Below are 56045 nucleotides of genomic sequence, written 5' to 3'. Positions count from 1 at the left end.
TCCGGGCCGTCGTGAGCTCCAGGTCGTTCTCCCGGAGCAGCTCCGGGGCGAACATGACCTGGAAGTGGGCGGGATGCTCCCGCGCGAAGCGTACGTAGCGCACGCCCGCGTCGCGCAGGTCCGCGGCGTCGTCGAGCGCGGTCGCCAGGAGCCCGAAGCCCTCCGCGGCGATGGCTGTGAGCAGGCCGACGCGGTCCTTGAAATGGTGCGCCGGGGCGGCGTGCGAGACGCCCGCGCGGCGGGCCAGGTCGCGCAGGCTCACCGCGGAGGGTCCCTCGGCGGCGATGACGTCGAGAGCGGCGCCGAGGATCGCGCGGCGCAGGTCCCCGTGGTGATAGGGGCGCGCTGAGCCGCTGGTCTGCTCGGTGACCGGACCGCTGGTCTTCGCGGGATGCATGACAGCAGCGTACGCCCAATCTAGTCGTTGACAAGTTCGGGCGGCCGAGGCAATCTTGTCAGTGTCAAGTTGTGGAGCGTGTCGATACGTGACGAGGGGTGGAGTCATGTCCGGGAACGTGAGCGGGACGAGTGGGGCCGTCGGGGCGGGCGTCGCGGGCGAAGGTGGCGTCCCGGCGGACGGCGCGGGTGTCGGCCTCGGGCAGGTGCGCCGGCTCTGGCATCTGCTGGAGCCCCTGCACGCCGTGCTGTACTACGCGCCGGAGGCCTTCGAGGAGGCGGCGGCGCTCGGATACGGGACCGAGGAACGCTGGCCCAGCTACTTCCCCTACCGCGCGGCGCCGTTGGGGGCCGTCGGCGGACGGCGGGTGGCCTCCGCCTTCTACAGCTTCAGCCCGCGCATGGTGGGCGAACACATCGGCTCCGCCTGGCGGACGGCGAGTCCGGAGCAGATGCTCGCCGCGCGGGAGCGGGCCGTCGACCGGGCCTACCGCGCGATACTCGGCGACCGTGTCGACAGTCCCGAGCTGGCCGAGGCCGCCGTGTCGGCCCGCCGGGCCGCCGAGGCCGCCGACACCGCGGGCCGTCAGCTCGCCGCGGCCAACGCCGAGTTGCCCTGGCCGGAGGCCCCGCATCTTCAGCTGTGGCAGGCGGCCACGATCCTGCGCGAGCACCGCGGAGACGGTCACCTCGCCGCCCTGCTGGTCGAGGACCTGGACCCCGTCGAATCGCTGGTGTCCTTCGCGGCGATAGGCGCGGCCTCCGTGGAGCGCTTCGAGAGCCGCGGCTGGAGCCCGCGGGAGTGGGCCGCGGCCAGGGACCGCCTGGCCGCCCGGGGGCTGGTCGACGAGGACGGCATCGCCACGGAGGCCGGACGTGAGCTGCGCCAGCGGGTCGAGGACCACACCGACCGCCTCGCCGCCGCCCCCTGGCGGTCGCTCGGCCCGGACGCCGTCAGCCGCCTCGCCGATCTGCTCGGCGAGTTCTGGGTGGCGGTGCTGGGCTCGGGACTGCTGCCGTCGGAGACGACCCTGGGGATCGGAAAGGTCTGAACAGTCCGGACAGCCGCGACGGGGGGCGGTTTCGCGGGGCCGGGAGAGGGGGCGGTCAACGACACCGGCCCCACCCGGCGGGTGTGCCGCGGTGGGGCTTGGCGGGGCTTGGCGGGGAGGTTCTCGAATCGCTCCGGCTATGACTGTGGGGGCCGGTCGCGGTCGCGGTCCATGCCCATCGCGCCTTCGGCCTTCTGCTGCGCGTCGTCGACCTTGTCCGTGTATTTGTCGCCGGTCTTCTTGTTGACCTGCTTCTCGGCGGCGTCGGACACGTCCGATGCTTTGTCCTGTGCCGCCCGGTTGCTCTTGAACTTGTCGAAGATGCCCATCCAGAGCTCCTTCCGGGGTGACTCACGACCGACAATACGCCCGGCGTGCACCTCTTGCCCATTGATGCCCGGTATGGCCGGGGAATGCTGGCCATTACCGTGGGCAGACGGGAATCACGTCCGATCGGGGCGGACCGGGGAGGCGAAGGGGAGGGACGTCGTGCTGCGTCTGAGGGGTGGGGCGGCTGCCGCATTGGTGGTGCTCGTCATCGGTGCCGGAGTCAGCGGCTGCAAGAAGGATTCCCTGGGTTCGACGGGGCCGCAGGAGACGGCGGGCGGCGCCGGTGGCGCCGCGCTCGCCGCCGTGGACTCGCTGGCGGTCAAGGGGCGCGCGCCCAAGACCGGGTACAGCAGGGAGCGGTTCGGCACGGCCTGGGCCGACACCGACGCGAATTCGTGCGACACCCGTGACGACATCCTCAAGCGGGATCTGAAGGACGTGAAGTTCAGCGACGGCACGTGCAAGGTGTCCCGTGGGGTCCTCGAACCCGATCCGTACGGCGGCAAGGACGTCACCTTCGTCCGTGGCCGCAGCCTGGTCGACATCGACCACCTCGTCGCGCTCTCGGACGCCTGGCAGAAGGGTGCCAAGTACTGGGACGCGAGCAAGCGGATAGCACTGGCCAACGACCCGCTCAACCTCCGTGCCGTGGGCGCGAGCGCCAACCGCAGCAAGGGCGACGGCGACACCGCGACCTGGCTCCCGCCGAACAAGGCGTACCGCTGCACGTATGTCGCCGCGCAGGTGGCGGTCAAGAAGAAGTACGGGCTCTGGGTCACCGGCGCGGAGAAGGCGGCCATGAAGAAGGCGCTGGGCGGCTGCCCCGGCCAGAAGCTCCCTTCGGGCGGCAATCCGACCGAGGCGCCGAAGAGGTTCCACGCGAGGTGATGTGACGGGGCGTCGGCCCGTCGGCGGGGGTGTGACGGGTTCCGCGGCCGCGCGGAGACGGAAGGGGGCGAGCCGTCGCCCGCCCCCTCGCGGCTGTCAGACGGACGGGTTGACCACTACTGCGGCCGAGTTGTTCGTGGGGTCCGGGTCGAAGGCGAGGGACCCGCCGCCGGAGTCGGGCCGTGCGACGACGCGGCCCGTCGCGCCGGGGACGACCCGGTCGACGCGCAGCCCGAACGGGAAGCTGACGTCCAGGTCGGGGCTGGTCCACGTCGGCAGGGTGCAGACGTAGTGGACGACGTCCGGGGCGTCGCCCGGTGCCCTGGTCGTCCGGCAGGTGCGGGGCACGGACGTGGCGGTGGTGCCTTCCGGGAGATAGAAGTCGATCGCGACGAGCCTGTCACCGGAGGTGACGTCACCGACCCAGGCCGGGCCGTAGTTGACGAAGCGGAAGGCGGCGGTGACGATGTCGCCGGCCGCGCCGCTCACCTCGGTGCCCTTCATGGCGAAGTCGGCGGTGTTGTCGGCGTCGACGTGCCACACGCGGTTGTTGTTCGAGCTGTCGAGGTCGACGGTGGCTTCGTCGGCGGGATGGACTCCGTACTCGAACCGCTCGTGCAGCGCGTGGCCGGTGACGGCGAGCCGCAACGGCTCCGGCAGTTCCACGGTGGCTCCGGGCAGGACGTCCGTGTCGAAGGAGCAGGTCACGTGCGTGAACGCGTCGTCCAGTCGGGTGTAGGTGCACTGCGGGTAGCGGGTGACATCGAGGCCGTACGTCACCCACATCTCCATCTTGAAGCCGTGCGCGGTCTCGTTGCCGGTGTTCGTGACGGAGGACGGCACGGTCAGGCTGCTGCCGGGCGCGACGCCGGTGACGTCGTCCTGGGCGGCGCTGATGCCGAGGTCGATGCCGGACCCGACGGTGACGGACGTCGTCGCGCTCGGGGCGACGAGCGTGCCGTCGGTGCCGCCGGTGGCCTCGGCGGAGTACTCGATCGAGCCTTGCGCTCCCAAGGCGGCTTCGGCGTCGGCCCGCAGCTTGAGCCGCACGCTCGGGCGGTAGGGGGCCCGCACGTCCCCGACGTCGCACACGGCGACGGTGCCGGCCTCGTCCGGTGCGCAGTTGTCGGGCCAGGCCACCTCGGCGACCCCGTCGAGGTGGGAGACATCGACGGTCAGCCGCGCGTCGGTCACGGTGTTGTCGCGGTTGGAGTGGAACAGACCGAGGTCCAGCGTCCGGTACTGCGCCGTACCGCCCTCCGGAGCGACGGTGACCGTCGCGTCCCGCGGTGCCTCGATTTCCAGCTCGTCGCTCTGCGCCGCACCGCCGGCGAACGCGACCCCGCTCCCGAGCCCGGCGAGGACCAACGCCCCCGCGGCTCCGGCACATAACCCGCGACGCAGTACACGTCCGACGGACAGAGAACTCATTGCATCCCCCAGAAGGGCAGAGGTGACCCCGGCGAAGTGATCATCACCGGACGCCAGTTCGACTCCGTACCGGGGCGGAAGGTTGTAGACGAGGGGGATGCTGTGTGTGGTGGGCGGCGGTCGACGTCCGGCTACCTCAGCCGAGCCCGGCCGCGGACAGCCGCCGGGGCTCGGCTCGTCCGGCCCGTGCACCCGCCGAGCCCGGTCAGCCGATCGTGAGCAGCAGTCGGGACACGGTGCGGAGTTCTTCGTCCGGGTGGCCCTGGCCCGAGAAGGGGGTGTCGGTGAGGAGGCGCTTCGGGGAGGAGACGTAGGAGCGGAGGGCCGGGTGGAGTTCGTCCGGGGAACTGCCCGTTGTGGCGAGGGCCTTGAGGGCGCTGAGGCCTACCGGGGTCGGGCCGGCCAGGTCGGCCAGGACGGGGACCGCGCGGTCAGGGGAGCCGGTGATCCAGTGGTGGGCCTCGGCGGCCGCCTTGCGTGTCCAGTCATGGCCGGCCTCCAGCAGCGGCTCGATGCGGGCGAGCAAGGGAGCGGCCGCGTCGCCCATCGGCTCCAGACCGCTGAGGTACCAGTGGGACTGGCCCTTGGAGGCGAGCAGCAACTCGTAGGTGCGAAGCGCCGTTTCCGGGTCGCCGGTCAGACGGTGGTGGGCCACTGCCGCCGAGGCCCTCAGGGAGGCGTCCGTGCTCTGCGTGGCTTTGTGCAGCAGGCTGGTGATCTCCGGTGTGCTCACGCCGTTGGCGCCGAGCCGGCGCGCGGCGACGATGGCCGCGCGGCGGGTCCTGAGGCAGTCGATCAGTTCGGGCTCGGCCGCGCGGGCCTCGGCGCCGAAGGGGTCCAGGGCCCGGACGAGGGCGATGCCGTCGTTGCCGGTGGCGCCCGCGGCCAGCTCTCGGCGTATCACGGGTATCAGCCGGTCGGCCGCCTCGGGGAAGCGCTGTGCCGCCGCTTCGAGCAACCGGGCGGTGGGGCGCTCGAGCACCAGGTCCACGGCGCGCGGGTCGCGGGAGTGCGTCAGGGCGAGGAGCGCCGGTTCGGCGGTCTCGTCCTCGGCGCCGGCGTGCCGGTGGAGCGCGTTCCGGAGGTCGGCGTCCGGCTCGGGCAGGAGGTCGATCCAGTGGCCGATCACGCGGAAGCGGGTGCGGAGGGCGGCGGTGTCCCTCGCGTGAGGGAGGGCAGCCAGCGACAGGCTCAGAACCTCGTGTTCCTTGTCACGCCAGCTCGCGGCGATCCCTTCCGCCAGCCAGGAACCCTGGGAGCCGAAGTCTCCGGCCCCGATCCAGCGTGCGGCCACGGTGAGGCCCACATCCGGGTCCTGGGTGAGCAAGTCGGTGAGCCGCTCCTGGGTGGTTGTGTCCGACCAGGGGAAGTCGTCGTCCCCGGGGTCCGGCTCGGTGCCGTCCTCGGCGAAGATCTCCACGAGTTCCGGCGCGTACGGCGGTCCGGACCGCTCGGCGGCCAACTGCGCGGCGGCGAGCCTGACCTCGGGCAGCGGGCTGTCCAGGGGCTCCAGCGTCCGGCCGAACCGGTTCAGGACGATCAGGGCGTCCGCCCGTACGGCCGGGACGGGATCGTCGGTGTAGAGCGCTTCGACCTGCTCGACGGCGAGCGCCCGCGGCTCGTCCGGCAGCACGTCGGCCACGGTCGCGACCATCCGCAGCGCCGCCCGGCGTACCCCGCGCTCGGGGTCCTCCAGGCAGGGCAGCAACGCAGGGAGTACCGCGCACAGTTCCGAGCACACCGCGGCGACGTCACTGCGGGGCCAGTGGGGAGACTCGACGAAGGCGGGGCCGTGGTCGGCGAGGACGGCCAGCAGCATCAGCAGATCCTCGTGCTTGCGCGGTGCGTGCAGTGCGGCGTGCGCGAGGAAGGGGACTGCGGGGGCCGAGGCCTGGTAGATCGTGCCCTGGTGGTGGATGTTGCCGTAGAGCTCGTAGACCGCCTCGTCGGCGGCTTCCTCGTCGTCCTCGTAGAGCGCCCTGATCAGCTCCGGTACGTCCTCGGCGGAGCCGTAGGCGTGGGTCAGGTCGGACCACCGGACGTCGTCCAGCTCGGCCGGAGATCTCATGCGCACGCTCCTCGATCGATCAGGTGCGCCGACCCTACCGAGCTCCTCCGACAACGCCCGAGACGCTAGTGCCGGTCCGGCCGCAGGGCGGTTATCAGGGCGGCGAGTTGGCGCGGCCCGGTGGTGAGGATCGCCTCCGGTGCGTCGCTCTCGCGGAGGAGGATCGTTCCGGTGGGGGTGGTGGCGAGATAGACGCAGGAGGACGCCTCTTGGCTGTGGGTGGATTTCTGCCAGTTCAGTTCCGGCATCTGGGCTCCTTCAGGCGTCTTTGGCGAGTCGGGCGACGAAGTCGCGGGACTGGGTCTGAGAGAGGGCGACTTGTCGCATGCGGTCCAGTGCGAGGTGCTGACGTTCCAATTGGGCGGGTGCGTCGATGAGTTCGGCTCCGTGGTCGGTGTCGAGCTGGACGGTGTCGAGCTGACCGACCGGACCGTGGAAGTAGTCGATTCCCTGGCCGGACGTATGGAACGGGCCTCCGGCGAAGGGCACGACGACGATCGTGACGTGGTCCAGCTCGCTCATCTCGTTGAGGTGGTGGAGCTGGGCCTTGACCGTGACGCGGTCGCCGAAGCGCATGCGCAGGGCGGCCTCGTGGATGACCGCGGCATACGGCGGCGGCTGTTCGCGGTGCAGCAGTCCCTGGCGTTTGATGCGGTGCGAGACGCGGTGTTCGATCTCGTGGGCTTTCAGGGCGGGCACGGTGTGACCGAACAGGGCGCGGGCGTGGTCCGGAGTCTGCAGCAGGCCGGGGATGTTGATGATCTGCGCCACTCGGAGTGCCACGGCGTGGTGTTCGACCTCGGTGAGGTCCAGCATGCGTGGTGACAGGATCTCGCGGTACTCCTCCCACCAGCCCCGCCGACGCTCGCCCGTCATCGCCGCGAGCGCGTCGATCAGCGGCTCGTCCGTGCAGTCGTAGTGGCGGGCCATGGTGCGTACCCGGTCCGCGCTGACGCCGTAGCGACCGGCCTCGATGTTGCTCACACGAGACTGCGTGGCGCCCAGCAGAACGGCGGCCTGCGTGGCGGACAGGTCCGCGCGCTCACGCAGTCTCCGCAGCTCGACACCCAGTCGTCGGCGTCGCGCGGTGGGTAGTGGGCTCGGCTGCGGCATGAGCGGCGACTTCCCGTTCGTACGTATGGCGCGTGGGTCACCCACACGAAGGCATTAGGGGCTACATTCCCTTCGAGTCATGGAATGTAGTCCATGCAACGCTCTACGGTCATGGAGTTCAAGTCGCTCAACTCCCCCCGCCCGTAAGCCGGAAGCGCACCGCGCCCCGTACGTGCGCGACATGCCACCGCCCGGCCGGATCAGTCGAGCGAACCCGAATACCCCCACCGCAGGAGGCGTTCATGGTCACCGTATCCCCGCAGAAGTCCGATGCGTCCCCCTCTTGGGTGTACGCCCTCCAGCTGCCGCGCGATCCGCTCGCGCCCCGCGTCGCCCGGGTCACCCTCAGGGCCGTTCTCGGCGGGCACGGGATGGCCGATGTCGCCGACGCGGCCGAGTTGCTGGCCTCGGAGCTCGTCACGAACGCCTACCGGCACTCCGGCGGGGCCGCCACGCTTCGGCTGCGGGCGCTCGGCGGCGGCCGGCTGCGGATCAGCGTCTGGGACGCCGACCCCCACATCCCGCCCCCGTTCGACAAGCGGCACGGCGTGCTCGGTCCCGTACCGGCCGAGGCGGACGGCGGGCGCGGGCTCTTCCTCGTATGCCACTACGCGGACGCCTGGGGCGGGCACCCGCTCGGCGACGATCTGTTCGGCACGAGCGGGAAGCTGCTGTGGTGCGAGGTGGGGCCGCCGACCGCGGCGGCCCCGATGTGCGTCAGCGGGTGACCGGCAGGGCCCCGGCGAACACGTGGCCGTCGGCGCGGAGTCCGTGGCGCCCGGCGGGGACGGAGTCCGTGGCGCCCGGCGGCGGTGAGCCGCCCGGGGCCTCGGTCTTCACGTGCTGCCGGGTGTCAGCGCAGGTAGGGGTTGCCTGCCGCCTGGCCCGGCCAGGGGGCGGGGCCCGCGCCGGTCATGGCGTTGCGTGGAGTGGGTTTGTCGAACAGCGGGCCCGCCAGCAGCCACACGGCCAGGGCCAGGCCGGCGAGGACGACCAGGCCCAAGGTCGCCTCACCCTTGCCCGTCGGGAGGCTCACCAGCGACAGAAACGCCACCTCGTACAGCGCGAACGAGGCGAAGGCGCCCCAGTCGGATCCTCGCCCCCGGCGGATCGCCACGTACAGGAAAGGCACCCACACCAGCAGGCTGAACGATCCGACCGCCAGAACCGACCACGCCAGCCGCTGGAACCAGCCGGCTTCCACGCGCTTGTCCATCACACCCCCGAACTACCCTGCGAACCCCCGAGAGGATTCCCGGGCCCCCGAGAAACCGCTCGGGGGCGCCATGTTCCCATCCGGCGGGTCACGCGTGCTCGTGTTCGCCCTTCAGCGAGGTCACGATCCGGGCGGTCAGCTTCTTCGCCGTGGCCGCGCCGTTGTCGTGTCCGTCCGTGGACAGCACCGTGACGACGTCCGTCCCGGACTGCGCGGCGATCAGGGTCGACCCGTTCTGCCAGGCGCTGTTGGTCAGTGTGATCGTGTAGGCGGCGTCGCCGAGACCGGTGGTGTCTGCCCCGACGACCTTCACCTTGGTGTGCGTGTCCGCGTCGGTGTAGGTCGCGCAGGTGGCGACGGCCTTCTTCAGGTTCGCCATCACCTTCGTCGCGGTCGTGCCGCGGAAGGTGTCGATCTCCTGGGCGATGTCCTCGGACGTGTTCTTGCTGACGTAGTCGTTCTGGGCGAAGGAGACACCCGAGTCGCCGGTGATCGAGATCCAGCTGGTACCACCGAGCAGCGTGCAGTCGGGCTTCGCCGCGGGGGAGGAGCTCGGCGCCGTGTACGTGGTGCCGGAGTCCCGCGCGCCCTTCGGGTCGACAGCGAAACCGGCGGCGAAGAAGGAGGCGGGCGCCAGTGCCTTCTTGAGCTGCGCGCCCGTCAGCAGACCGGCGTCGGGATCCTTGGACGGCTTCTTCGCCGTGGCGGACGAGGCCGAGGTGCCGGTCGCGGAGGAGCAGGCGGTCAGGGCGAGCGGGAGCAGGGCGGCGGCGATCAGCGCCTTGGCCGCGCGGGAGGGATGACGCATCGGGATCTGTCCTTCGAAGGTGAGGTCGGAACGGGCCGAGTGCCCGTGTCCGGGTGGGGCTTTCGGTTGGCGGGGACTGGAAGGAGACGGGCGGGGCGTACGGTGGCCGATCGGCCGGCGGGCGGGCGGCGTGTACGGCCGCGGGTCAGCCGGGTGGTCGGGGCGTGGCGTACGACCGCCGGTCAGTCGGGTGGGCGGGGCGTACGGCGGCCGGTCTTCTTCCAGTCCCCGCAGCCAGACGTCTTGAAGTAGGTGTCCTTGGCGCTGATCGTGACGACGGCCGTGCCGGTGACGTCGCCTTCCGCGATGAGCGAGTCCAGGCCATGACCGGCGTCCTCGGCGCGTTCCCAGTGGCAGGAGCCGTCGGTGTTGCCGGTGGTGCGATAGGTGCCGGGCTCGATGTCCGGGCCGACCCGGAAGTCGCCGTTCCCCGCGAACGAGGCTTTTCCCTTCTCGGCCGCATCGGCCGAGCCGGTGTGCTGCCGGGTGCCGGGATATGGGGTCGTGGAGACCGAAGAGCCCCTGTCGGCGCCGCCGGTCGCGCGGCCATGGCCGCGGCTGTTGCCGTCGGCGTTCGCCGAGACGACACCGATGACGACGAGGCCCACAGTGGCGCTCAGCGCGGCCCTGCCCTTCATGCCCACGACTGCTCCCCTCCCCGCGGTGGACGCCTCGATGGCGGCCGTTCGTTCGCTGGGTCAATAAGACCAGAGCCTGTGAATCGAGTCAACACGATTCACGGAACCTCTTGTGTTCACGGTGTGAACGGGTAGATCTTGCCTGCGTCGGTATGCTCGACGCCACAGGGACGAGTCGGGACGAGAGGAGCGAAGCGAGTGCAGGACAACGCGACCGAGGTGACCGCCGCCGGAATCGCACGGCTGGCCGGCGTCGGCCGCGCGGCCGTGAGCAACTGGCGCCGTCGGCACGCCGACTTCCCCAAGCCCGTCGGCGGCACGGAGACCAGCCCGTCGTTCGCCCTCGCCGAGGTCGAGGCCTGGCTGCGTCAGCAGGGAAAACTCGCCGAAGTGCCCCTGCGGGAACGCGTCTGGCAGCACCTCGTCGGCCACCCCGAGGGCCCGGCCACCGCGCTCACGCACGCCGGTTTCGTGCTGCTGCTCATCCACGACCGGCCGACGGTCTGGCTGGAGGCGAGCACCGGCTCCGACGAGCGCCTCGCCGCGCTGTTGCCGACCGCGCTGGAGCAGGCGGTCACCCCCCGGTTCGGCCGCGTGCGAGGTGAACGGGGTGTTCACGCCGGAGCGGACGCGGTGTCCTCGTCGGCTGTGAACCGACCGGCGACTGTGAACACCCAGGAAGCCGATCCTGATCCAGGGCGGGTATCAGTGCCCCCGCACGCCCCGCACGCCCCGCACGCCCCGCACGCCTCCGTCATCCCTCCGGTCTCCGCAGTCCCAGCACCCCCTGCCGCCTCGGCCACCTCCGCGCTGCACCTCCCCACCGGCCCCCAACTGCTTCCCTCCGTCCCCCTCCTCCGCGGCGTGGCCGAGCTCGCCGCCGAGCTGGGTGCCCGTCAGGCTTTCGAGTTCCTGCTCGGGCGGCACCTCGACGCCAACCCGCGCCAGTACACGCCCACCCCCGCCGAGCTCGCCCGCCTCATGGCCGACCTCGCGGGACCCGCCCGCACCGTCCTCGACCCGGCCTGCGGCACCGGCGCCCTGCTGCGCGCCCTCGACACCGGCCCCGGTCAGGAGCTCCACGCCCAGGACAGCGCCCCCGAACTCGCCGCGCTCACCGCGCTCCGGCTCGCCCTGCACGGCCGGGCCACCGTGCGCGCGGCCGTCGGCGACACCCTGCGCGCCGACGCCTTTCCGCGGCTGCGCGCCGACGCCGTCCTGTGCCATCCCCCGTTCAACGAACGCAACTGGGGTCATGACGAACTGGCCTACGACCCCCGCTGGGAGTACGGCTTCCCGGCCCGTGCCGAGTCCGAGCTGGCCTGGGTGCAGCACGCGCTGGCCCGGCTGCGGGACGGCGGCACCGCCGTCCTGCTCATGCCGCCCGCCACCGCCTCCCGCCGTTCCGGCCGCCGTATCCGCGCCGACCTGCTGCGCCGCGGCGCGCTGCGGGCCGTCGTCGCGCTGCCGGTCGGCGCCGCGGCCCCGTACAACATTCCCCTGCACCTGTGGGTGCTGCGCCGGCCCGAGAACGCGCCCGGCCGGCCCGAGGTGCTGCTCGCCGACGCCGGGCAGTTCACCGGCGAGGGGCGTGGCGGCCCCGACTGGGGGGCCGTCAGGGACGTCGTGCTCGACGCCTGGCGGGCCCACGACCGGGACGGCACCCTCCCGGAGCGGCCCGGTCTGGCGCGTTCCGTGCCCGTCATCGAACTCCTCGACGACGACGTCGACCTCGCCCCGGCCCGCCACCTCCCGCCCCCGGCGGCGGCCGACGGTGCCGAACAGCTCGCGGCCGTGCGCGAGTGCCTCGACGAGACACTGCGGCTGGCCACCGGCCTCACCCCCTCGCCCGCCGTGACGGGGCAGCCCGCCCGCTGGCCGCTCACCACCGTCGGCGAACTCGCCCGCGGGAGCGCCCTGGTGATGCGTACGGGCGGGATCGGCGGCCCCACGCGGGTGCCCGTCCTCACCGACCACGACGTGCTCGCCGGCACCGGCCCCACGGGGACCCTGCCCGAGAGCGACGAGGAAGCCGTGCTGACGGAGGCGGGCGACGTGGTCGTGCCGGTGCTCGGCGGCGGCTCGGTGGTCCGGGTGGTCGACGGCACGACGGCGGGCGCCGTCCTGGGGCGCAACCTCGTGCTCCTGCACCCCGATCCCGCGGCGCTCGACCCGTGGTTCCTCGCCGGGTTCCTGCGGGGCACCGCCAACAACCGCCAGGCCAGCAGTTACGCGTCCACCGCCACCCGCCTCGACGTGCGCCGGCTGCAACTGCCCCGGCTCCCGCTGGACGAACAGCGGCGCTACGGCGCCCGGTTCCGCGCGCTCGACGAGTTCGAGCGGGCGCTCAGGCACGCGGGCCGGCTGGGGGACCAGCTCGTACGCGGCATGTACGACGGGCTCACGGACGGGACGGTGCCCCCGGGCTGAGGCCGCGCGCGCCCCGGGTGCCCCGAGCGGAGTGCCCCGCGTGCTCAGCCCGTCGCCCCGGGCCGCCGCGGGGCCGCCTCTCCCGACGTCACCTGCGGCGTCGTGCGAGGTGACCGGCGCGACAACGGTTCCGTACAACCCGGGACCGGTCGTCCGTGTCGGCCTATACGCTCGAACTCCGAAATCGAACCCAGGCCCGGGAGCAGTCATGTACGGCCACGACGGGGCGCCACCCACCCGCAGCGCGGGAACCGTCATCACGTTGCGCGTGCTGTTCGCCGCCGCCGGGCTCCTGTCGTGCGGTCTGCTCGCCTGTGTTCCGCTGTTCCGGGTGGCGATCCAGCGGGGACGGTGGTTCGACTGGACGGCGGCCTGGGTGTCGCTTCCGGTGTCCATCGGCGCGCTCATGGTCGTCGGTACGGTGCCGGAGAGCGACAGCAGGGGCGATGTCGCGCTGACCGTGGCACTGATCCTCGGCGCCGGCAGCGTCGCGTACTACCTGGCCAGCGACATCCGCTTCCACAACGCGGCGCGGCGGCCCATCGGCTACGCGCCGTTCCCCATGCAGACCGCCCCCGGGCCGTACGGCCATCCGCAGCCCGCGCCGCCCGCCCCGCCGTACCCGGGCCTCCACATACCACAGCCGCAGCCGCGGCCTTCCGTACCGCAGGCGTACCCGCCGAACACGCCGATGCCCCAGCCCCCGCCGCAGCGGGCCACGCCCGCGCGGATCGACCAGGTGCGCGCCGAGCTCGACGAACTCAGTGACTATCTGCGCAGGCACGGGGACCGGCGCGACGGCGACCACGAGGGCGGACGGTGACCGCGGAGGCCGGACGCGTCGTCGCCGGGCGCTACGAACTGGCCACGCTCATCGGGCAGGGAGGCATGGGCCAGGTCTGGACGGCCTACGACCAGCGGCTCGACCGGCGCGTCGCGGTGAAGCTGCTGCGTCCCGACAAGGTCGTCGGCCAGGAGTCCGACGAACTGCGCCGCCGTTTCGCGCGCGAGTGCCGGGTGACCGCCCAGGTCGACCACCCCGGCCTGGTCACCGTGCACGACGCGGGCAGCGAGGGCGAGGAGCTGTTCCTCGTCATGCAGTACGTCGACGGCGCCGACCTCTCCGATCACCTCGCCGAACACGACCCCTACCCGTGGCAGTGGGCGGTCGCGGTCGCCGCGCAACTGTGCGCCGTACTGAGCGCCGTGCACTCCGTGCCGATCGTCCACCGCGACCTCAAGCCACGCAACGTGATGGTGAAGCAGGACGGCACGGTGACCGTCCTCGACCTCGGCGTCGCCTCCGTCATGGACACCGACACGACCCGCCTCACGCACACCGGCTCCCCCATCGGCTCGCCCGCCTACATGGCGCCCGAGCAGGCGATGGGCGGCGCGGTGGGCCCGTACACCGACCTGTACGCGCTCGGTGTGCTGATGCACGAACTCCTCAGCGGCGACGTGCCGTTCACGGGCTCGACGGCCCTCGGCGTACTGCACCGGCACCTGTACGAGCCTCCGCTGCCCGTACGCCGGCTGCGCCCCGAGATCCCGGAGGCGCTGGAGAACCTGGTCCTGCGCCTGCTCGCGAAGGACCCGCAGCATCGGCCCGCCTCCGCACAGGAGGTGTACGAGCACCTGGTGCCGCTCCTGCCCGCGCGCGGAACCCCCACCGGGGCACCGCTCGACCCCACCCGCCCCTTCCTGCGCCCGCACGCCCCCTGGCCGGACCGGGCGCGCACGCCCGCACCCCGGCCCGCCCCCGTGGCGCGGGCGGCCGGGAAGACCGATGTCGCCGGCGCCGTCGACGAGGTGAAGCGCCTTCTGGGCGAGGGCCGCATCACCCAGGCCGTCGACGTCCTCGGCGCGATCCTGCCCACCGCCGCACAGCAGCACGGCGAGCACTCCCCGGTCGTACGCACCCTGCGCAAGCAGTACGCGGCCACGCTCATGGACGACGGCCAGTACCGGCGCGCGCTGCCCGAACTGCGCCGCCTCGCCGACGAGCGCGCCGCCGAGGCCGGCCCGGCCGACCCCCAGTCCCTGCGCTACCGCTACGAAGCCGCCCAGTGCCTGGAGCAGTCGGGCGACCCGGCGGCGGCGCTCGCCGAGTACCGCGCGCTGCTGCCGTACTACGAGAACCAGTACGCGGCCGACGACCCGGAACTCGCCTTCGACGTCCGCCGCCGCATCGGTCACCTGCTGCTGGCGCTCGGCGACCGCGCCGCCGCCCACGACACACTGGCCCGGCTGCTGCACGACGTGGAGCGGCTGTACGGCCCCGGACACCCGCTCGCGGTCGAGATCCGGCGGGCCTTGCAATGGCTGGGTCAGGTACGCGGCTAGGACCGGTCCTGGTTTTTGTACGTGGTCAACAGCAAGGAGACCATCGGCGGCGTCACGATCACCGTGGACCGCGACGACTGGGACGCGCCGGTCGCCATCACCGGCTGACGCGCGGACGGCCGCGGGAGGGGACGGACACGGCCGGCCGGTGATCCGACCGGCCGGCCGTGGTCACTCGTACGGGCGGACCGCAGCCGTTCCGCGGGGCGGGGAACCGTCGGCGGTGCCTGAAGTCGTCGTGAATCGTTGGTCGAATGGCTGGCCGAGAGGCGGGCCACTGCCTACCATCGATCACCGCAAGACTTTGTGCACCGTCGCACAATCTCCTCGGGAGGCTTCCTTGCACCGCCGCCGTCGCACCGCGCTCGTCCTCTCCGCCGCGATCATCGCCGCGGCCCCTCTGCTCACCGGGTGCGGCAGCGATGCCCATCCGGGCGCGGCGGCCGTCGTCGGAGACAGCCGGATCACCGTCGCGCAGCTGGAGGGCCGGGTCGACGAGGTGCGCTCGGCGCAGCGGGCCGCCAGCAAGGACGACGCCCAGTACGCGCAGGTCGTCGCGAGCACCGGCACCCTCACCCGCGACACCCTGCACAGCATGGTCCTGGACCGGGTGCTGGACCGGGCGGCCAGGAACGCCGGCGTGGAGGTCACCCGCAAGGACTCGCAGCAGATGCGGTCGGCGCTCGAACAGCAGGCGGGCGGCTCGAAGGCGCTGGAGACGGCCTGGCTGTCGAACTACGGCGTGGCGCCCAAGCGCCTCGACGACAGCCTGCGCACCGAGATCGAGGCCCGCAAGCTCGCCGCCGCACTCGGCGTCGACATGAACACCACCGACGGCAAGGCGGCCTTCTGGAAGGCGATGTCCGCCGCCTCGAAGCAGCTCCATGTCGACCTGAACCCGCGCTACGGCACCTGGGACGTCCAGAAGAGCAGCCGCGTCGACGCGAAGACGCCGTGGGTGCGTGAGGTCTCCGCGGCGGCGGCCCAGCAGCCCGCGTAACCCGTCGCCGCGGGTCGGCAGGGCGTCGGCGGACCGGCGGCGGATCTGCGGATCGGCTGCGCCGCCGGGGCCTGTGGACACCTGTGTCCCCGGGGTCTGTGGACAACTCCGGGGGTGTCGGCGGCGTGGGTTACGTTCGAGGGGTGAACGCAATCAGTGAACCGACGGGGGCCGCTCAGGGCGGCGAGCGGACCGCGGCCGATGTGACCGCCGAGGGTACGAGCGCCGACGGCCCCGGCCGCATCGTCCTGCTCACCACCAGCCACCGCGTGGCGCCCGGCCTGCTGTCCTGGCCGGCCTGGCAGGCGCTGCACGGCGCGGACCGGGTGCTGTGCTCGGACGGCGCGCACCCGCAGGTGCCGTATCTGCGCGAGGCGGGCATCGGGGTCGACGAGGAGTCACCGACCGCGCAGGAACTGGTCGACGCGTGCGCCGGCGGCCGCTCGGTGGTCGTCGTCGCCACCGGCGAGGGCGAACCCCGGCTCACCGACGGTCTGGCCCGCCTGGCGGGCTCCGGCCGCATACGGATGCCGGACCTGGAACTGCTGCCCGCCTCGTACGACCTGCCGGGCGCGCGTCTGCTCGACCTCGTCCAGGTGATGGACCGCATCCGCGCCGAGTGCCCCTGGTCGTCCCGGCAGACGCACGAGGGCCTGGCGAAGTACGGCCTGGAGGAGTCGTACGAGCTCGTCGAGGCCATCGAGGAGGGCGACCGGGACGAGCTGCGGGAGGAGCTCGGCGACGTCCTGCTCCAGGTCGTCTTCCACTCCCGGATCGCCGAGGACGACACGGAGGCTCCGTTCTCGATCGACGACGTGGCCGGCGGGATCGTCGCCAAGCTGATCCACCGGCACCCGCATGTCTTCGGCGACGAGACGGCCACGACGCCCGAGGAGGTCAAGGAGCACTGGCTGCGCACCAAGGCCGAGGAGAAGCGGCGCACCTCCGTCACCGAGGGTGTCCCGCTCGGCCAGCCGGGCCTGGCCCTGTCGGCCAAGCTGTCGTCCCGGGCGCGCACGGCGGGACTCGACGTTCCGCTGCCCGCGGGCGAGGGCGTGGGATACGAACTGCTGGCGATGGCCGTCCGTGCCGAGGCCGAGGGCGTCGACCCCGAGGCGGCGCTGCGGGCGGCGGCGCGCACGTACCGGGACGCGATCCGCGGGGCGGAGGAAAACGGCGGGGCGGGCTGACCGGGCCCGGGTCGGTCCGGGGGAGTTCCGGGGTGAGGTCGGTCTGTCCAGGTCACGGTCCTAGGTGAGGTCCGGGGTGAGGTCGGTCGTTCCGGGGCGCGGTCCGGGGTGAGGTCCCTCGTTCCCGGTCACGGTCCCGGGGTGCGGCCCGCCGGGTTGTGCCAGGCCGGCGGGGGGCGGTCGAGAAGCCACTGGGCCGCGCCCACCGGGCGGGGACGGCTCTCCCCGGTCGGCGGCAGCGGGTCGTGGAAGACCCGGTCGGCCGGTGTTCCGAGAGCGGAGAGCGCGTCGCGGGTCTCTTCGACGAGATCGGGCGGACCGGCGGCATAGACGTCGTGCCGGGTCCAGCCGGCCCGGTTGCCCAGCGCGGTGAGCAGCCGTTCGGTCGCCTGGATCTTGGGGCGGCCGGGCGCGGGGGTGATGTAGGTGACGGCGAGCCGGGGGAGCGCGGCCCGCAGGCGTTCGACGGCCGGCCGGTCGTAGAGGTGCGCGATGTCGCGGGCCACGAGGAACAGACGGGCCTCGTGGGCGGGGTCGAGCTGTTCCAGCAGGGCCTTCACCGGTGCCCAGCCCGTGCCGGCCGCGATGAGGGTGAGGGGCCGGTCGGGGGGCGTCCGCAGGGTGAGGCCGCCGCCGGGCGGGCCCAGCCGCAGTACGTCGCCCACCCGGGTCCGCCGGACGAGAGCGGTGGAGAGCGTGCCGCCCTCGACGCGGCTGACGTGCAGGTCGACGGTGCGGTCGGCGCGCGGCGCGTTGGCGAGGGAGTAGGGCCGCCAGACCCGAGGCAGATGGGGCACGCAGACACTGACGTACTGACCGGGGGAGTAGGTGAGCCGTTGCCGTGGCCGCAGGGTGAGGACGGCGAGGTTGTCGCCGTGCCGGGTGCGGGAGACGACCTCGGCGTCCCACCAGAGCGGCTCGCCGTGGTGCCGGGCCTCTCCGGCGCCCTCCAGCATGCACCGGGCGATCACCCCGTACGCGGCGGTCCAGGCCTTCTCGGTCTCGGCGCTCCAGGACGAGCCCGCGACGACCGCGAACGCGGCGATCAGACTCTCCCCCACGGCCGCGTAGTGCCCGGGCCGGGTCAGGTACTTGCGGTGGTCGCGGCCCAGACTCCGTAAGTACCGGGGCAGGTCCGGATCCTCCAGCCTGTCCATGACGAAGGTGAGCGCCGCGAAGAGCCGGTCCCGCTGCCGTTCCATGTCCCGGGCGAGGTCCGCCGGGAACAGCGCGCGGAGCTCCGGGTTGTGGCGGAAGAGGTGCGAGTAGAAGTACTTGACCGCGAACTCGGCCCGTCGTTCCACGACCGCGAAGCTGGATCTGAGTATTTCGGGGTCCACGGCAGGAAAGTAGGAACGTGCCGGGCGTCGAGGTCAAACAGCCGGCCATGTCGGGACGGTCTGGGGCGAACCGGGCGGGTGACGCTCGGGCCGCAGCCGCGCGCGACGGGTGGCGCCCGATCGCCGGGCGGCCGGGGGACGCCGCGCCCTGCGGATACGGTCGAGGAGTGACCGAGTACGAAGCCTCCGCCAGCGCCGCCCCCGAACTCTTCACCTGGGAGTTCGCCACCGACCCCTACCCGGCGTACGCCTGGCTCAGGGAGAACGCGCCCGTGCACCGCACGCGGCTGCCCAGCGGGGTGGAGGCCTGGCTCGTCACGCGGTACGCCGACGCCAGGCAGACGCTCGCCGACCAGCGGCTGTCCAAGAATCCCGCGCATCACGACGAGCCCGCGCACGCGAAGGGCCGGACCGGGATTCCCGGGGAGCGCAAGGCCGAGCTCATGACGCATCTGCTGAACATCGACCCGCCGGACCACACCCGGCTGCGGCGGCTCGTCAGCAAGGCGTTCACGCCGCGGCGCGTGGCCGAATTCGCCCCGCGGGTGCAGGAGCTGACGGATCAGCTCATCGCCGGGTTCGCGGCCAGGGGTTCCGCGGACCTCATCCACGAGTTCGCCTTCCCGCTCCCCATCTACGCCATCTGCGACCTGCTCGGCGTCCCGCGCGAGGACCAGGACGACTTCCGGGACTGGGCGGGCATGATGATCCGGCACGGCGGCGGGCCCAGAGGCGGGGTCGCCCGGTCCGTGAAGAAGATGCGCGGGTATCTCGCCGAGCTCATCCACCGCAAGCGCGAGGCGCTGACCGCGGAGCCCGCACCGGGCGAGGACCTCATCTCCGGGCTCATCCGCGCCTCCGACCAGGGTGAGCACCTCACCGAGAACGAGGCCGCCGCCATGGCCTTCATCCTGCTCTTCGCCGGGTTCGAGACCACGGTCAATCTCATCGGGAACGGGATGCACGCCCTGCTCACCCACCCCGGGCAGCGGGCGCGCCTCCAGGCCTCCCTCGCGGCCGGGGAGAGCGGGCTGCTCGAGACGGGTGTCGAGGAACTCCTGCGCTACGACGGGCCCGTGGAACTGGCCACCTGGCGGTTCGCGACCGAGGCCGTGCGGATCGGCGGGCAGGACATCGCGGCCGGCGACCCCGTGCTCGTGGTGCTCGCGGCCGCGGACCGCGACCCCGAACGTTTCGAACAGCCGGACACGCTCGATCTCGCGCGACGTGACCTTCAGCACTTGGGCTACGGCCACGGCATCCACTACTGCCTGGGCGCGCCGCTCGCCCGGCTGGAGGGGCAGACCGCGCTCGGCACGCTCCTCGGCCGCCTGCCCGACATCCAACTCGCCGGAGAATCGACGGATTTGCGCTGGCGTGGAGGTCTCATTATGCGTGGATTGCGCACGCTTCCTGTGGAGTTCACCCCGGTCAAATAGGCCTGGACCAGCCCATCGGCGACCCTTCGGCATCCCTGCTGAAGGGGTTCTTCCGCATACCGGAAAGGGCCCCTTGCGGCTAGCGGAACATGACGCTCCATCAAATCTGTGATCTTCGCGTGATCTGTACTGCATCGACTTGTAACCAGCGTTCGAGTGCGACTACCTTCACCCATCAACGCGGCGCCTGCGCTTCTTGGTTCACAGGGGCCGCGGTACTCCCTGCTGTCACTCGAAAGGCTTTCGTATGCTCTCCGGGAACGGCCGTCACCGTCGCCCTCGTCAGGCCCCTGCACTCATGGTCGCCGCAGGGGTGACCGGATCGGCGATCGTCATCCCGCTGCTCGCCGCGGCGAGCGCGAGCGCGGCCGACGGGAACACCTGGGACCGGGTGGCGCAGTGTGAGAGCGGTGGCGCGTGGAGCGCCGACCAGAGCAACGGGTACTACGGCGGCCTCCAGCTCGACCAGGAGAACTGGGAGGCGCACGGCGGCCTCGACTACGCCCCGAGGGCCGACCAGGCCAGCCGCTCGCAGCAGATAGCCGTCGCCGAGAAGGTGCTCGCCGACAAGGGCCTCGCGGCCTGGCCGACCTGTGGGCCGCTCTCGGGTCTCAGCAAGGACGCGGCCGGCGTCAGCGTCGACACGGGCGTGGCCGGCGATGCCTCGAACGGCGAGGACGAGTCCGGTTCGTACGTCTCGTCCGGACTGGCGACTTCGCCCAGTACGTCACCTTCAGGTGATTCTTCCGCTTCGTCTGATTCGGATGACTCCTCGGACGCGGCCGGCAGCACCGCGGAGCCCAGCGCCTCGCAGAGCTCCGACGGCTCGGACGCGGCGACCGGCAAGGGTGGCAAATCGGCCAAGTCCGGTCAGAAGCATGCTTCTTCGAGCCCCTCCGACACCCCGAGCACCGGCACCGGGCGGCACCGCGGCGGGGATGCCGCGGAGAGCGCGACCGGCGGCAGCGCCGACAGCACCGCCGGGCGGCATGCCGCGAGCGCCTCGAGCGACACCGCGTACGTCGCGGACGTCACGGACGTCATCGGCAACCTCTGGAAGGTTTCCGGCGGGCTGGACCTCGGAGGCGGATGGGCCGACCTGCCCACCGCCGACGCGACTGCGACCGACAGCGCTCCCGGCCTCGTCGCACCTGGTCAGAGCATCGCGGACACTGCCGAAACGGTGCAAAACTAGCGGGAGTTCGCGTCCTGGTTCGCTGGGGAATGTCCCATTTGATGCAAGTGAGACATGGGTCTCAGAAGCCCTGATCGTCTTTGAATTTCCGCCGATCGACTGCTTACGGTCGTGACTGCTCGCCACAGCGGGCCCCGACGGTCGCAACGCCGAATCCTGCCAGCGGCCGTACGGGAACAGTCGTCGCGTCATGCGCCGTAGGCAGGAGCGGGGGACCCAAGGTAAGTGCCGGGCCCGGGAGTTGAGAGACATCCGGGAACGGCTTGGGGTGAAGCCGCGCGTCGGACGTCCTGGAGACAGGACCGAAGGCAGCGCGGCCGGGCAACTCAACCGGCCCGAACCCGACAGCTCACCTCGCAGGCGTCGGTGAGGGGATCTCTCCATGCTGTTCTCCAGCAAGGGCAAGCACCGCCGCCCGAACAAGGCCACCCGCGTCGCCACGCTCGCCGGTGTCACCGGTGTCGCCATCGCCGCTCCGCTGATGGCGGCCGGCAGCGCCTCCGCCGCCACCGCCTCCGAGTGGGACGCCGTCGCCCAGTGCGAGGCCGGCGGCAACTGGTCGATCAACACCGGCAACGGCTACTACGGCGGACTCCAGTTCTCGTCCTCCACCTGGGCCGCGTACGGCGGCACCGCCTACGCCTCGACCGCCGACCAGGCGTCGAAGTCGCAGCAGATCACCATCGGCGAGAAGGTCCTCGCCGCGCAGGGCAAGGGCGCCTGGCCGTCCTGCGGTGTCGGCCTGTCCGGCACCACCTACGGCGGCGGCTCGGCCCCGGCGGCCCCGGCGGCCCCGTCCACCTCCTCCTCCTCGAGCGCCTCGCAGAGCGCCCCGGCCACCCGTTCGACGGAGCAGCCCGCCTCGCGTTCCGCGGAGCGCCCCGCCGTCCAGAAGACCGTCACCACCCCGACCGGCAAGAAGGTCAAGAAGGGTGACGGCGAGTACGAGGTCGTCAAGGGCGACACCCTCAGCTCGATCGCCGAGAAGAAGCACGTCAAGGGCGGCTGGCAGAAGCTGTTCAAGCTGAACAAGGACATCGTCGCCGACGCCGACTTCATCTACCCGGGCCAGCAGCTGCACCTGCGCTGAGTACCGCGGCGCGCCGGTGCCGTGTGGTCGCCTTCGGCGGAGGGCGGCCATCTCCCGGGCGGCGCGCGGGTGCCTTCCGGGCCGGATTCCGGCCCGACGACAGTTCCCCTCCCGAACCGGGCCTTTTTGGGAAAGGCCCGGTGAGGGTCCCCGTTCCCACGGGCTCCCCGCTCCGGTGCGTGTTCCCCCGCACGCGCCGGAGCGGGGTTTTTCATTTCTTTTTTTGTTCCGTTCAGGAACAATATGTACGCTCAGTTCCGCTCAAGGGGTGGTCGATCGGCTGGCCGATCCCCGTGGGCCGGTTAGGCTCATCCCGCAGGGCTGCCAAGTCCTGCGTACCCGTGTCACATCCCATAAAGGAGATGCTCGTGCCGTCCATCGACGTCGTCGTAGCCCGGGAAATCCTGGACTCCCGAGGCAACCCCACGGTCGAGGTCGAGGTCGGCCTCGACGACGGCAGCACGGGTCGTGCCGCCGTTCCGTCCGGCGCCTCCACCGGAGCCTTCGAGGCCATCGAGCTTCGCGACGGTGACCCCAACCGCTACCACGGCAAGGGTGTCGAGAAGGCCGTCCTCGCCGTCATCGAGCAGATCGGCCCGGAGCTCGTCGGCTACGACGCCACCGAGCAGCGCCTGATCGACCAGGCCATGTTCGACCTGGACGCCACCGACAACAAGGGCTCGCTCGGCGCCAACGCCATCCTCGGCGTCTCGCTCGCCGTCGCGCACGCCGCCTCCGAGGCGTCCGACCTGCCGCTCTTCCGCTACCTGGGCGGCCCGAACGCGCACCTGCTGCCCGTTCCGATGATGAACATCCTGAACGGCGGGTCGCACGCCGACTCCAACGTGGACATCCAGGAGTTCATGATCGCCCCGATCGGCGCGGAGTCCTTCTCCGAGGCCCTGCGCTGGGGCGCTGAGGTCTACCACACCCTCAAGAAGGTGCTGAAGACCAAGGGCCTGTCCACCGGCCTCGGCGACGAGGGCGGCTTCGCCCCGAACCTGGAGTCGAACCGCGCCGCCCTCGACCTCATCCTCGAGGCCATCAAGGAGGCCGGCTACACCCCCGGCGAGCAGATCGCCCTCGCCCTCGACGTCGCCGCCTCCGAGTTCTACAAGGACGGCGTCTACACCTTCGAGGGCAAGGAGCGCTCCGCCGCCGAGATGACCGAGTACTACGCCGAGCTCGTCGCGGCGTACCCGCTCGTCTCCATCGAGGACCCGCTGTTCGAGGACGACTGGGCCGGCTGGAAGATCATCACCGACCAGCTGGGCGACAAGGTCCAGATCGTCGGCGACGACCTCTTCGTCACCAACCCGGAGCGCCTGGCCCGCGGCATCGAGGAGGGCTCCGCCAACGCCCTGCTCGTCAAGGTCAACCAGATCGGCTCGCTGACCGAGACCCTGGACGCCGTCGAGCTGGCCCAGCGCAACGGCTTCAAGTGCATGATGTCCCACCGCTCCGGCGAGACCGAGGACGTCACCATCGCCGACCTCGCGGTCGCCGTGAACTGCGGTCAGATCAAGACCGGTGCCCCGGCCCGCTCGGACCGTGTCGCCAAGTACAACCAGCTCCTGCGCATCGAGGAGATCCTCGACGACGCCGCGGTCTACGCCGGCCGCAGCGCCTTCCCGCGCTTCAAGGGCTGAGCCCTCGCCCTCGCACGGCTGCGAGGCCTGAGCCCTCGCACGGCTCAGGCAGCGTCCTTCGTACGTCCCCGTACCCGGTCCCGTACCGTGTGCGGGGACGTACGCACGTGACGGGCCCGCGCGGCGGGCCGGTAGTGGGGAGGCGGGACTCATGGCCGTGAAGGACCGGGACCGGTTCTCCACCTCGACCAGGCTGAAGCTGCTCGGCGAGCAGACGGCGGCCAGGGTGTACCGCTCCCAGACCAAGCGGCAGGCGCGCCGCTCCCGGCTGACCGGCCGGGCCGCGCTGCTCGCCATGGTCCTGTGCTCCCTGATCGTCGCCCTCGCCTACCCGATGCGGCAGTACGTCTCCCAGCGCGCCCAGATCGGCGACGTGGAGCGGCAGCGGGAGCAGGCCCGGCAGCGGGTCGAGCAGCTGCGCGACCTCAAGGCGCGCTGGCAGGACGACGCGTACGCCAAGCAGCAGATCCGGCAGCGGCTGCACTATGTGATGCCGGGCGAGACCGGGTACGTCGTGATCGACCCGGACGCCGCGAAGCAGTCCCGTGCCGAGCGGGGCGCCGCCGACCGCCCCTGGTACACCAATGTGTGGGACGGCGTGGACAAATCCGACGCCGCCGACCGCTGACGCCCCATGAACTGACCAGAAAGACACGTGACTCACGGCATGGAAACGCCACCGCCCACCACCCCGCGCACCGAGCCCACCGACGCCGACGTCGAGGCCTTCAAGCAGCAGCTCGGACGGCCGCCGCGCGGGCTGCGCGCGATCGTGCACCGCTGCCCCTGCGGCCAGCCGGACGTGGTGGAGACGGCGCCCCGCCTCCCCGACGGGACGCCGTTCCCGACCACGTACTACCTGACGTGCCCGCGGGCCGCGTCCGCGATCGGGACGCTGGAGGCCAACGGCGTCATGAAGGAGATGACCGAACGGCTGGCCACCGACCCCGAGCTGGCCGCGGCCTACCGCGCCGCCCACGAGGACTACATCGCGCGCCGTGACGCCATCGAGGTCCTGGAGGGCTTCCCGAGCGCGGGCGGCATGCCGGACCGGGTGAAGTGCCTGCACGTCCTGGTGGCGCACTCGCTGGCCGCCGGGCCGGGCGTCAACCCGCTCGGCGACGAGGCCATCGCGATGCTGCCCGAGTGGTGGCGCAAGGGCGCGTGTGTCACCCAGGCCGGACCGCCGGCCGGTGACGGGCCGAAGACGGAGGGCTCCGCCGAGCCCACCGGTTCCGCGGGGGACGCCGGTTCCGCCGCGTCCGCCGAGGACGGCCGGTGACCCGCGTCGCCGCCGTCGACTGCGGTACGAACTCCATCCGGCTCCTGGTGGCCGACGCGGACCCGCGGACGGGCGAACTCGCCGACCTGGACCGGCGGATGACCATCGTCCGGCTGGGCCAGGGCGTCGACCGCACCGGCCGGCTCGCCCCCGAGGCGCTGGAGCGGACCTTCGCCGCCTGCCGTGAGTACGCGGCGGCCATCAAGGAGCACGGCGCCGAGCGGCTCCGCTTCGTCGCCACCTCCGCCTCCCGGGACGCCGAGAACCGGGACGAGTTCGTGCGCGGGGTGCTGGACATCCTCGGCGTCGAGCCGGAGGTCATCAGCGGGGACCAGGAGGCCGAGTTCTCCTTCACCGGCGCGACCAAGGAGCTGGCCGGGCGCGACGACCTCGCCACGCCCTACCTGGTCGTGGACATCGGCGGCGGCTCGACCGAGTTCGTCGTCGGCGCCGACCACGTGCGCGCGGCACGCTCCGTGGACATCGGCTGCGTACGGATGACGGAACGTCACCTCGTGCACGACGGTGCCGTGACCGATCCGCCCACCGCCGAGCAGGTCGCGGCCATGCGCGCCGACATCGAGGCCGCCCTCGACCTCGCCGAGGAGACGGTCCCGCTGCGCGAGGCGCGCACCCTGGTGGGTCTGGCCGGCTCGGTCACCACGATCGCCGCGATCGCGCTGGACCTCGACGAGTACGACTCCGAGCGGATCCACCACTCCCGGGTCTCCGTCGGACGCGTCCGCGAGATCAGCGAGTGGCTGCTGCGCTCCACGCACGCCGAGCGCGCCGCCGTTCCCTCGATGCACCCGGGCCGGGTGGACGTGATCGGCGCCGGCGCCCTCGTCCTGCTCTCGATCATGGAGCGGACCGGGGCCGAGGAGGTCGTGGTCAGCGAGCACGACATCCTCGACGGCATCGCCTTCAAGGTGGCCGAGGACGCCGAAGCCGGCAGGCCGGGCGACCGACGCGCGTGACGCGTCCAGAACGGGCGTGAGACGGCCCCGGCCCCTTTTCCGGGGGCCGGGGCCGTCGTGTCCTCCAGCGGCGGCACAGGGATTCCGGACGCCTTGTCCGGCAGTGCCGCGCCGGTTGTCAGGCGGTGCCGCGGGGCGTGGCACCGGTCTCCTTTGCTACTGATCGGTAGCCTCTGCTGAGCGGCTCGGATAACGTATGAGCGTGCCCGCGGGGGTCCTGGAACCCCTCCGGAGAGTCCCCGCCGAGAAAGTTCGTGAAGTTCTTCACAAGGAAAAAGGCACTGCTGGGCGACAAGAGGGCCACTTGGGCCCTTTCGCGGGGCCGGACCGGTCCGGCAGCATGGTCGGTGAAGCGTTGCGACAGCGTTTCCGGGCGGTGAAACACGGGTGTGGTCTGCTGGGCCGAACAGGTTGGGCCGCAGCTCACGCGGTGTTGACAACGGTACGAACCGTACGGCGGTCCGCCCCTGCCGCCATGACCTCGATCACGGGGGCGGCGGAGTGTAGCAGAGCCCCTGCCCAAGCTTGTGAAGGGGCGCACGAGCGACCCCCCGGAAGCAGGTGGATACTCGATGGCATGAGCACCACGGAGCGTCCCAGGATCCTCGTAGTAGGCGGTGGGTACGTAGGCCTGTACGCAGCTCGGCGCATCCTCAAGCAGATGCGCTACGGAGAGGCGACCGTCACGGTCGTCGACCCCCGGTCGTACATGACCTACCAGCCCTTCCTCCCCGAAGCAGCCGCCGGCAGCATCTCCCCGCGGCACGTCGTCGTCCCGCTGCGGCGTGTACTTCCCAAGGCGGAGGTCCTCACCGGCCGGGTCACCACCATCGACCAGGACCGCAAGGTCGCCACGGTCGCCCCGCTCGTGGGCGAGGCGTACGAGCTGCCTTTCGACTACCTCGTCATCGCGATGGGCGCGGTCTCCCGCACCTTCCCGATCCCCGGCCTCGCCGAACAGGGCATCGGCATGAAGGGCATCGAGGAGGCCATCGGCCTGCGCAACCACGTCCTCGAGCAGCTCGACAAGGCCGACTCCACCACGGACGAGGACGTCCGCCGCAGGGCGCTGACCTTCGTCTTCGTGGGTGGCGGCTTCGCCGGCGCCGAGACCATCGGTGAAGTCGAGGACATGGCCCGCGACGCGGCCAAGTACTACAGCAGCGTGTCCCGCGAGGACATGCGCTTCATCCTCGTCGACGCCGCGGACAAGATCCTTCCCGAGGTCGGCCCCAAGCTCGGCCAGTACGGCAAGGAGCACCTGGAGAGCCGCGGTGTGGAGATCTACCTCTCCACCTCGATGGACTCCTGCGTCGACGGCCACGTCGTGCTGAAGAACGGCCTCGAGGTCGACTCCAACACGATCGTCTGGACGGCCGGCGTCAAGCCGAACCCCGTTCTCTCCCGCTTCGGTCTGCCGCTCGGCCCGCGTGGCCACGTGGACACCCAGACCACCCTCCAGGTGCAGGGCACGGACTACGTCTGGGCCGCGGGCGACAACGCCCAGGTGCCGGACGTCGCCGCCCGCAAGGCCGGTGTCGAGAACGCCTGGTGCCCGCCGAACGCGCAGCACGCGCTGCGTCAGGCCAAGATCCTCGGCGACAACGTGATCTCCGGTATGCGGGGCTTCCCGCAGAAGGAGTACGCGCACGCCAACAAGGGCGCCGTGGCCGGTCTCGGTCTGCACAAGGGCGTCGCGATGATCGTCATGGGCAAGATGAAGATCAAGCTCAAGGGCCGTCTCGCCTGGTACATGCACCGCGGCTACCACGGTCTCGCCATGCCGACCTGGAACCGCAAGATCCGCGTCTTCGCGGACTGGACGCTCGCGATGTTCCTCAAGCGCGAGGTCGTCTCCCTGGGCGCCATGGAGACTCCGCGCGAGGAGTTCTACGAGGCCGCCAAGCCGGCTCCGGCCGCGCCGGCGCCCGCCGTCAAGACCGAGGAGAAGGCCAAGGCCTCCTGACCCTCCGGTCACCGAACGCCCCGAAGGGGCCGCCCGCCATCCGTGGTGCGGGCGGCCCCTTCGGCGTTCCCCGGCCCCCGCGGCGCGTTCCCCGGTCCCTGCGGCGTTCAAAGTGTGGTGCGTGCACGCATTTTGCGAATCTGTGTCGTGGAAGCGGGACTGCCCGCTGACGGGGTAGATGTTTACGTGGTGTCGGAGCGTTCGGGAGTGTTGTCTCGGAGGTGTACGCCATGCAGGACGCCGCGCCGCGTCTCAAAGGCCTTGTCGAACAGTTGCTGGGAACCCCGCTCCCGTTGCGCGTGCGCGCCTGGGACGGTTCGGAAGCGGGTCCGCCCGCGGCTCCGGCGCTCGTCGTCCGCAACCGGCGGGCCCTGCGGCGACTGCTGTGGAAGCCGGGCGAGTTGGGACTCGCCCGCGCCTGGGTCTCGGGTGACCTCGGCGTCGAGGGGGACCTGTACACCGCCCTGGACCTGATCTCCGGGCTCGTGTGGGAGCGCCCCGAGGACGCGCGCGGGCTCGGGGCGGCGCTGCGCGACCCCGAGGTACGCGCCGCGGCCCGCGGGCTGGTGAGGATGGCCGGGCTGCCGCTGCCGCCCGCCCCGCCCCCGGAGGAGGTACGCCGGCGCCGCCACCTGCACACCAGGCGCAGCGACCGGAGCGCCATCAGCCACCACTACGACGTCGGCAACGACTTCTACGAGATCGTCCTCGGCTCGTCCATGGTCTACTCGTGCGCCTACTGGGAGGAGGGCGGCACCCTGGAGGAGGCGCAGCGCGACAAGCTCGAACTCGTCGCCCGCAAGCTGGCTCTGAAGCCCGGTCAGCGACTCCTCGACGTCGGCTGCGGCTGGGGCTCGATGGCCGTGCACGCCGCCCGCGACCACGGCGTGCGGGTGGTCGGGGTGACGCTGTCGCAGGAACAGGCCGCGTACGCCCGTAAACGGGTCGCGGAAGAGGGTCTGACCGACCGGGTGGAGATCAGGGTTCAGGACTACCGGGACGTCACCGACGGGCCCTACGACGCGATCTCCTCCATCGGCATGGCCGAACACGTCGGCGCCGAGCGCTACCTGGAGTACGCCGAGGTGCTCGGCGGCCTCCTCGTCCCCGGCGGGCGACTTCTCAACCACCAGATCGCCCGTCGTCCGCAGCGCGACGAATCGTCGTACGCCGTCGACCCGTTCATCGACGCCTATGTGTTCCCCGACGGCGAACTCGCGCCCGTCGGGACGACCGTGACCCAGCTCGAACGGGCCGGGTTCGAGGTGCGTGACGTCGAGGCCCTGCGCGAGCACTACGCGCTCACGCTGCGCCGCTGGGTCGCCAATCTGGAGGCCGGGTGGTCCCGTGCCGTCCGGCTCACCGGTGTCGGCCGGGCCCGTGTCTGGCGCCTGTACATGGCGGCCAGCGCGGTCGCCTTCGAACGCAACCAGATCGGCGTCAACCAGGTCCTGGCGGTGAAGACCCGGGGCGGGGCGGGCCCGTCCGGGATGCCGCTGCGGGCGAGGACCTGGAACTGACGCGCGGAGCAGCGGCGCGACGCGGGGGAGGGGGCCCGATCCGGACGGATCGGGCCCCCTCCCCCTGTTTTTCCGGGGCCGTCGCGCCGGCCCGTTCGCCGTGCGCGGCTACTCCGACTTGATCGCCGTCAGCATGTTCAGACGGGCCGCCCGGCGGGCCGGCCAGAGCGCCGCCAGGACGCCGACCGTGGCCGCGAGCAGGAGGAAGACCGCCATCCGGCCCCAGGGCAGGACCAGTTCGTACGTCGACATCCTGCTGCCCAGCAACTGGCCGGCCGCCCAGCCGAAGAACACGCCGAGACCGATGCCGAGGACGCCGCCGAAGAGCGAGATGACCAGGGACTCCAGACGGACCATCCGCTTGATGCCCTTGCGGTCCAGGCCGATCGCGCGGAGCATCCCGATCTCCTGGGAGCGCTCGAAGACCGACATCGCGAGGGTGTTGACGACACCGAGGACGGCGACGATCACCGCCATCGCCAGCAGGCCGTAGAGCATGTTCAGCATCAGTGTGAACATCTGCGCGATGTCGTCGGAGAGGTCCTTCTTGTCCTGGACCTTGACCGCGGGGTTGTCGCCGAGGGCCTTCTCCAGCCGGTCCTTGACCGCGGCGGAGGCGCCGCCCGCCGTCTTCACCATGACCTGCATGTCGGAGGCGCCGCGCTGGTGCGGGGAGAGCGTGGCGTTGTCGAGGATGATGCCCCGGATCATCTCGTTGGCCTCGTACACCCCGGCGACGGTCAGGCTCTCCTTCGCGCCGTCCTCGTAGGAGACCTGGAAGCGGGAACCGGCCTTCCAGCCGTGGGACCCGGCCGTGTCCGAGTCGACCACGACCCCGGTGCCGCCGACCTCGAAGGAGCCGTCGGTGACGTCGAGATCGGTGAGCTTGCCGATGGCCGCGCCGTTGACGCCGGTCAGGAACTCCGTCCGCCGGTCGATGCGGGAGGGCGCGTTGCGCAGCGGGCTGGTGTCGGTGACGCCGTCGACCGCGGCGAGCTTCTTCCCGATGTCCGGGGAGAGGGAGTTGCCGTTCGCCATCGACACGACGTAGTCCGCCCTGATCGCCGAACTGGCCATCTTGTCGATCGACTTCTGCAGGCTGCCCGCCATCACCGTCATGCCGGTGATCAGCGTGAGACCGATCATCAGCGCCGAGGCGGTGGCGGCCGTACGGCGCGGATTGCGCACGGAGTTCTGCCGGGCCAGCTTGCCGGAGATCCCGAAGACCCGCAGGACCGGGGCCGCCGCGGCGATCAGCGGGCGGGACAGCAGCGGGGTGAGGACGAAGACGCCGATGATGAGCAGCACCGCGCCGAGCCCCATCGGGGCCTGGCCGTCGGAGCCGTCCATCGTCGTGGCGTAGAGGACCACGGCGACACCCGCGGCGGCGAGCAGGGCGCCGATCGTGTTCCGCAGGACCAGGGACTTCGTCGTCGCCTTCGCGTGGACGCTGCTCATCGCGGCGACCGGCGGGATCTTCGCGGCGCGGCGGCCCGGGAGCCACGCGGCCAGCATCGTGATGAGGACGCCGACGAGCAGCGCCGTGGCGACGGTGCCGGGCGAGACGACCAGCGGGCCGTCCGGGACCGTGGCGCCGAGCGTGCCCATCAGGGAGCGCATCGCGGCGCCGATGCCGATGCCCGCGGCGAGCCCGCCGACGGCCGCCACCGCGCCGACCACGAAGGCCTCGATCAGCACCGACCGGGTGACCTGGCGGCGGGAGGCGCCGACGGCGCGCAGCAGCGCCAGCTCCTTGGTGCGCTGGGCGACCAGCATGGTGAAGGTGTTGGCGATGATGAACGTGCCGACGAACAGGGCGATCCCGGCGAAGACCAGCAGGCCCGTCTTCATGCCGCTCATCGCCGCGGAGATCTGCTCGGCCTGGTCGTCGGCGAGCTGCCGGCCGGTGACGGTGGAGGCGGTGTCCTTCGGTACGACGGCGTCGAGCGCCTCGCGCAGCGCACTCTGGCTGGTGCCCGGCGCGGCCTTCACGTCGATCTCGTCGTAGGTGCCGGCCGAGTGGAACAGCCGCTGCGCGGTCGCCGTGTCGAACAGGGCGAGGCTGCCGCCGGCGGCCACGTTGCCGTCGTCCGTGCGGAAGATGCCGGCCACGATGGGCTTGAGGACGGGGCCGTCGACCGAGAGGCGTACGGTGTCGCCGATCTTGTAGCCGGCCCGCCTCGCGGTCTCGGCGTCGATCGCGATCTCGCCGGTGCCGTGCGGTGCGTGCCCGGCCGTCAGGGGATAGCGGGGGTCGTTCTCGCTCCAGTAGTTGCCGCCCTGCGACTGGAAGCCGCCGCCGATGAGTTTGCCGTCCTTGCCGGCGATGGCGGTGAAGCCGTTGACGACACCGATCGCGGAGGCCGCTCCCGGTACTCCGGCCGCCTTGTCGAGCAGGGGCCGGGTCAGGTCGTGCCTCCGGCCGAGGGTGTCGTCCGTGTCCGCCGCGCTCTTGGGGCGGATGGCGACGTCGACCTGGTCGAAGCCCTTGGCGGAGCTCTTCTGGTAGGCGTCCGAGATGGTGTTGGTGAAGACCAGGGTCCCCGAGACGAAGGCGACGCCGAGCAGGACGGCGAGCACGGTCATCAGGAGCCTGGCCTTGTGCGCGAACACGTTGCGCAAGGCGGTACGGAGCATGGTCTGTCTCAGTCCAGGTGTACGAGGAGTGGGGGAGCGTCGGGAGGGCTCGGCCCGCGTCAGCTCGTGCGGTTCTTGCCGTCGGACTCGGGGGTCCGGGGGTTTCCCCCGGGAAGGTTCCGCATGAGGTCCAGGACCGAGTCCGCGGTCGGCTCGTACACCTCGTCGACGATCCGTCCGTCGGCGAGGAAGACGACGCGGTCCGCGTAGGCGGCGGCCACCGGGTCGTGCGTCACCATCACCACGGTCTGGCCGAGCTCGCGTACGGAGTTGCGCAGGAAGCCCAGGACCTCCGCGCCCGCGCGCGAGTCGAGGTTCCCGGTCGGCTCGTCGCCGAAGATGATCTCGGGGCGGGAGGCGAGGGCGCGGGCGACGGCGACGCGCTGCTGCTGGCCGCCGGAGAGCTGGGAGGGGCGGTGGCCCAGACGGTCGGCGAGGCCGATCATCTTGATGACGCTGTCCAGCCACTCCTTGTCGGGTTTGCGGCCCGCGATGTCCATCGGGAGGGTGATGTTCTCCAGGGCCGTCAGCGTCGGCAGCAGGTTGAACGCCTGGAAGATGAAGCCGATCTTGTCCCGGCGCAGCTTGGTGAGCTGCTTGTCCTTCAGGGAGCCGAGTTCGGTGCCGCCGATGCGCACCGAGCCGGAGGAGAAGGTGTCCAGTCCGGCCACGCAGTGCATCAGCGTGGACTTGCCCGACCCCGAGGGACCCATGATCGCGGTGAACTCGGCCTGCCGGAAGTCGACGGTGACCCGGTCGAGCGCGACCACCTGGGTCTCGCCCTGCCCGTAGACCTTCGACAGTTCCGTGGCGCGGGCTGCGACCGCGGTGCTTGTGCCGGCGAGGGGAGTGGTGGTCACGGAAGGGTGCTCCTGTCGGTACGACGACGTCGATGACGTTGCTGGGACGTGTTCCATCGTCCGTGCCGATCCGCGGGATGTAGTCACCCCCTGTTCCGGTTCCGGAGGCAGCCTGGGGTTGGACCTGGAGCGGTCGCGTCATACCTGGGGATGACGGAGCTCCCTGAGAGCGGTCCGGGGCGGGCCCGGGGGAGCGCTCGGCGCACGGTCGCGCGCCCGGCGGCCGGCCCGGGACCTCGTCAGGGGTTCGTCGTGATCGCGTTCGGACGGTGAAATTCCGTCAATCCGCGTACGGGCGCTCAGCGCGTCCGGGAGGCTGTTGGCAAGTGCTGACGGCCTGTGCGGTGTGCTGATGCACCCTCAGACATCAATAAAATAAGACAACGTCGGTACGCACGCCCGCTGTTCGGGTGATGCGCCCCGATAGGCTCGGGACCTCGATGCGGAGCCCATGATCTGCCCGGATGGTGGAATGCAGACACGGCGAGCTTAAACCTCGCTGCCCCTCGCGGGCGTACCGGTTCAAGTCCGGTTCCGGGCACGCGGCCTCACCCGGTGACCCTTCGGGTGAGGCTTCCCCGCAGGCGTCCGGTGGCGCCTCGCGACCCTTCGGGTGGCGTCCCCTCGTCCCCGCGCGGCTCACGTCCTCCCGTTGGTGACGGGCTTCCAGAGGCCGTCCCGCCCTCGTTCCGTCGCGGGCGGTCCTTCGTCTGGTCAGGTGCCCTTGCGGGCGGTCCGGCCGACGAGGCTCGCGTACCGCGTTCGGTGCCGATCCCCCATGCCGGCAGGCCCGGCGCCCGTTGACATCGGATCCGGGGCGGCGGAGACTCGCGGCGAGGTGAAGGAAAGTTCACTTCGCGAACGGCGAGAAGGGTGCGGGTATGCCGATGCGGACCACCGTCGGGATCGTCGGAGCCGGGCCCGCCGGTTTGCTGCTGGCCCGGCTGCTGCACCGCGCGGGGATCGAGTCCGTGGTCCTGGAGAGCCGGGACCGGGCCTATGTGGAGCAGCGGCAGCGGGCCGGGATCCTGGAACAGGGGACCGTGGACGTGCTGCGGGCCGCCGGGGCCGGCGAGCGGATGGACCGGGAGGGGCTGCGGCACGACGGGATCGAGCTGCGGTACGAGGGGAAGCGGAAGCGGATCGACTTCCCGGCGCTCACCGGCGGCCGCTCGGTGATGGTGTACGCGCAGACCGAGGTGTGCAAGGACCTCGTCGCGCTCCAGACCGCGGAGGGCGGACCGCTGCTCTTCGAGGCCGAGGCGCTGGCCGTCGAGGGGGCCGAGAGCGACCGGCCCCGGGTGCGGTTCCGGCACCAGGGGCGCGAGGACGTGCTGGAGTGCGACTACGTCGTCGGCTGCGACGGCTTCCGGGGCGTCGCCCGCCGGGCCGTGCCCGCCGCGCTCTCCCGCACCTTCGAACGCTCCTACCCCTTCGGCTGGCTCGGCATCCTCGCCGACGTCGCGCCCTCGCACGACGAACTCGTCTACGCCCGTCACGACCGCGGCTTCGCCCTGCTCAGCATGCGCTCGCCCACCGTCTCCCGCCTCTACCTCCAGGTGCCCGAGGGCACGGACGCGGGGGAGTGGAGCGACGAGGCGGTCTGGGACGAGCTGGAACGGCGTCTGGAGACGGCCGGTGACTGGCGGCTGCGGCGCGGCACCGTCACCTCCAAGTCCGTGACACCCATGAGGAGTTACGTCCACGAGCCGATGCGGCACGGCCGGCTCTTCCTCGCCGGGGACGCCGCCCACATCGTGCCGCCGACCGGCGCCAAGGGCCTCAATCTCGCCGTCGGCGACGCCGTCACCTTCGCCCGCGCCCTGATCCACCTCAGGGACACCGGATCGGCGGAGCGGCTCGACTCCTACTCGGAGACCTGTCTGCGCCGGGTCTGGCAGGCCGAGCGGTTCTCGTACGACATGACCTCCCTGCTGCACCGCGACCCCGCCGCGACCCCCTTCGAGGACCGCGTCCAGCGGGCCCGCCTGGAGCGGATCGCGAGCTCACGCGCGGCCGCGGCGGACCTCGCGGAGGGGTACACGGGCTTTCCTCTCGGCGAACAAAGGGAATAGCGGGTGATCAAGGCGGCTTGAGAGGGCATGTGCCCCGTGAAGCCGTTTCCCGGAAGCCGGTGTCACGGCTTCGTACCAGTACGGGCGTGCCAGGGGACACACGCGTACGGTGGCACAACGAGGGAAAGATCCTCCCCAAGCACTAGGGTCATTCCTTTGCCTACCTATTACTCTTGAGCCAAGGCCACGAGGGTGGCCATGGAGGAGTGAAATGAGGAGCAGTAACCCGGTCTTCTCGCGACGGGGGTTCAGCCGCGACAACGGCTACGCGGGCTTCAACGCGGCGCCGCAGGCCGGGGGACCCGCTGTCGGCACGCAGGGGAACCCGTACGCCCAGCAGGGCGGCAACCCCTACGCGCAGAACCCGTACGCACAGCAGGGCCTCCAGCAGGGCGCTCCGCCGCAGGCCCCGGTCACCACCGGCCGTATGACGATGGACGACGTCGTCATGCGTTCGGCGATGACGCTCGGCACCGTCGTCGTCGGCGCCGTCCTGGCCTGGGCGCTGCTGCCGGTCTCCAGCACGAGCTACGGCCTGGCCATCGGCTCCGCCCTGGTCGCCTTCGTGCTCGCGATGGTGCAGTCCTTCAAGCGCACCGCCTCGCCCGCGCTGATCATCGGGTACGCCGCCTTCGAGGGCGTCTTCCTCGGGGTCATCAGCGAGATGTACAACGCGCAGTGGAACGGCGCGCCCTTCCAGGCGGTGCTCGGCACCATGGCGGTCACCGGCGCCACCCTGCTCGTCTACAAGGCGGGCTGGATCCGGGTGACCGCGCGGTACGCGCGCATCGGCCTGACGATCGCCATCGCCTTCGTCGCCGTCATGGCGGTGAACCTGCTGCTGGTCGTCTTCGGTGTCGCCCCGGACGGCGGACTGCGCAGCAGCGGCCCGCTGGGCGCGATCGTCGGCATCCTCGCGATCCTGATCGGCGCGTTCTTCCTGACCCTCGACTTCAAGCAGATCGAGGACGGCATCACCTACGGTGCGCCGAAGGAAGAGGCATGGCTGGCCGCGTTCGGTCTGACCATGACCCTCGTGTGGATCTACATCGAGATGCTGCGGCTGGTCGCCATCTTCAGCGGCAGAGACTAGTGACGCCGGCGGCCGGACAGGCCGTCAGGTGACCTGAAGGGCCCGCGAACCACCAGTTCGCGGGCCCTTCGTCATCGGGTGCCGGGTCGTCGTCGGATACCGGGTCGTCGTCGGATACCGGTCGTCTCGGTGGTGCGCGCTCACAGCAGTTTGCGCGCGGCCCTCCTCAGGTCGTACTCGTGAATGATCGCCTTGGCGTGGCCGTACGCGAGGTCGTGCTCGGCGCGGAGCCAGCTGACCTTCTCTTCGAAACGGAAGAGGGCGGGGCCTTCCTCGACGGTGCGAAGCCAGTCGGAGATCTCACGACCGGTGCAATGGGGGATGCGGGCGAGCAGGTTGCGATGGGTCTCCGCGGAGAAGACTTGGGACATCGGCGCCTCCGAACGCAAAGGGGATGTAAGCCGGTCCTTCACGCCACCGTGCCTGAGGGTTGGGTTGTTGGCAACAGTCCCGCCGCTGCGCGTAGTCTCGCGGCGTGCTGGATACGACGCCGTTGACCCGAGCCGTGGACCACTTCGCCGACCGGTTGCGGGCCGCCCCGCAGAGCCGCCTGCAACGCAGTGCCGCGGCCGAGGCGCTGGGGCTGGCCAGGGAGTTCGCGCTGCGCGCCCAGCGGGTCGAGGACCCGTCGGGGGAGCCCCGGGAGATGCCCGACGCCGGGATGTTCGCCGCCGCCGACCAAATCACGGTCGCCGCGCACGACTTGGCCCTCGTACTGAAGAACGAGGAGGAACTGGCGGAAGCGGTCACGCTCGTGGCCGAGGCACAGAAACGCGCCGGGGTCTGATCCTCTCGGCCGACTCCGGCGCGCGGGATGCCGTGCGGTCCCCTCGGGGCGGACGCTACAGCGACGCTATGACGCGGTCCGCCAGGATGTAGACGCTCTCCTCGCCGAAGGAGAAGGTCAGGGCGTACGCGCCCGAGACGCCGGAGCCGCCGAGCAGGACCGGGGCCTCTCCCGCCGTCAGGGCGGCGGCGAGCCGCTGCGCGGTCTCCCGGTGGCCGGGGGTCATGCACAGGGTCGTGCCGTCGGCGAAGACGTAGACGTCGAGGGTGCCGAGCGGGCCGGGGCGGACGTCCGCCAGTTCCGTACCGGACTCGGCGAGCTCCTCCAGGCGGGCCACCGTGCGTTCGTGGTCGTTGACCACCGGTGACTGGGCCGGGACGAAGTCCGGGTGGGAGGGGTGACGGCGGCGGGCCGCGGCGAGTTCGGGGGAGTCGCCGGCGGTACCGGTCTGGAGGAACTCCTCGAGGTCCGTACCGGTCTCGGCCACCGGCTCCAGGTGGTCCAGGCCCACGAAGTCCGAGTGGCGCGGCAGGAACAGCTCGGTGTCCGGCAGTCCGAGCAGCGACGGCGCGTCGGAGGCGTCACGCGCCTCCTGGGCGGCCCAGAAGGCCCGCGCCTCGGCGAGCTCCCGCTCCCGCTCCTCGGCCAGCGCATCGGCCACGGCCGTGCGTATCTCGTCCGCGTCGGCGGATCCGCGCGCCGCGGGCACGAGGCCCCGCGCCGCACTGGCGCGGCTCGCGACGAGTTCGCTGTGCAGGGCTGCGATCTGCCGACGCAGACCCCGCAGGGTGTGCAGAACGGCGACGCCCACGGCCGCTGTGGCGGCTGTGGCGAGCAGCAGAGCAATCGACATGGCGCTCACTGACGTACTCCCGGTTCAAAGTCGGCCCCCGACTTCCTACATCAGCTTGAAGGGCGAACCACCAAACTGTCAGTGCGTAACGTCACGAATAGGACAGGACTTTGGCCCTCAGGTTTAACCGTGAACGCACCTGACCTGCGGGAATGACCATCCGAGGGGACATAGGTCACATCTTGGAAGGGATTGGATCACAAATCGGCCCAGAGGCCCGGTGGTTCCGGGCTTCTGGGCCGATTCGTTCACGCTGGGTTCAATTCCCGTCACGGGAACGGGTCATGACTGTCAGCTGAGACGCTCGATGACCATCGCCATGCCCTGGCCGCCGCCGACGCACATGGTCTCCAGGCCGAACTGCTTGTCGTGGAACTGGAGGCTGTTGATGAGGGTGCCGGTGATGCGGGCGCCGGTCATGCCGAAGGGGTGGCCGACGGCGATGGCGCCGCCGTTCACGTTCAGCTTGTCCAGCGGGATGCCCAGGTCGCGGGCGCTCGGGATCACCTGGGCGGCGAAGGCCTCGTTGATCTCGAACAGGTCGATGTCGTCGACGGTGAGGCCGGCGCGGCTGAGCGCCTGCTTGCTGGCCTCCACCGGGCCGAGGCCCATGATCTCGGGGGAGAGGCCGGTGACGCCGGTCGAGACGATGCGGGCGAGCGGGGTCAGGCCGAGCTCGCGGGCCTTCGTGTCGGACATGATCACGAGGGCGGCGGCGCCGTCGTTCAGCGGGCAGCAGTTGGCCGCGGTGACCAGGCCGTCGGGGCGGAAGACCGGCTTGAGGCCCTGGACGCCCTCCAGGGTCACGCCCGCGCGGGGGCCGTCGTCCGTGCTGACGACCGTGCCGTCCGGCGTCGTGACCGGGGTGATCTCGCGCGCCCAGAAGCCGTTCTTGATGGCTTCCTCGGCGAGGTTCTGCGAGCGCACGCCGAACTCGTCCATGTCCTGGCGGGTGACGCCCTTGAGGCGGGCCAGGTTCTCGGCGGTCTGGCCCATCGCGATGTACGCGTCCGGGATCAGGCCGTCCTCGCGCGGGTCGTGCCAGGTCGAACCCTCCGACTGCGCGACCTCGAGGGTGCGGGCCTCGGCGTCGGCGAAGAGGGGGTTGTGGGTGTCGGGCATCCCGTCGGAGGTGCCCTTGATCGACCGCGACACCATCTCGACACCCGCCGAGATGAAGACGTCGCCCTCGCCGGCCTTGATGGCGTGCAGGGCCATGCGGGAGGTCTGGAGGGACGAGGAACAGTAACGGGTGATCGTGCAGCCCGGGAGGTGGTCCATTCCCATCTGCACGGCCACGATGCGGCCGAGGTTGTGGCCCTGCTCGCCGCCGGGGAGGCCGCAGCCGAGCATCAGGTCGTCGATGAGCTTCGGGTCGAGTTCGGGGACCTTGGCGAGGGCGGCCTGGATGATCGTGGCGGTCAGGTCGTCGGGGCGCACATCCTTCAGGGAGCCCTTGAAGGCGCGGCCGATCGGGGAGCGGGTGGCTGAGACGATCACGGCTTCGGGCATCACGGCTCCATTGGCGTACGGGAAGTGTGCAGGGCTGTCTGGGAAGTTACCCGTACGTACCGTCGAGGTCACCGGTGTGGGGGTGTGACACCGGCCGCACTTTTCTAAGCGCTTGCTTTTTGCTGGCGGGGCGCCTTCGGGGGTGGGGTGTGTTTCTCCCGGCCGGGATGAGGAGGTGCCCCCGCGTCGGGGCAGCCGTCCACGGGGCTCCGCCCCGGACCCCGCTCCTCAAACGCCGGAGGGGCTGAATCTTTCCGCCGGCCGGGGTGAGGGACCCAGGGGCGCGGGGAACTGCGCGGCCCGCCCCCACGGAGCCGCAGCCGGCTACGGGCCTGGCCGGATCGGGGCTGGGCATTCGGTGCCGGGCCGGGTGAGAGAGCCAGGGGCGCGGGGAACTGCGCGGCCGGCCCCCACGCACCCGCAGCCGGGTGCGGCCCGCCCGGCACCCCGCCGGGGTCAGTTGAGCGGGGTCGGGGCCGGGTCCGTCGCCGGGAGGCGTTGGCGGCGGCGGCGTTTGAGGAGGGCCCAGGGGCCGCGTGGCCCGGTGGGCATCGCGGCGGTGACCTCGGTGCCGGGCTCCGACGCGGCCTCCGCCGCGGCGCGGGCGACCGGCAGGAAGCCCTCGTGGCGCGAGACGTCCGGACGCTCCTCCTCCGCCGGCCAGAGGCTGAGCGCCGCGCAGACCGTGGGCAGCAGGGCCATGGCGACCGTCGCGTACCCCTCCGCCGAGGGGTGGTAGTGGTCGGGGCCGAACAGCTCGCGCGGGTTCGCCTCGAACTCCGGGCCCAGCAGGTCGCCCAGCGACACCGTACGGCCGCCCTGCTCGACCGTGCCGATCGTCTGGGCGGCGGCGAGCTGACGGGACGCGCGCCGCGCCAGCCACCGCAGCGGCTGCTGGACCTGCTCGACCGTGCCCAGGTCGGGACAGGTGCCGACGATCACCTCCGCACCGACCGTGCGCAGCCGGCGTACCGCCGCGGACAGATGGCGTACGGAGCGTGTCGGCGGCATCCGGTGCGTCACGTCGTTCGCGCCGATCATGATCACGCAGACGTCGGGCAGCCGGGAGGTGTCGGTGAGGGCGAGCGCGACCTGGCGGTCCAGGTCGTCCGACTGGGCGCCGGGCAGCGCCACATTGCACAGCTCCACCGGCCGCTCGGCCACCGCCGCCAGTCCCGAGGACAGCAGCGCGCCCGGTGTCTGCCGGGCCCTGCGCACTCCCTGGCCGGCGGCCGTCGAGTCGCCGAGCATCGTCAGCCGCAGCGGGGGTTCGTCAGGGGAGGCGCCGGCGTAGTCGTACCCGTACAGACCGTCCGCGCGCGGGGCGTAGGGAGCGTGTCCGTTGCCCACATGCCGCTTCACCAGCTGCACCTCGGCCAGCACCAGACCGACGGCCGCCGCCCCCACCAGCCCGACGCCGCCCCCGCCGTACGCCGCGCCCGCGGCGATCCGCCGGGCCACCCTCGCCCTCGACATGCTCGACATCCGTCGCCGCCACCTCCTGTAGCTGTACAACCACTGCTTGCCCCAAAGAGCGGGTGGGCCAATCTCAACCGCGGGTGAACGGCTGCTCAGGGCCGTAGGCTGACGAGACCATTCCTGTTGAAAACGTAGCTCCGGAGACAACGGTGCAATTCCACGACTCGATGATCAGTCTCGTCGGCAACACCCCGCTGGTGAGGCTCAACAGCGTGACCGCGGGCATCCAGGCGACCGTCCTGGCGAAGGTCGAATACTTCAACCCCGGCGGATCCGTGAAGGACCGCATCGCCATGCGCATGATCGAGGCCGCGGAGGAGAGCGGCGACCTCAAGCCCGGCGGCACGATCGTCGAGCCGACCAGTGGGAACACCGGTGTGGGGCTCGCCATCGTGGCGCAGCAGAAGGGGTACCACTGCATCTTCGTGTGCCCCGACAAGGTCTCCACCGACAAGATCAACGTGATGCGCGCGTACGGGGCCGAGGTCGTGGTCTGCCCCACCGCCGTCGACCCGGAGCACCCGGACTCGTACTACAACGTCTCCGACCGGCTGGTGCGGGAGACCCCGGGAGCCTGGAAGCCCGACCAGTACTCCAACCCGAACAACCCCCTGTCGCACTATCACTCGACCGGCCCCGAGCTGTGGGAGCAGACGGAGGGGAAGATCACCCACTTCGTCGCGGGGGTGGGCACCGGCGGCACGATCTCCGGTACCGGCCGGTATCTGAAGGACGCCAGTGACGGCAAGGTGCAGGTCGTCGGCGCCGACCCCGAGGGGTCCGTGTACTCCGGCGGTTCCGGCCGGCCCTACCTGGTCGAGGGCGTCGGCGAGGACTTCTGGCCGACCGCGTACGACCGTACGGTCGCGGACGAGATCGTCGCCGTGTCCGACAAGGACTCCTTCCAGATGACGCGCCGGCTGGCCAAGGAGGAGGGGCTCCTCGTCGGCGGCTCCTGCGGCATGGCCGTGGTCGCCGCGCTGCGCGTCGCCGAGCGCCTCGGCCCGGACGACGTCGTCGTGGTGCTGCTCCCCGACAGCGGGCGCGGCTACCTCAGCAAGATCTTCAACGACGAGTGGATGGCCGACTACGGCTTCCTGGAGGACACCGGCCCGAGCGCCCGTGTCGCCGACGTGCTGAACGACAAGGCGGGCGGCTCCATCCCGTCGCTCGTCCACATGCACCCGGAGGAGACCGTCGGCGAGGCCATCGAGGTGCTGCGCGAGTACGGCGTCTCGCAGATGCCGATCGTCAAGCCCGGCGCCGGTCACCCGGACGTGATGGCCGCCGAGGTCATCGGTTCGGTCGTGGAGCGCGAGCTCCTGGACGCGCTCTTCACCAAGCGGGCCTCCCTGGAGGACCCGCTGGAGAAGCACATGTCGTCGCCGCTGCCGCAGGTCGGTTCCGGTGAGCCGGTCGCCGACCTGATGTCCGTGCTCGGTCGCGCCGACGCCGCGATCGTGCTCGTCGAGGGCAAGCCCACCGGTGTCGTCAGCCGGCAGGACCTGCTGTCCTTCCTCGCCAAGGGCGGCACCAGGGCCTGACCCGTCCAGGGCCTGAGCAGGATTTTCGCTCGAAGTGTCGGATCCGTGTGGATCTTCCGGCTCCGGCCGGGGTGAACTTCGCGGAAGTGGTACGAGCGCGTCACGTCCGCGCAGCACCCGCTTAACACGGGTCCGGCACATTAGTGGGTGTCGGCAGGGCGGGAGCGGCTCCCCGCCAGGCCGGCGCCGAACGGCGCCAAGGACCTCCGGAGCGGCTCCCGGACCTCCATGGACGCCTAGGACGCGTAAGCCCGGTCCTGACCCGGCCCGCGTCCCTCGCGGGGACCGCCGTCGTCCCGCCCCCCTTCACCGGGGGTGCGGCGGTCCCCGCGCAATACGTCGAAGGGCCCGGCGCTCGTCCCGAGCGCCGGGCCCTTTCGTATGCCCTTTTGGTGCCTACTCTTCCCAGTCCGACTCCGGCCGGTTCCTGCGGCGGCCGAAGAGGCCCGGGGAGAGGCGCGCCGCCTGGACCGCGTTCACTCCGACGATCCCGCCCCAGGCGACGAGCAGACCGGGCAGGTGCGCGACTCCGCCGCCGATCGCGGACAGCGGGACCGCGAGGACGAGCGAGACGATCCCGAAGCCGAAACGCTCACCCCAGGAGTCGGACGACTGGGGTGAACGCGCGCCGCGCGCCACCACCATCTGCTGTTCCGCGAGCCGGCGCCGCACCCGGCGATCGACGGCACCGTCGAGGCGCTGCTCGACCTTCTCCAGGAAGGAGTCGACCAGCGCGGATTCGTACTCTTCGCCGAGCTCCTTGCGCGCGTGCAGGGTGGCGTCGAGTTCCTTCTTCAGCTCCGCGTCGTCATGGCGGGCGTTCATACCGGTCATGTCCATCACGTTAGGCAGCGGAGGTGCGCGTGGCACTGGGGGTAGCCCCCCTGTTGCGGCGGGGCCGAGCCCCCCGGAAGACGCCCCTTGCCCGGTCTGCATATCGTCATGCAGAGTTCTCGGTACCTGAATAGAAAGGTGTGCGCGTGATGTCGTCCCGGATCGTGGACACGTCGTGTGCGGTGACGCCTCCGGCGGCCGTCGCACTCGTGGTCCTGGACGGCCGCGGCACCGGAGTCGACGACGTCGTACGGCTCGCCGACGGGACCGCGCGGCCGGTTCCCGGCACCGAGGCGATGAAGCGGGCCGAGGAGTCCTGGTGCGCCGCCCGGCGGATCGCCGCCACCGGCCGCGTCTACGGACGCTCCACCGGCGTCGGCGCCAACCGCGACGAGGACGTGCCGACCGAGGCGGCCGCCGGCCACGGACTGCGCCTGCTGCGCAGCCACGCCGGCGCCATCGGTGAGGAGTTGCCCGCCCGGCAGGTCCGGGCGATGCTCGCCGTCCGGGCGAACCAGCTCCTCGCGGGCGGCGCCGGACTGCGGCCCACCGTCGTCACGGCGCTGTGCGAGGCGCTGGAGCGCGGCGCGTACCCGGTCGTCAACGAGTTCGGCTCGGTCGGGACCGGGGACATCGCCGCCCTGGCCCAGGTGGGCCTGGCCCTCGCGGGGGAGCACCCGTGGAAAGGCCCGGACGGCTCGGCGGTGCCGGGGCGAGAGGGGGCGGGTACGCGGTCCGGCGGGGGGTCGGGTACGCGGTCCGGCAGGGGGCCCGCTTCCGGGCCTCCGGCGCTCGACAACGCCGCTCCCGGGCCCCTGGCGCTCGACAACAACGACGCGCTCGCGCTCATCAGCAGCAACGCCCTCACCGTCGGACAGTCCGCCCTCGCGCTGCACGAACTGCGCGGACTGATCGGCGCCACCCAGGTCGTCGCGGCCCTGTCGCTGCTGGCGGTCGACGGGTCCCACGAGGCCTACGCGGCGCCCGTGCACGCCGCCCGGCCGCACCGCGGGTCCATCGAGGTGGCGCGCAGGATGCGGGAGCTGATCGGAGCCGCGGACCGGCCCACACCACCGCTCGGACGGATCCAGGACCCGTACGGCTTCCGCTGCCTGCCGCAGATCCACGGCCCCGCGCACGACGCGGCCAACGCGCTGGAGCAGGTCCTCTCGGTGGAGATCAACGCCGCCGCGGAGAACCCGCTCATCTCCCCCGAGGACATGGCCGCCTACCACCACGGCGGCTTCTACCAGGCACAACTCGCCCTCGCCCTGGACCACTTCAGGCTCGCCGTCACCCAGGTGGCACGCCTGTCCACCTCCCGCCTGTCCACCCTCAACGAACCCGCCTACACCCGGCTGCGCCCCTTCCTCGCCGATCAGGAACCCGCGTCCTCGGGCGTGATGATCCTGGAGTACGCCGCCGGTGCCGCGCTCGGTGACCTGCGGGCCTTCTCCGCGCCCGCCTCGCTCGGCCACGCTGTACTCTCCCGGGGCGTCGAGGAACAGGCGAGCTTCGCCTCGCTCGCCGCACGCCAGACCCTGCGCGCGTGCGGCGCGTTCCGTCTCGTCGTCGGCTGCGAACTGGTCGCCGCGGTACGGGCGCTGCGCCAGCGCGACCTGCGGCCCGACCCGGAGCTGCCGGCCGGGCGGGCACTGGAGCTGGCCGAGGCGGCGCTCGAAGCGGAGCAGGCCGACCGGCCGCTCACGGACGACGTGACGGCGGCCGCCGCGCTGCTCGACCGGTTCACGGACATCTGGAGGGGGAGCACGTCATGAGCACGGTCAGCGACAGGGCCGCGGGCGGCGACAAGGACGGGGACGGCAAGGCGATGGGGGACGGCGAGGTCATGGGGGACGGCAGAGCGATGGGGTTCGGCGAGACGGCCGGGGACGGCGGCGTGGAGGGCGGCAGCCCCGCCGGACGGCTCCAGAGCCTCTTCGAGGGGCGCCGGCTCACCCCGACCCAGCGGCGCATCGCCCACAGCATGGTGCGCAGCGCCGCCGACGTGCCGTTCCTGTCCAGTGTCGAACTCGCCGAACTCGCCGGAGTCAGCCAGCCCTCCGTCACCCGCTTCGCGGTCGCGCTCGGCTTCGACGGCTACCCGGCGCTGCGCAAGCACCTGCGCGAGGTCGCGCCCGCCGAACCGGCCGCCGACACCGCCTCGTACAACGAGTACCAGCAGGCCGTCGAGGCCGAGATCGAGAATCTGCGTCACCTCGCCGCCGTGCTCGCGGACCCGCGTCCGGTCGCGAGGGCGGGGCGCCTGCTGGCCGCGTCGCGTCCGCTGCCGGTCCTCGGGCTGCGCGCCGCCGCCTCCCAGGCCTACGGCTTCGCCTACTTCGCCGCCAAGGTGCACCCCGACGTCCGGCTGCTGCACGAGGGCGGCACGATGCTCCAGGACAGGATCGACGCGAGCGTACGGGCCGGGGCCACGGCCCTGCTGTGCTTCGCGCTGCCCCGCCACCCGCGCGAGGTCGTCGACGCCCTCGGCTACGCCAAGGAGGCCGGGCTGACCGTCGTCACGGTCGCGGACTCGGCGTTCGCGCCGGTCGCGAAGGTGTCCGACCTGCTGCTCCCCGCCGCCGTCGGCACCGGCCTCGCGTTCGACACGGCGTGCGCGCCGATGCTGCTGGGCCGCGTTCTGCTGGAGGCCATGTGCGACGACCTGCCGGACGCGCAGGCGCGGCTGGAGCAGTTCGACGCGCGCGCCGCCGTACGGGGACTGTTCGTGGAGTAGGCGCCGGGGCGGCGATTCGGACGTTTCTCAGACGCGTCTCACCTTCCGTGGCTAACCTGCCCGCCCAAAGACATGCGGGCGCGACGGCGGTCGGCGGCGTGCCCGTGCAGGCGCTGAGTCGGGAGGCGGATCGTGGCGCGCGGAGGACAGGGACTGGCCCGGGTGGCCGTCGTGGTGCGGGCGGGAGCCGCACCGCTGTGGTGGTACGGGGTGCTGGCTGCCGGAGTCGGAGTACTGCTCCCCGGGCTGACCGGGCGCAGGATCGGCGTCATGGCGGGGACCGCGCTGTTTCTCGTCACGGCGGCCGTGGTGGCGTACTGGCGCAGGAAGCGCTACGACGCCCTGGTCCGCTCGGCCGCCCGCGCCGGTAAGCACGATGTGCTCCAGGACCGTGCCGTGACCCTGCGCAACTGGCGCCGGGGCCACCGCTGGTGGCTGCTGCTCGCCTTCGCCGCAGCGCTGGGCAGCTCGTTCGCCGTGCCCGCCGCGGGCGGCATGCTGCTCGCCGGCGCGGGTGTCGGACTGTGGCTGAAGTCCGCCCGGCTCGGGCGTCTGGAGCGTGCCGGGCAGGCGCTGATCTGGGTGCGCGTCGACTGGCTCGGCCCGCGCGCCGGTGCCCCCGTGGGCAAGCCGGTCCGGGCCGTCCGGGCCACCGGAGTGGCGGCGGGTGACGCCGCGCCCGGTGGGGCGCGGCGTCACTGACCGGATCGGATCCGGACCCGGTGCGTGGAACTAGATCTCCAGATCGGACTCGATCCTCTTCAACTGGTGCCGGGCCATCGCCAGGTTGGCGCGCTTCTGGTCGAGCACCAGGTACAGGAAGAGGCCGTTTCCGCCACGCCCCTTCATCAGCCGGATCAGGTGGTACTGGTCGGAGAGGGTGATCAGGATGTCCTCGATGTCGCCCTTCAGCCCCAGGTGCTCCATGGTGCGCAGCTTGGCGCGGACCACGTCGGTGTTGCCGGCGGCCGCGACGGTGAGGTCGAAGCTCTTGCTGCCGCCGATCGTGCCCAGCGCCATTCCGCTGGTGTAGTCGACGAGGGCGGCACCGGTCGCGCCCTCGATGGACGCCAGAGCCTCTTTGAGGGCGGTCTCGGTGTTCGTCATGATGGGTTGCTCCTTCAGCTTTCTGATGTTCTCGGGTGGTTGGTGGCAGGAGTGGATGTGGTGCGCGGGGTGGTGCCGCGTGGGGTGCGCGTGCGCAGCGGGGTCTTCGCGGAGGTCTTGGCCGGTTCGGCGGCCGGTTCGCCGCGAGCCGTGGCGGCGTCGACGAGTTCGCCGATCCGGGTGCCGGAGCGCCGCCCCTCCAGGTGCAGCCGGCCGACGTTGACCCGGTCCTGGGCGAGCAGGGTCAGCACGGCGGAGCCGCCCGCCGCGTACGTCGCGACATAGCCGTGCACGCCGCGCACCAGCAGCTCACGCAGGTCGCCGTGGCCGGTGGACTCGGTCATGCGGATGGCGACCCCCAGGGCGGCCGCGGTGAGCGCGGCCAGGCCGTCCGGCTCCACGCCCGGTGTGTCGTGGGCGAGGACGAGGCCGTCGGCGCTGGCCGCGAGCGCTCCGGTCAGCTGGGGCACGCGGGCCCTCAACCGATGGAGTTCGTCCAGGACTTCGGCCTCCGCCGCCATCAGCAGTCTCCTCTCGGCACGCTGTCGTAGCGCGCGGATCACAAGGCCTCCCGCGGGGTTGGGACTCACAAGGCCTCCAGCGCGACTCTGAGCCGTCGCAGCAACGCGACGTCGGGATCGGTGGAGGTCTGGGTGAGCACGCTGGGCGGGGGAAGCGGCTGCGGTTCGGGCGCGGCCGTCACGAGGCCGGCGGCGGCGAGCCGGCGCAGGTCGACGAGCGTGTGGAAGGCGGGCCGCCCCAGCGCGAGGGACACGTCCGCCGCCGTGCGGACGCCGTCCACCCGGCCGAGCACGGCCTCCTGGCGGAGCGGCACCGTCGGCCCCGCGGCGAGCAGGGCGCGCCGCAGCGGCGCGGTGTCGGTCGCCGGGTCGGGCCAGATCCGGTGCAGGAGTTCACGCCGGCGCACCGTCTCGCGCTCCAGCGCGGCGACCGGGACGGGGCGGAGCGGGCCGAACCAGTGCGCGGCGCCGTACCGGAAGCGGCTCGGGGTGCTGCTCGGCCCGAGCACGAAGTACGCGGCGTCGTACAGGGAACCGAGGTGGCACAGCTCCAGCGCGCCCTCCGCGATCCGCCCGCTGTCGATCAGGAACCGGCCGACCCGGCGGCGCGCCCCGGCCGCGGCGACCGCCTCCTGCCACACCTCGGGGGCCAGGACGCCGTGGACGGAGAACAGGACGTCGAGCCCGGGGGTGGCCGGGCTCTCGGCGTGCACCACCTCGCCGTCGGCGAGGTAGAGGGTGCCGCGTTCGCGGATGAGGACGCCGGTGGCGCGTTCGTCGGCGAGCCGGCTGAGCATCGGTGAGGCGCCGCCGGCGGCGCCCGGTGCCGTGTCCCGTACGGGGAGCCGGGGCGGGGGAGGTGTCCGGACCGTGGTCATACGAGCACCAGCCGTCCGGCCATCTCGCCCAGCCGGATGCGTGCCAGGGCGAGGTTGCCGTCCGAGCGGGCCAGCCACAGATGGAGGAACACGCTGCTGTCGAAGGCGGTCCGGACGAATCGCAGGACGTGGTAGCTGTCGCGGTTGCTGATGATCAGGTCTTCGATGGGGGTCTCCTGGTCGGACCACTCGGACCAGTCGGAACCGCCCTTGGGGGCGAACGAGCGGTTCTCCGCGGCGAGCCGGGCCAGCTCGGCGGCCTCCGCCGCGGTCGTCTCGTGGTCGTCGCCCGGAGCGTCACCGACCGTGCCCAGAGCCAGGCCGCTGGTCCAGTCGACCACCGAGGCGCCTCGCGCACCGGGCAGTGTCATGGCCTCCAGCAGGCACTCGTCGATACCGGGCACCGTGTCTCCCTCCCGCCAAAGGGTTCAGCCGAGTGACGCCGAAGTTACGCACTGTGTGCACGGGAAGGGAGTGATCCGGCATTTTCCTGTGGAAAATGCCCACGCTGACTAAGGTGGGTCAACTGACCACATTCTCAGGCGCGCTCAAACCACCTGTGGTCCGTTTGTGCTGCCCTGGAGCGGTGCGGCGGGGGTGCACATGGGTGCGAATGGGCGCCCGCCGTTTTCAGTGCGCCCCGGTGTCCGCCGGGTCGCCCCGGTGTCCGCCGGTCGGCGCGGTGCGGTGCCGGTCGGGCGGCGCCGCCCTTCTTGGATTCGCCCCCTCCGCCCCTTCCCGTCCCGTCTCGGGGCTCCGCCCCGGACCCCGCTCCTCAAACGCCGGAGGGGCTGGATCTTCGGTCGGAGGGGCTGGATGCGGCGGTCGGTCGGCGGGGGAATCTTCGCCGGTCTACAGGTTGGTGAGTGAGCGGGTGTGTGCGCCGCCCGACTCCGCGACGATCTCGGCGAGGGTCTGCGGCTCCCGCACGACCGCGAAACGCACGCCTCCCGCGTCGCCCCCGGCCGGTGCGAAGCCGTAGACGCCGGGGCGGGCGAGCGAGTTGTACGCGTAGTGGTGGGCGAAGTAGTACGCGCCCGTGTCCAGCGCGGCCACGTGGTCGCCCTGTTCGAGCAGCGGCAGCGGGCGGCCCTCGGCGAGCAGGTCGCCCGCGAAGCAGGCCGGGCCCGCGACGTCCTGCACGACGTCGGGCCCCGTCTTGGGGCGGCCCTTCGCGTCGTACGCGGCGATCCGCAGCGGCCACGACCCCGGCGCGTACACCGTGCGGGTCGCCACCTGCACCCCGGCGTGGGTGACCGCGATCGCCCGGCCCCCGGCGGACTTCGCGTACTCGACCCGGGCCAGCACCGTCCCGTGCTTGGCCAGCAGCGACCGCCCGAACTCGGTGACCAGCCCGTACCGCCCGTCGAACAGCCCCGGTGTCGCCTCCGCGAGCAGCCGCGCGTACTGCTCGTGCGTCGGTGCCATGGCGTCGGAGCCGAAGTCGACCGGCAGCCCGCCGCCGATGTCGATCGTGTCGACCTGCCGTCGCCCGACGTGCCGGTTGATCTCCTCGGCCAGCGCGTACGTCTCCGCCACGCCCCGCGCCATCAGCGGGAGCGGCATGCCCTGCGAGCCCGAGTGCGCGTGCAGCCGGGTCAGCCAGGGCCGGTCGGCGTACGCCCGCAGGATCCACGTGCGTGCCCCCTCGTCCCGCAGCGCGACCCCGAACTTGGAGGTCGCCGTCGCCGTCGACAGTGCCCCGATCGAACCCCCGCCGACCTGCGGGTTCACCCGGATTCCGAGGGGGGATCCGGTGGCGGCGGAGCGGACGGCGGCGTCGATGCGGTCCAGCTCCTGCGGGCTGTCCGCGTTCACCGCCACCCCCAGCGCCAGCGCCTCGCGCAGTTCGGCGGGCGTCTTGGCCGGCGAGTCGAGCACGGTCCGCCCGGGCGGGATCCCGGCCGCCGTGGCGAGCGCGAGCTCCCCGGGGCTCGCCACCTCCGCGCCGATGCCCTGCTCGCGCAGCAGCCGCAGTACGGGCACGAGCGGCGTCGCCTTCACCGCGAAGGTGTGCAGCACGGGGGTGCCGGGAGCGGTCACGGCGTCGAAGGCGGCGTGCAGCGCGGCGGCCGAGGCCCGGATGCCGTGGACGTCGAGGAGCGCGACGATGGGACGGTCGGGACCGAGGAGCCCCTGCTCCACGGCGGCCCGCACGGCGTCGTCCCGCCGCGAGACCCGCACCGCGTCCGAAGTCCCCGTCGAAGACATCGCAGCCCCACCCGCCCCGTGGCCGTCGTCCGCCCGATCCCCTGCCCTGTCCATGTCTGCGCCCATGCGTCCCAGCCAAACACCCGAGAGGGGGGCGTGCGGGGCCACGCACCTATTGACTAGCTCTATTCAAAAGGCCAGGATGTGAATATCTATAGCAACAGTCCGCTGGGAGGCAGACCATGTCAGGACCCCGCCCCGTCCGAGCGCCGCGCGGTACGGAACTGAGCGCCCTGGGATGGCAGCAGGAAGCCGCCCTGCGCATGCTGCAGAACAACCTCGACCCCGAGGTCGCCGAGCACCCCGACAAGCTCGTCGTCTACGGCGGCACCGGCAAGGCCGCCCGCGACTGGCGCTCCTTCGACGCCATGGTCCGCACACTGCGCACGCTCAAGCAGGACGAGACGATGCTCGTCCAGTCCGGCCGCCCCGTCGGCGTCATGCAGACCCACGAGTGGGCCCCGCGCGTCCTCATCGCCAACTCCAACCTGGTCGGCGACTGGGCCAACTGGGAGGAGTTCCGGCGCCTGGAGCAGCTCGGCCTCACCATGTACGGCCAGATGACCGCCGGCTCCTGGATCTACATCGGCACCCAGGGCATCCTCCAGGGCACCTACGAGACCTTCTCCGCCGTCGCCGCGAAGAAGTTCGGCGGCACCCTCGCCGGCACCATCACGCTGACCGCCGGCCTCGGCGGCATGGGCGGCGCCCAGCCGCTCGCCGTGACGATGAACGACGGCGTCGCGATCTGCATCGACGTGGACCCGCGTGCCATCGAGCGCCGCATCGAGCACCGCTACCTGGACGTGCGGGCCGACTCCCTGGAGCACGCCCTCCAGCTCGCCGTCGAGGCCCGTGACCAGCGCAAGCCGCTCTCCATCGGCCTGCTCGGCAACGCCGCCGAGCTGCTGCCACGGATGCTCGCCGAGGGCGCCCCCATCGACATCGTGACCGACCAGACCTCGGCCCACGACCCCCTCGCCTACCTCCCCCTCGGCATCGACTTCGACGACATGGCCGACGCGGCCGCCAAGGACCCGGCGGGCTTCACCACCCGCGCCCGCGAGTCCATGGCGAAGCACGTCGAGGCCATGGTCGGCTTCATGGACGCCGGCGCCGAGGTCTTCGACTACGGCAACTCCATCCGCGGCGAGGCCCAGCTCGCCGGGTACGACCGCGCCTTCGCCTTCCCCGGCTTCGTCCCCGCCTACATCCGCCCCCTCTTCTCCGAGGGCAAGGGCCCCTTCCGCTGGGCCGCCCTGTCCGGCGAGGCCTCCGACATCCACAAGACGGACAAGGCGATCCTCGACCTCTTCCCGGAGAACGAGTCCCTGCACCGCTGGATCAAGCTGGCCGGCGAGCGCGTCCACTTCCAGGGCCTGCCCGCCCGGATCTGCTGGCTCGGCTACGGCGAGCGCGACAAGGCCGGCGAGCGCTTCAACGACATGGTGGCCTCCGGCGAGCTCGCCGCCCCCCTCGCCATCGGCCGCGACCACCTCGACTGCGGCTCCGTCGCCTCCCCGTACCGCGAGACCGAGGCCATGCTCGACGGCTCCGACGCGATCGCCGACTGGCCGCTGCTGAACGCCATGGTGAACGTCGCCTCCGGCGCCTCCTGGGTCTCCATCCACCACGGCGGCGGCGTCGGCATGGGCCGCTCCATCCACGCGGGCCAGGTCTCCGTCGCCGACGGCACCAAGCTCGCCGGCGAGAAGATCCGCCGCGTCCTGACGAACGACCCCGGCATGGGCGTCATCCGTCACGTCGACGCCGGTTACGACATCGCCGAGTCCGTCGCGGACGAGCGCGGGGTGCGCATCCCGATGCGCGAAGGCGACGAGGGCGGCACCGCGTGACGTTCCACAGCATGTGGGCGGAGCTGCTGCCGATCGGCCGCAGCTCCGCCTCCGGCGGCTACCGCCGGTTCGCCTGGACCGGGGCCGACACCGACTGCCGCGCCTGGTTCCGGCAGCAGGCCGAGTCCCGCGGGCTCACCTACGAGCTCGACCGCAACGGCAACCAGTGGGCCTGGCTCGGCGACCCCGCCGAAGGGGACGCCGTGGTCACCGGCTCGCACCTGGACTCCGTGCCCGACGGCGGCGCCTTCGACGGCCCCCTCGGCGTCGTCTCCTCCTTCGCCGCCCTCGACGAACTCCGCGCGCGGGGAGCGCAGTTCACCAAGCCCCTCGCCATCGTCAACTTCGGCGACGAGGAGGGCGCCCGGTTCGGGCTCGCCTGCGTCGGCTCCCGGCTGGCCGCAGGACAGCTCACCGTCGAGCAGGCGCACCGGCTCACCGACGCCGACGGCATCACCCTGCCGCAGGCCATGGAACGCGCCGGGTACGACCCCGCCGGCATCGGCCCCGACCCCGAGCGGCTCGGCCGGATCGGCGCCTTCGTCGAACTGCACGTCGAGCAGGGCCGCGCCCTCGACATCGGCGGCGACCAGGTCGGCATCGCCAGCGCCATCTGGCCGCACGGCCGCTGGCGCTTCGACTTCCGGGGCGAGGCCAACCACGCCGGCACGACCCGGCTCGTGGACCGCCACGACCCGATGCTGCCGTACGCCGAGACCGTCCTCGCCGCCCGCCGCGAGGCCCGGCTCGCGGGCGCCGTCGCCACCTTCGGCAAGATCGCGGTCGAGCCGAACGGCGTGAACGCCATCCCCTCCCTCGTGCGCGGCTGGCTCGACTCCCGCGCCGCCGACCAGGCGACCCTCGACACGGTCGTCGGCGGCGTGGAGAAGGCGGCCCGCGAGTACGCCGACGCGCAGGGCGTCGAACTCGACGTGATCCGCGAGTCGTTCACCCCCGTCGTCGAGTTCGAGCACGCCCTGCGCGACGAACTCGCCCGCATCCTGGGCAAGGAGCGGGACGCCGTCCTGAGCGTCCCCGTACTGGGGACGGGCGCCGGACACGACGCCGGAATCCTCTCCGGCACCGTCCCGACCGCCATGCTGTTCGTACGCAACCCCACGGGTGTCTCGCACTCCCCGGCAGAGTTCGCCGCCGAGGACGACTGCGTGGCCGGGGTGACCGCACTCGCCGACGTACTCGAAGGGCTGGCCTGCAGGTGACGCAGACGTACTGGCTGGAACACGCCTGGCTCGGCACGAACGTCGAGCCGGGCGTCGCCGTGACCGTGTCGGGCGGCGGCTCCGAGGCCGGTGCCGACGGCCGTGTCACCGACGTCCGCACCGGCGTCGACACCCCGCCGCCGGGAGCCGAGATCCTGCGCGGGCTCACCCTCCCCGGCCTCGCCAACGCCCACTCGCACGCCTTCCACCGCGCCCTGCGCGGCACCGTCCAGGTCGGCTCCGGCACCTTCTGGACCTGGCGCGAGATCATGTACTCCTTCGCCGACCGGCTGACCCCGGAGACCTACCACGCGCTGGCCCGCGCGGTGTACGCGGAGATGGCGCTCGCCGGAGTCACCGCCGTCGGCGAGTTCCACTACGTGCACCACGCCCACGACGGCACCCCCTACGCCGACCCCAACGCGATGGGCGAGGCACTCGTCGCCGCCGCCGCCGACGCCGGCATCCGCATCACCCTGCTCGACACGGCCTACCTCTCCTCCGGCTTCGGGCAGCCGCCCAACCCGCACCAGCGGCGCTTCTCCGACGGCACCGCCGACGCCTGGGCGGAACGCTCTTCACTTCTCAAGGACCGGGATCACGCACGGATCGGCGCGGCGATCCACTCCGTACGGGCCGTGCCCGCCGGACAGCTCGCCACCGTCGCGCGCTGGGCCGAGGAGCGGCGCGCCCCGCTCCATGTGCACCTGTCCGAGCAGACGGCGGAGAACGAGGCCTGCCTCGCCGCCCACGGCTGCACGCCCACCCGTCTGCTCGCCGACCACGGTGTCCTCGGACCGCGCACCACCGGCGTCCACAACACGCACCTCACCGAAGAGGACATCGCCCTGCTCGGCGGCTCCGGCACCGGCACCTGCATGTGCCCGACCACCGAACGCGACCTCGCCGACGGCATCGGCCCCGCCGTCGCCCTCCAGCGCGCGGGCTCGGCCCTGTCGCTCGGCTCCGACAGCCACGCCGTCATCGACCTCCTCGAAGAAGCCCGCGCGATGGAGCTGAACGAGCGGCTGCGCACCCGCACCCGCGGTCACTGGACGGCCGCCGCCCTGCTGCGCGCCGCCTCCGCCGACGGCCACGCGGCCCTCGGCTGGGACGACGCGGGCACCATCGAGACGGGCGCGCTCGCCGACTTCACGACGATCGCCCTCGACTCGGTCAGAACAGCGGGACCGGTGCCGCGCCTCGGCGCGGAGACAGCCGTATTCGCGGCCACGGGCGCCGATGTCCGGCACACGGTCGTGGCGGGCCGGCACGTCGTGCGCGACGGCGCGCACACGCTCGTACCGGATGTGCCGGCAGCGCTCGCGGACGCCGTCCAGGCGCTGCGCTCCTGACTCCCGGGAGGGCGGGAGAACCCGCCCTCCCGACGCCCCCCACCAGCAGTCCCGCCACCCCTGAGGACGCCATGAGCAGCACGACCGTCATCACCGACATCGCCAGTCTGGTCACCAACGATCCCTCCCTGGGCGACGGTTCCCCTCTCGGTCTGATCCAGGACGCGGCCGTCGTCATCGACGGCGACCGCGTCGCGTGGACCGGTGAATCAAGCAAAGCACCCGCCGCTGACAACCGGGTCGACGCCGGCGGCCGCGCGGTGATCCCGGGCTTCGTCGACTCCCACTCGCACCTGGTCTTCGCCGGCGACCGCACCCAGGAGTTCAACGCCCGCATGTCCGGCAGGGCGTACAGCGCCGGCGGCATCCGCACCACCGTCGCCGCCACCCGCGCCGCCTCCGACGAGGAACTGGAGCGCAACCTCACGCGGTACCTGCGCGAAGCCCTCCGCCAGGGCACCACGACCTTCGAGACCAAGTCGGGCTACGGCCTGACCGTCCGGGACGAGGCCCGCGCGCTGCGCATCGCCGCCTCGCACACCGACGAGGTCACCTACCTGGGCGCGCACATCGTCTCGCCGGACTACGCCGACGACCCGGCCGGCTACGTCGCCCTGGTGACCGGCGAGATGCTCGACGCCTGCGCCCCGTACGCCCGCTGGGTGGACGTCTTCTGCGAGAAGGGCGCCTTCGACGGCGACCAGGCGCGGGCGATCCTCACGGCGGGCAAGGCGAAGGGCCTGCACCCGCGCGTGCACGCCAACCAGCTCTCGTACGGCCCCGGTGTCCAGCTCGCCGTCGAGCTGGACGCGGCGAGCGCCGACCACTGCACCCACCTGACCGACGCGGACGTCGACGCCCTGGCGAGCGGCGACACCGTGGCGACGCTGCTCCCCGGCGCGGAGTTCTCCACCCGCGCCGAGTGGCCGGACGCCCGCAGGCTGATCGACGCGGGTGTCACGGTCGCGCTGTCCACCGACTGCAACCCGGGTTCGTCCTTCACGTCGTCCGTGCCCTTCTGCATCGCGCTCGCGGTACGGGACATGCGGATGACCCCGGACGAGGCCGTGTGGTCGGCGACCGCGGGAGGCGCGAAGGCCCTGCGCCGGGACGACGTGG

Annotated in this window: 51 protein-coding genes, 1 tRNA gene, 1 pseudogene and 1 riboswitch (2 of these 54 cut by a window edge); of the genes and pseudogenes, 30 read left to right on the top strand and 23 right to left on the bottom strand. The window is 71.9% G+C overall.

All coding sequences use genetic code 11. The features are described 5' to 3' along the window. A protein-coding gene (locus OG485_RS19040; RefSeq protein ID WP_328669529.1) for a TetR/AcrR family transcriptional regulator crosses the window boundary here: on the bottom strand, positions 1–397 show its 5' portion. 218 nt of this gene lie to the left of the window's left edge; the window shows 397 of its 615 coding nt (coding positions 1–397); its start codon is at positions 395–397; its stop codon lies off the left edge, out of view. A 106-nt stretch (positions 398–503) separates the two neighbouring features. Here OG485_RS19040 and OG485_RS19035 point away from each other — a divergent pair, with 106 nt between their 5' ends. Beyond that, the gene (locus OG485_RS19035) at positions 504–1448 is read left to right on the top strand and encodes an SCO6745 family protein (protein ID WP_328669528.1); all 945 of its coding nucleotides are present in this window, start codon (positions 504–506) and stop codon (positions 1446–1448) included. A gap of 137 nt (positions 1449–1585) precedes the next feature. Here OG485_RS19035 and OG485_RS19030 read toward each other — a convergent pair whose 3' ends face one another. Next, complete coding sequence (locus OG485_RS19030; protein WP_328669527.1) at positions 1586–1777, bottom strand: antitoxin; 192 nt, start codon at positions 1775–1777, stop codon at positions 1586–1588. Between the two features lie 160 nt (positions 1778–1937). Between OG485_RS19030 and OG485_RS19025 the strand changes: the two genes are divergently transcribed. Continuing rightward, positions 1938–2666, top strand: a complete 729-nt coding sequence (locus tag OG485_RS19025) for an HNH endonuclease family protein (protein ID WP_328669526.1) — start codon at positions 1938–1940, stop codon at positions 2664–2666. Positions 2667–2762: 96 nt separating this feature from the next. On the opposite strand, the gene OG485_RS19020 is transcribed toward OG485_RS19025, so the two are convergent. The 4 genes from OG485_RS19020 to OG485_RS19005 all read right to left on the bottom strand — a co-directional run bounded on the left by OG485_RS19020 (position 2763) and on the right by OG485_RS19005 (position 7278). Next, a complete protein-coding gene (locus OG485_RS19020) occupies positions 2763–4097 on the bottom strand; it encodes a hypothetical protein (protein ID WP_328669525.1) in 1335 nt (444 codons plus the stop codon). Between the two features lie 205 nt (positions 4098–4302). Continuing rightward, entirely contained in the window at positions 4303–6165 is a 1863-nt protein-coding gene (locus OG485_RS19015; RefSeq protein WP_328669524.1) for a hypothetical protein, read from the bottom strand. Between the two features lie 65 nt (positions 6166–6230). Continuing rightward, positions 6231–6413: a DUF397 domain-containing protein gene (locus OG485_RS19010; protein ID WP_328669523.1), complete on the bottom strand. Its 183-nt coding sequence runs from the start codon at positions 6411–6413 to the stop codon at positions 6231–6233. A 10-nt stretch (positions 6414–6423) separates the two neighbouring features. Next, positions 6424–7278 (bottom strand): helix-turn-helix domain-containing protein, encoded by an 855-nt coding sequence (locus OG485_RS19005; protein WP_328669522.1) that lies wholly within the window; start codon positions 7276–7278, stop codon positions 6424–6426. Between the two features lie 242 nt (positions 7279–7520). Here OG485_RS19005 and OG485_RS19000 point away from each other — a divergent pair, with 242 nt between their 5' ends. Further along, positions 7521–8006 (top strand): ATP-binding protein, encoded by a 486-nt coding sequence (locus tag OG485_RS19000; RefSeq protein ID WP_328669521.1) that lies wholly within the window; start codon positions 7521–7523, stop codon positions 8004–8006. On the opposite strand, the gene OG485_RS18995 is transcribed toward OG485_RS19000, so the two are convergent. The 4 genes from OG485_RS18995 to OG485_RS18980 all read right to left on the bottom strand — a co-directional run bounded on the left by OG485_RS18995 (position 7996) and on the right by OG485_RS18980 (position 9940). Continuing rightward, a complete protein-coding gene (locus OG485_RS18995; protein ID WP_328669520.1) occupies positions 7996–8118 on the bottom strand; it encodes a hypothetical protein in 123 nt (40 codons plus the stop codon). The two genes, OG485_RS19000 and OG485_RS18995, sit on opposite strands and share 11 nt — an antisense overlap. A gap of 13 nt (positions 8119–8131) precedes the next feature. Continuing rightward, positions 8132–8494 (bottom strand): hypothetical protein, encoded by a 363-nt coding sequence (locus tag OG485_RS18990; RefSeq protein WP_328669519.1) that lies wholly within the window; start codon positions 8492–8494, stop codon positions 8132–8134. Between the two features lie 88 nt (positions 8495–8582). Next, positions 8583–9302: a hypothetical protein gene (locus tag OG485_RS18985; protein WP_328669518.1), complete on the bottom strand. Its 720-nt coding sequence runs from the start codon at positions 9300–9302 to the stop codon at positions 8583–8585. 182 nt (positions 9303–9484) lie between these two features. After that, the gene (locus OG485_RS18980; protein WP_328669517.1) at positions 9485–9940 is read right to left on the bottom strand and encodes a hypothetical protein; all 456 of its coding nucleotides are present in this window, start codon (positions 9938–9940) and stop codon (positions 9485–9487) included. A 198-nt stretch (positions 9941–10138) separates the two neighbouring features. Between OG485_RS18980 and OG485_RS18975 the strand changes: the two genes are divergently transcribed. From OG485_RS18975 to OG485_RS18950, 6 genes and pseudogenes are all read left to right on the top strand, one after another. Next, positions 10139–12370, top strand: coding sequence for an N-6 DNA methylase (locus OG485_RS18975; protein ID WP_328669516.1), 2232 nt, complete (start codon positions 10139–10141; stop codon positions 12368–12370). Positions 12371–12578: 208 nt separating this feature from the next. After that, positions 12579–13193 (top strand): hypothetical protein, encoded by a 615-nt coding sequence (locus OG485_RS18970; protein WP_328669515.1) that lies wholly within the window; start codon positions 12579–12581, stop codon positions 13191–13193. 38 nt (positions 13194–13231) lie between these two features. Continuing rightward, complete coding sequence (locus tag OG485_RS18965; RefSeq protein WP_328674555.1) at positions 13232–14716, top strand: serine/threonine-protein kinase; 1485 nt, start codon at positions 13232–13234, stop codon at positions 14714–14716. 18 nt (positions 14717–14734) lie between these two features. Further along, a pseudogene (locus tag OG485_RS18960) lies at positions 14735–14824 on the top strand (glycoside hydrolase domain-containing protein); the annotation flags it as partial. Between the two features lie 232 nt (positions 14825–15056). Then, positions 15057–15716, top strand: coding sequence for a SurA N-terminal domain-containing protein (locus OG485_RS18955; RefSeq protein ID WP_328669514.1), 660 nt, complete (start codon positions 15057–15059; stop codon positions 15714–15716). A 203-nt stretch (positions 15717–15919) separates the two neighbouring features. Next, on the top strand, positions 15920–16906 hold the full coding sequence (locus OG485_RS18950) for a nucleoside triphosphate pyrophosphohydrolase (RefSeq protein WP_328674553.1): 987 nt from the start codon (positions 15920–15922) through the stop codon (positions 16904–16906). Positions 16907–17034: 128 nt separating this feature from the next. Here the strand turns inward: OG485_RS18950 and OG485_RS18945 are convergent, their stop codons facing one another. Beyond that, the gene (locus OG485_RS18945) at positions 17035–18246 is read right to left on the bottom strand and encodes a globin domain-containing protein (RefSeq protein WP_328669513.1); all 1212 of its coding nucleotides are present in this window, start codon (positions 18244–18246) and stop codon (positions 17035–17037) included. Between the two features lie 167 nt (positions 18247–18413). On the opposite strand from OG485_RS18945, the gene OG485_RS18940 reads away from it, so the two are divergent. The 9 genes from OG485_RS18940 (at position 18414) to OG485_RS18900 (ending at position 29364) form a co-directional block, all read left to right on the top strand. Further along, positions 18414–19685, top strand: a complete 1272-nt coding sequence (locus OG485_RS18940) for a cytochrome P450 family protein (protein WP_328669512.1) — start codon at positions 18414–18416, stop codon at positions 19683–19685. A 298-nt stretch (positions 19686–19983) separates the two neighbouring features. Then, entirely contained in the window at positions 19984–20880 is an 897-nt protein-coding gene (locus OG485_RS18935) for a transglycosylase family protein (protein ID WP_328669511.1), read from the top strand. 183 nt (positions 20881–21063) lie between these two features. After that, a riboswitch (cyclic di-AMP (ydaO/yuaA leader) is annotated at positions 21064–21258 on the top strand. A 4-nt stretch (positions 21259–21262) separates the two neighbouring features. Beyond that, on the top strand, positions 21263–21970 hold the full coding sequence (locus tag OG485_RS18930) for a transglycosylase family protein (protein ID WP_328669510.1): 708 nt from the start codon (positions 21263–21265) through the stop codon (positions 21968–21970). Positions 21971–22332: 362 nt separating this feature from the next. Continuing rightward, positions 22333–23619: a phosphopyruvate hydratase gene (gene eno, locus OG485_RS18925; protein WP_328669509.1), complete on the top strand. Its 1287-nt coding sequence runs from the start codon at positions 22333–22335 to the stop codon at positions 23617–23619. A 151-nt stretch (positions 23620–23770) separates the two neighbouring features. Beyond that, positions 23771–24247 carry an FtsB family cell division protein gene (locus tag OG485_RS18920; RefSeq protein ID WP_326787328.1) on the top strand — a complete coding sequence of 159 codons (477 nt, stop codon included), beginning with the start codon at positions 23771–23773 and terminating at the stop codon, positions 24245–24247. A gap of 39 nt (positions 24248–24286) precedes the next feature. Continuing rightward, positions 24287–24901, top strand: coding sequence for a DUF501 domain-containing protein (locus tag OG485_RS18915; protein WP_328669508.1), 615 nt, complete (start codon positions 24287–24289; stop codon positions 24899–24901). Beyond that, a complete protein-coding gene (locus OG485_RS18910; RefSeq protein ID WP_328669507.1) occupies positions 24898–25878 on the top strand; it encodes a Ppx/GppA phosphatase family protein in 981 nt (326 codons plus the stop codon). The genes OG485_RS18915 and OG485_RS18910 overlap by 4 nt, the downstream gene beginning before the upstream one ends. A 577-nt stretch (positions 25879–26455) precedes the next feature. Next, entirely contained in the window at positions 26456–27844 is a 1389-nt protein-coding gene (locus OG485_RS18905; RefSeq protein ID WP_328669506.1) for an NAD(P)/FAD-dependent oxidoreductase, read from the top strand. Positions 27845–28074: 230 nt separating this feature from the next. Next, complete coding sequence (locus OG485_RS18900; RefSeq protein WP_328669505.1) at positions 28075–29364, top strand: cyclopropane-fatty-acyl-phospholipid synthase family protein; 1290 nt, start codon at positions 28075–28077, stop codon at positions 29362–29364. A gap of 108 nt (positions 29365–29472) precedes the next feature. On the opposite strand, the gene OG485_RS18895 is transcribed toward OG485_RS18900, so the two are convergent. Both OG485_RS18895 and OG485_RS18890 read right to left on the bottom strand, forming a co-directional pair. Continuing rightward, a complete protein-coding gene (locus tag OG485_RS18895; RefSeq protein WP_328669504.1) occupies positions 29473–32001 on the bottom strand; it encodes an ABC transporter permease in 2529 nt (842 codons plus the stop codon). 59 nt (positions 32002–32060) lie between these two features. After that, entirely contained in the window at positions 32061–32861 is an 801-nt protein-coding gene (locus tag OG485_RS18890; protein WP_328669503.1) for an ABC transporter ATP-binding protein, read from the bottom strand. Between the two features lie 458 nt (positions 32862–33319). Here OG485_RS18890 and OG485_RS18885 point away from each other — a divergent pair. The 3 genes from OG485_RS18885 (at position 33320) to OG485_RS18875 (ending at position 36029) form a co-directional block, all read left to right on the top strand. After that, a tRNA-Leu gene (locus OG485_RS18885) sits at positions 33320–33402 on the top strand. A gap of 346 nt (positions 33403–33748) precedes the next feature. Then, on the top strand, positions 33749–34936 hold the full coding sequence (locus OG485_RS18880) for a 4-hydroxybenzoate 3-monooxygenase (RefSeq protein WP_328674551.1): 1188 nt from the start codon (positions 33749–33751) through the stop codon (positions 34934–34936). A 211-nt stretch (positions 34937–35147) separates the two neighbouring features. Continuing rightward, positions 35148–36029: a Bax inhibitor-1/YccA family protein gene (locus OG485_RS18875; RefSeq protein ID WP_328669502.1), complete on the top strand. Its 882-nt coding sequence runs from the start codon at positions 35148–35150 to the stop codon at positions 36027–36029. Between the two features lie 140 nt (positions 36030–36169). Here OG485_RS18875 and OG485_RS18870 read toward each other — a convergent pair whose 3' ends face one another. Beyond that, positions 36170–36400 (bottom strand): DUF4287 domain-containing protein, encoded by a 231-nt coding sequence (locus tag OG485_RS18870; protein ID WP_326787336.1) that lies wholly within the window; start codon positions 36398–36400, stop codon positions 36170–36172. 104 nt (positions 36401–36504) lie between these two features. Between OG485_RS18870 and OG485_RS18865 the strand changes: the two genes are divergently transcribed. After that, positions 36505–36816, top strand: coding sequence for a hypothetical protein (locus tag OG485_RS18865; protein WP_326787337.1), 312 nt, complete (start codon positions 36505–36507; stop codon positions 36814–36816). A gap of 55 nt (positions 36817–36871) precedes the next feature. On the opposite strand, the gene OG485_RS18860 is transcribed toward OG485_RS18865, so the two are convergent. The 3 genes from OG485_RS18860 to OG485_RS18850 all read right to left on the bottom strand — a co-directional run bounded on the left by OG485_RS18860 (position 36872) and on the right by OG485_RS18850 (position 40666). Further along, a complete protein-coding gene (locus OG485_RS18860) occupies positions 36872–37669 on the bottom strand; it encodes a hypothetical protein (RefSeq protein ID WP_326787338.1) in 798 nt (265 codons plus the stop codon). Between the two features lie 291 nt (positions 37670–37960). Then, positions 37961–39181: an acetyl-CoA C-acetyltransferase gene (locus tag OG485_RS18855; protein ID WP_328451691.1), complete on the bottom strand. Its 1221-nt coding sequence runs from the start codon at positions 39179–39181 to the stop codon at positions 37961–37963. A gap of 456 nt (positions 39182–39637) precedes the next feature. After that, complete coding sequence (locus OG485_RS18850) at positions 39638–40666, bottom strand: SGNH/GDSL hydrolase family protein (protein ID WP_328669501.1); 1029 nt, start codon at positions 40664–40666, stop codon at positions 39638–39640. 143 nt (positions 40667–40809) lie between these two features. On the opposite strand from OG485_RS18850, the gene OG485_RS18845 reads away from it, so the two are divergent. Next, entirely contained in the window at positions 40810–42204 is a 1395-nt protein-coding gene (locus OG485_RS18845) for a cystathionine beta-synthase (protein WP_328669500.1), read from the top strand. A gap of 396 nt (positions 42205–42600) precedes the next feature. Here OG485_RS18845 and OG485_RS18840 read toward each other — a convergent pair whose 3' ends face one another. Further along, positions 42601–43038, bottom strand: coding sequence for a hypothetical protein (locus OG485_RS18840; protein WP_328669499.1), 438 nt, complete (start codon positions 43036–43038; stop codon positions 42601–42603). A gap of 149 nt (positions 43039–43187) precedes the next feature. On the opposite strand from OG485_RS18840, the gene OG485_RS18835 reads away from it, so the two are divergent. From OG485_RS18835 to OG485_RS18825, 3 genes are all read left to right on the top strand, one after another. After that, a complete protein-coding gene (locus OG485_RS18835; RefSeq protein ID WP_328669498.1) occupies positions 43188–44816 on the top strand; it encodes an aromatic amino acid ammonia-lyase in 1629 nt (542 codons plus the stop codon). 89 nt (positions 44817–44905) lie between these two features. After that, entirely contained in the window at positions 44906–45778 is an 873-nt protein-coding gene (locus OG485_RS18830) for a MurR/RpiR family transcriptional regulator (protein ID WP_328674549.1), read from the top strand. 132 nt (positions 45779–45910) lie between these two features. Further along, entirely contained in the window at positions 45911–46480 is a 570-nt protein-coding gene (locus OG485_RS18825) for a hypothetical protein (RefSeq protein ID WP_328669497.1), read from the top strand. A 30-nt stretch (positions 46481–46510) separates the two neighbouring features. Here the strand turns inward: OG485_RS18825 and OG485_RS18820 are convergent, their stop codons facing one another. From OG485_RS18820 to OG485_RS18800, 5 genes are all read right to left on the bottom strand, one after another. Further along, positions 46511–46885, bottom strand: coding sequence for a hypothetical protein (locus OG485_RS18820; protein WP_328669496.1), 375 nt, complete (start codon positions 46883–46885; stop codon positions 46511–46513). Between the two features lie 14 nt (positions 46886–46899). Further along, the gene (locus OG485_RS18815) at positions 46900–47406 is read right to left on the bottom strand and encodes a roadblock/LC7 domain-containing protein (RefSeq protein ID WP_328669495.1); all 507 of its coding nucleotides are present in this window, start codon (positions 47404–47406) and stop codon (positions 46900–46902) included. A gap of 65 nt (positions 47407–47471) precedes the next feature. After that, a complete protein-coding gene (locus OG485_RS18810; protein ID WP_328669494.1) occupies positions 47472–48284 on the bottom strand; it encodes a transcriptional regulator in 813 nt (270 codons plus the stop codon). Further along, on the bottom strand, positions 48281–48688 hold the full coding sequence (locus OG485_RS18805) for a hypothetical protein (protein WP_037628227.1): 408 nt from the start codon (positions 48686–48688) through the stop codon (positions 48281–48283). The genes OG485_RS18810 and OG485_RS18805 overlap by 4 nt, the downstream gene beginning before the upstream one ends. Before the next feature lie 448 nt (positions 48689–49136). Further along, positions 49137–50495, bottom strand: coding sequence for a diaminopimelate decarboxylase (locus tag OG485_RS18800; RefSeq protein WP_328669493.1), 1359 nt, complete (start codon positions 50493–50495; stop codon positions 49137–49139). A 182-nt stretch (positions 50496–50677) separates the two neighbouring features. On the opposite strand from OG485_RS18800, the gene hutU reads away from it, so the two are divergent. From hutU to hutI, 4 genes are all read left to right on the top strand, one after another. Then, positions 50678–52351, top strand: a complete 1674-nt coding sequence (gene hutU / locus OG485_RS18795) for a urocanate hydratase (protein WP_328669492.1) — start codon at positions 50678–50680, stop codon at positions 52349–52351. Next, positions 52348–53571 (top strand): allantoate amidohydrolase, encoded by a 1224-nt coding sequence (locus tag OG485_RS18790; RefSeq protein ID WP_328669491.1) that lies wholly within the window; start codon positions 52348–52350, stop codon positions 53569–53571. Before hutU ends, OG485_RS18790 begins: the two co-directional genes overlap by 4 nt. After that, positions 53562–54926, top strand: coding sequence for a formimidoylglutamate deiminase (locus OG485_RS18785; protein ID WP_328674547.1), 1365 nt, complete (start codon positions 53562–53564; stop codon positions 54924–54926). The genes OG485_RS18790 and OG485_RS18785 overlap by 10 nt, the downstream gene beginning before the upstream one ends. Positions 54927–54997: 71 nt before the next feature. Continuing rightward, positions 54998–56045, top strand: the 5' portion of a protein-coding gene (gene hutI, locus OG485_RS18780) for an imidazolonepropionase (protein WP_328669490.1). Its footprint extends 128 nt past the window's final position; 1048 of the gene's 1176 nt are visible here — the first part of the coding sequence; it begins with the start codon at positions 54998–55000; the stop codon falls past the right edge of the window.

This window comes from Streptomyces sp. NBC_00328 (assembly GCF_036139655.1).
In the GTDB taxonomy this organism is placed as follows: Bacteria; Actinomycetota; Actinomycetes; order Streptomycetales; family Streptomycetaceae; genus Streptomyces.
Note: the sequence above shows the minus strand (reverse complement) of the source record. Positions and strands in the feature narration are given on the sequence as shown.

What these genes read in the sequence shown, in the direction of transcription:
- OG485_RS18970 (WP_328669515.1), top strand. Translation starts at nt 12,579, where the DNA reads ATGTACGGCCACGACGGGGCGCCACCCACCCGCAGCGCGGGAACCGTC.
- OG485_RS18985 (WP_328669518.1), bottom strand. Translation starts at nt 9,302, where the DNA reads ATGCGTCATCCCTCCCGCGCGGCCAAGGCGCTGATCGCCGCCGCCCTG.
- OG485_RS18905 (WP_328669506.1), top strand. Translation starts at nt 26,456, where the DNA reads ATGAGCACCACGGAGCGTCCCAGGATCCTCGTAGTAGGCGGTGGGTAC.
- OG485_RS18855 (WP_328451691.1), bottom strand. Translation starts at nt 39,181, where the DNA reads ATGCCCGAAGCCGTGATCGTCTCAGCCACCCGCTCCCCGATCGGCCGC.
- OG485_RS18870 (WP_326787336.1), bottom strand. Translation starts at nt 36,400, where the DNA reads ATGTCCCAAGTCTTCTCCGCGGAGACCCATCGCAACCTGCTCGCCCGC.
- hutU (WP_328669492.1), top strand. Translation starts at nt 50,678, where the DNA reads ATGTCAGGACCCCGCCCCGTCCGAGCGCCGCGCGGTACGGAACTGAGC.
- OG485_RS18980 (WP_328669517.1), bottom strand. Translation starts at nt 9,940, where the DNA reads ATGAAGGGCAGGGCCGCGCTGAGCGCCACTGTGGGCCTCGTCGTCATC.
- OG485_RS18935 (WP_328669511.1), top strand. Translation starts at nt 19,984, where the DNA reads ATGGTCGCCGCAGGGGTGACCGGATCGGCGATCGTCATCCCGCTGCTC.
- OG485_RS18835 (WP_328669498.1), top strand. Translation starts at nt 43,188, where the DNA reads ATGTCGTCCCGGATCGTGGACACGTCGTGTGCGGTGACGCCTCCGGCG.
- eno (WP_328669509.1), top strand. Translation starts at nt 22,333, where the DNA reads ATGCTCGTGCCGTCCATCGACGTCGTCGTAGCCCGGGAAATCCTGGAC.
- OG485_RS18800 (WP_328669493.1), bottom strand. Translation starts at nt 50,495, where the DNA reads ATGTCTTCGACGGGGACTTCGGACGCGGTGCGGGTCTCGCGGCGGGAC.
- OG485_RS18875 (WP_328669502.1), top strand. Translation starts at nt 35,148, where the DNA reads ATGAGGAGCAGTAACCCGGTCTTCTCGCGACGGGGGTTCAGCCGCGAC.
- OG485_RS18820 (WP_328669496.1), bottom strand. Translation starts at nt 46,885, where the DNA reads ATGACGAACACCGAGACCGCCCTCAAAGAGGCTCTGGCGTCCATCGAG.
- OG485_RS18880 (WP_328674551.1), top strand. Translation starts at nt 33,749, where the DNA reads ATGCGGACCACCGTCGGGATCGTCGGAGCCGGGCCCGCCGGTTTGCTG.
- OG485_RS18930 (WP_328669510.1), top strand. Translation starts at nt 21,263, where the DNA reads ATGCTGTTCTCCAGCAAGGGCAAGCACCGCCGCCCGAACAAGGCCACC.
- OG485_RS19035 (WP_328669528.1), top strand. Translation starts at nt 504, where the DNA reads ATGTCCGGGAACGTGAGCGGGACGAGTGGGGCCGTCGGGGCGGGCGTC.
- OG485_RS19010 (WP_328669523.1), bottom strand. Translation starts at nt 6,413, where the DNA reads ATGCCGGAACTGAACTGGCAGAAATCCACCCACAGCCAAGAGGCGTCC.
- OG485_RS18815 (WP_328669495.1), bottom strand. Translation starts at nt 47,406, where the DNA reads ATGGCGGCGGAGGCCGAAGTCCTGGACGAACTCCATCGGTTGAGGGCC.
- OG485_RS18840 (WP_328669499.1), bottom strand. Translation starts at nt 43,038, where the DNA reads ATGACCGGTATGAACGCCCGCCATGACGACGCGGAGCTGAAGAAGGAA.
- OG485_RS19015 (WP_328669524.1), bottom strand. Translation starts at nt 6,165, where the DNA reads ATGAGATCTCCGGCCGAGCTGGACGACGTCCGGTGGTCCGACCTGACC.
- OG485_RS18860 (WP_326787338.1), bottom strand. Translation starts at nt 37,669, where the DNA reads ATGTCGATTGCTCTGCTGCTCGCCACAGCCGCCACAGCGGCCGTGGGC.
- OG485_RS18810 (WP_328669494.1), bottom strand. Translation starts at nt 48,284, where the DNA reads ATGACCACGGTCCGGACACCTCCCCCGCCCCGGCTCCCCGTACGGGAC.
- OG485_RS19030 (WP_328669527.1), bottom strand. Translation starts at nt 1,777, where the DNA reads ATGGGCATCTTCGACAAGTTCAAGAGCAACCGGGCGGCACAGGACAAA.
- OG485_RS19005 (WP_328669522.1), bottom strand. Translation starts at nt 7,278, where the DNA reads ATGCCGCAGCCGAGCCCACTACCCACCGCGCGACGCCGACGACTGGGT.
- OG485_RS18990 (WP_328669519.1), bottom strand. Translation starts at nt 8,494, where the DNA reads ATGGACAAGCGCGTGGAAGCCGGCTGGTTCCAGCGGCTGGCGTGGTCG.
- OG485_RS18920 (WP_326787328.1), top strand. Translation starts at nt 23,771, where the DNA reads ATGGCCGTGAAGGACCGGGACCGGTTCTCCACCTCGACCAGGCTGAAG.
- OG485_RS18895 (WP_328669504.1), bottom strand. Translation starts at nt 32,001, where the DNA reads ATGCTCCGTACCGCCTTGCGCAACGTGTTCGCGCACAAGGCCAGGCTC.
- OG485_RS19000 (WP_328669521.1), top strand. Translation starts at nt 7,521, where the DNA reads ATGGTCACCGTATCCCCGCAGAAGTCCGATGCGTCCCCCTCTTGGGTG.
- OG485_RS18830 (WP_328674549.1), top strand. Translation starts at nt 44,906, where the DNA reads ATGGGGTTCGGCGAGACGGCCGGGGACGGCGGCGTGGAGGGCGGCAGC.
- OG485_RS18900 (WP_328669505.1), top strand. Translation starts at nt 28,075, where the DNA reads ATGCAGGACGCCGCGCCGCGTCTCAAAGGCCTTGTCGAACAGTTGCTG.
- OG485_RS19020 (WP_328669525.1), bottom strand. Translation starts at nt 4,097, where the DNA reads ATGAGTTCTCTGTCCGTCGGACGTGTACTGCGTCGCGGGTTATGTGCC.
- OG485_RS18850 (WP_328669501.1), bottom strand. Translation starts at nt 40,666, where the DNA reads ATGTCGAGCATGTCGAGGGCGAGGGTGGCCCGGCGGATCGCCGCGGGC.
- OG485_RS18915 (WP_328669508.1), top strand. Translation starts at nt 24,287, where the DNA reads ATGGAAACGCCACCGCCCACCACCCCGCGCACCGAGCCCACCGACGCC.